Here is a 57,671-nt window from a genome sequence, read left to right as displayed (position 1 = left end):
GCCGACGCGTACGCCCGAGTGACCGGCAAGCCCGGCGTGGTGATCGTGACGAGCGGTCCCGGCGCGGCAAACACGGTCACGGGTATCGCCAACGCGTACATGGACTCGGTACCGATGGTCGTGATCACCGGTCAGGTAGCCACGCACGTGCTCGGCACCGACGCGTTCCAGGAGACCGACATCACGGGGATCACCATCCCCATCACCAAGCACAACTACCTGGCCGACGACGCGGAGGACATCCCTCAGATCATGGCCGAGGCGTTCCACATCGCCTCCACCGGCCGTCCGGGCCCCGTGCTCATCGACCTGCCTGTGGACGTGTCACGCGGCGAGCTGGACTTCAAGTATCCCGAGCGGCTGAGCCTGCCCGGCTACAAGCCCACCGTGAAGGGTCACGCCAAGCAGGTGCACCAGGCTGCAGCGCTCATCGCCAAGGCGCGCAAGCCGCTGTTGTACGTGGGCGGAGGCGTGCTCGCGAGTGATGCGGCCAGGGAGCTCAAGGAGCTCGCCGAACTCATGCAGCTGCCGGTGGTCACCACGCTCATGGGCAAGGGCGCCTTCCCTGAAGACCATCACCTCTTCGTGGGGATGCCGGGCATGCATGGCGGCAAGTTCACCAACTACGCGATCACCGAGACGGACCTGCTTCTCGCGGTGGGCGTGCGCTTCGACGACCGTGTGACGGGCAAGCTTGCCACCTTCGCCACCAAAGCGAAGATCGTCCACGTGGATATCGACCCGGCGGAGATCGGCAAGAACCGCTCGGTGGACGTGCCGATCGTGGGCGACGCCCGAACGGTCATCTCGGGGATGACGGCGGAGCTTCGCAAGATGGGCGCCGAGCCCCGCACGGACGCATGGATGCGCGTGATCGACGACTGGCGCGCGCGCTATCCGTTCCACTACCACACGAGCGATACGGCGATCATGCCGCAGCATGTGGTGGAGCGTGTCCGTGAGCTCACCAAGGGCAAGCCCACGGTGTTCACCACGGAGGTGGGCCAGAACCAGATGTGGGCGTGCCAGTACCTCCGCATCACCGAGCCGCGCACGTGGGTTTCTTCCGGGGGCCTCGGCACGATGGGATTCGGACTGCCTGCGGCGATCGGCGCGCAACTCGGCCGGCCGGAGCACATGGTCATCGACATCGCCGGCGACGGTTCGATCCAGATGAACTCGCAGGAGCTTGCCACGGCGGCCATCAACAAGCTGCCCGTCAAAGTGGTCATCCTCAACAACGGGTACCTCGGCATGGTGCGTCAGTGGCAGGAGCTCTTCTACGACAGGCGCTACTCCAGTTCCACGCTGCCGCAGGACTGCCCCGACTTCGTGAAGCTCGCCGAGGCCTACGGTTGCTTCGGCATCCGGGCCACCACGCCCGCCGAGCTGGACGATGCTCTCGTGGCGGCGTTCGCCTACGACGGCCCTGCGATCGTGGACGTACGGGTGGAGCGCGAGGAGAACGTGTTCCCGATGGTGGCGCCCGGCGGCTCGATCGACGAGATGCTCGGTGGCATCCCCGGCGGCCCCGTATCGGACATGCTCGATGAGGAGCTCTTCGAGGAGGTGTGGGAGTAGATGAAGCACACACTGTCTGTCCTCGTTGAGAACAAGCCGGGTGTCCTCACCCGCGTGGCGTCGCTCTTCGCCCGGCGAGGCTTCAACATCGATTCGCTCGCCGTGGGCACCACGGAGGATCCCACGATCTCGCGCATGACGATCGTGGTGAACGCCGAGGAGACCGCGCTCGAGCAGATCACGAAGCAGTTGTACAAGCTCATCAACGTCCTCAAGGTCCAGGACCTCGACCCGGGGGACATGATCGATCGCGAGCTCGTGCTTTACAAGGTGAGCGCGCTGCCGGAACGGCGGCACGAGATCATCGAGATCGCCAACGTGTTCCGCGCCAAGATCGTGGACGTGGGACGCGCCAGCCTCACCATCGAGGCCACGGGGACGGGCGACAAGCTCGCCGCTATGGAGGATCTGCTTAAGGCATACGGCATCAAGGAGTTGGCCCGGACCGGCAAGATCGCGCTGGCGCGCGGTAGCCGCGACGCATAGGAGGAGACACGATGGCAACGGTGTACTACGAACAGGACTGCGATCTCTCGCTCGTGCGCGAGCGTAAGATCGCCGTCATCGGTTATGGCTCGCAGGGACATGCGCACGCGCTCAACCTGCACGACAGCGGCTGCGACGTCCGCGTGGGGCTTCGCGCCGGGTCCAAGAGCTGGGACACCGCCAGGGAGGCAGGCCTCAAGGTCGCCACGCCTCGCGATGCGGCGGCCGAGGCGGACATCGTGATGATGCTCACCCCCGACGAGACCACAGCGCACATCTACTACTCGGAGATCCACGAGTCGATGACCGAGGGCAAGGTGCTCGCGTTCGCCCACGGATTCAACGTCCACTTCCAGCAGATCGAGCCACCGGAGGGCGTGGACGTCATCATGATCGCCCCCAAGGGCCCCGGCCACATGGTGCGCCGCACCTTCGTGGAGGGCTCGGGCGTGCCGTGCCTGATCGCCGTGGCGCAGGATGCCAGCGGCAAGGCCAGGGACATCGCGCTCGCGTGGGCTGCAGGCATCGGCGGCGCGCGCGCAGCCGTGATCGAGACCACCTTCGCCGAGGAGACCGAGACCGACCTCTTCGGCGAGCAGGCCGTGCTGTGCGGCGGCCTCACGCACCTGGTGCAGGCAGGCTTCGAGACGCTCGTGGAGGCTGGCTATCAGCCCGAGATCGCGTACTTCGAGTGCATGCACGAGGTCAAGCTCATCGTCGACCTCATGTACGAGGGCGGCATGGCCAAGATGCGCGACTCCATCTCCAACACCGCCGAGTACGGCGACTACGTCACCGGGCCGCGCATCGTCACCGACGAGACGCGTGCCGCGATGGCCGAGGTGCTGTGGGACATCCAGAGCGGCAAGTTCGCGCGCGACTGGATCCTTGAGAACCGCGCGGGTCAGCCGAGCTTCAAGGCGATGCGCCGGATCCACGCCGAGCATCTCATCGAGGACGTGGGCGGAGAGATGCGCGGCATGTTCGCGTGGCTACGACAGGAATAGCCTTCGGCCATTCCTGCGCAGCCACGCACCGCGCATCGAGCGGACGCGCGCCGCTCATGCGTGGCCTTGCGGTACCAAGCGCCGCCTGCCGGGGCGGCGATAGCGTCACCACGTCGTCCATGGGGGGCGACGACGATACCCCTGAGAAAGGAAGAGAGTCACGATGCAGAAGAAGTACCTGATGACGCCGGGCCCGACCCCGGTCCCTGCCGAGGTCCTGCTCACCCAGGCCGCGCCGATCATCCACCACCGCACGCCGGACTTCTCGGCCGCATTCAAGCAGGCGATCGAGGGCTTGAAATACGTGTTCCAGACCGAGAGCGACGTGCTGCTGTTCGCCTCTTCGGGCACGGGTGTGATGGAAGCGGCCATCGCCAACTCGTTCTGCGCGGGCGACAGTGTCATCGTGTGCCGCAACGGCAAGTTCGGTGACCGTCAGAAGCAGATCGCCGAGGTATACGGACTCAACGTGATCGATCTCGCGTACGAGTGGACCAGCGTGGTCGACCCTGCCGACGTGGCCACAGCCCTCGCCGAGAACCCCGGTGTGCGCGGGGTCATCGTCACGCAGAGCGAGACGTCTTCGGGCGTGCTCAACGACGTCAAGGCGATCGGCGCCATCGTTCGCGAGCACCCCGACACCATCCTCATCGTCGACAGCATCACCGGTATCGGCGCGGTGGACTGCAAGACCGACGAGTGGGGTCTGGACATCGTGATGACGGGCTCGCAGAAGGGGCTCATGCTCCCGCCGGGCCTCGCCGCGTGCACGGTCTCCGCGAAGGCGTGGAAGGCGTACGAGCGCTCCACGCTGCCCAAGTACTACTTCGACTTCATGAAGTACAAGAAGAACATCGAGAAGGACACCACCCCGTTCACCCCGGCTGTCTCGCTCGTGCTCGGGCTCAACGTAGCGCTGAACATGATCCGCGAAGAGAGGATCGAGAACACGATCGCACGCCACAGCAGGCTGGCCGAGGCCACCCGCAAGGGCTGCGAGGCGCTGGGACTCGAACTGTTCGCCCCCGCCGAGGGTCGCGGCAGCGCGGTCACGCCGGTGTGGGTGCCGGAGGGCGTGGACGGCAAGAAGATCGTGAGCATCCTCAAGAACAAGTACGGCATCACGATCGCTGGCGGCCAGGACGACTACGCAGGTCGCATCTTCCGCGTCGGGCACCTGGGCTACTTCGGCGAGTTCGACATCATCACCACGCTTGCCGGTCTTGAGATGACGCTCGCGGAACTGGGCTACGAGTTCGAGCGCGGCGAGGGCATCAAGGCCGCCGAAGCCGTCTTCATGGGGGAGTAGACAGATGAAAGTACTGGTTGCAGACAAGATCTCGGATAGCGGAATCGAGAAGCTCATCGCCGGGGGGTACGAGGTCGACGTGAAGACGGGCCTCGCCGAGGAAGAACTCGTGGCGATCATCCCCGAGTACGACGCCATGATCGTGCGCTCGGCCACCAAGGCCACGCGTCCGATCATCGAGGCAGGCGAGCGGTTGAAGATCATCGGCCGCGCGGGTGTCGGTATCGACAATGTGGACGTGGCCGCAGCCACGGAGCGAGGCGTGATCGTGTGCAACGCACCCACGTCGAACATCGTCTCCGCCGCCGAGCAGACCATCACGCTCATGCTCGCCACCGCGCGCAACACCGCGCAGGCCAACGCCAGCATGAAGCAGGGCAAGTGGGAGCGCTCCAAGTTCACCGGTACCGAGGTGTACGAGAAGACGCTCGCCATCGTGGGCCTGGGCCGCATCGGCACGCTGGTGGCCGAGCGGGCGCGGGGTCTGGGTATGAAGCTCATCGGCTACGATCCGTACACGAGCGAGGAGCGCGCCGCGGCGCTTGGCGTGACGCTCTATGAGACGATCGACGAGCTCCTGCCGTTGGCCGACTTCCTCACGGTGCACCTTCCCAAGACGAAGGAGACCATCGGCATGTTCGGCGCCGAGCAGTTCGCCAGGATGAAGGACGGCGCGCGGCTCGTGAACACCGCTCGCGGCGGCATCTACCAGATGGACGCGCTCGTGGACGCGCTCAAGAGCGGCAAGGTGGCCTCGGCGGGTATCGACGTGTTCGAGACCGAGCCGTGCACGGAGTCGCCGCTGCACGAACTGGACAACGTGGTGCTCACGCCGCACCTCGGCGCCTCAACGGAAGAGGCGCAGGACCGCGCAGGCGACCAGATAGCCGATCTCGTGGCGGCCGGCCTGTGCGGGGAGATGGTGGACACTGCCGTGAACATCGCGCCGGTGGCGCCCGAGGTGATGGAGGCCGTTGGGCCGTTCCTGTCGGTGGCCGAGGCTCTAGGGACCGGTATCGGGCAGATCGCCCGCGGTCCGGTGAGCGAGATCGAGGTTCACTTCATCGGGCATCTCGCCGAGCAGGACACGCGCATCCTCAAGACGGCCATGCTCAAGGGGCTGCTGAGCGTGGTAGGCCAGGACATGGTCAACTATGTCAACGCCAACCACTACGCGGAACAGCGCGGCATCTCGGTCACCGAGAACAAGCGCGTGGAGAGCACCGACTACGTGAGCCTCATGGTCGTTGTGGCCAAGGCCGGCGGCCGCGAGTTCAAGCTCGGCGCCACACTCATGGGCAAGAGGAACGAGCCGCGAGTGGTCGTGTTCAACGACTTCGCGATCGATATGGCGCCGTCGCACCATATGTTGTTCCTCGAGTACACCGACGTGCCCGGCGTTGTGGGCAAGGTGGGTACCGCGCTTGGTGAGAACGGCATCAACATAGCCTCAATGCAGGTGGGCCGCACGGGCGAGGGAGGCACGGCGCTCATGGGCATCAACGTGGACAGTGCGATCCCGGATGCGTTGATGGACCGCGTCAACGCCAAGGCCGAAGTGTCCGAGGCGTGGAGCGTAGAGCTGTAAGGGAGCACTAAGCAGCCACGTGACCAGAAGGGGTCCCGCGGGGCCCCTTCTGCACTGTTCTTCTGGCCGGGGGATGTCTCTTTGTCGTGGTTCGCACGTTTGCGAACAAGGTCAGGCTGCGGGGTCGCCCAGGTCAGGCTGCGGGGTCGCCCAGGTCAGGCTCCGGGGTCGCCCAGGGCAGGCTACAGGGTCGCCCAGGGCAGGCTGCGGGGTCGCACCCGAGGGTTCGGTGACGCCTGCTCACGTTTCGGGTGCCGCTTCGATCCCGTGGATCCCGGGTTCGGTTCTGTCGCGAATGCACGTGCGGTTGGACTCCGGAAGGGTCTCGTTCATGCCCGCGTGAGAGCATCGGGGCTGACATGACGTCGAGCGGCACTGCATTCCCCGCAACGGATGTTCGCATTCGTGCGAAACGGTTGGAGATGGGTGCCAGAGAGGAGGCCGAAGGTGGAGCTGCCTCGTTCGTGGGCGGATGAGGTGCAGGAGAGACTTGATCGTGCACGCCAGCGTCAGTTCCCCGGGCCTCCTCGCGGCGCGCTGGATGCCGCGGCGCTTGAGAGTCTGCAGCGGGAGATAGCGAGACAGCTCTATCGTGCGCGACGAAAGGCGCGGCTGAGCCAAGAGCAGGTTGCAGCCTACATGGGCACGACCAGGAGCGTCGTATGCCGTCTCGAGACTCATTCCGCACACATGCCGTCCACCGCCACGCTGCTGCGCTACGCTCGAGCGGTGGGCTGCACTGTCGAGGTCCGCCTCGTCCCATACGTTGAGCCGCCTCCACCCCCCGAGGTGGACATCCTTGACCTCGTCGACTGGGATGAGCTGAACCGCCGATAGCGTGCACGGAGTCGCGCGCGGAGTGACCCCAGTGCTGCGGTCGTGCCGCTCATGCGCTATACTGCCGCACATGAACGCGCCAGCTCACATGCTTCTGGGTCTATCCGGGCGACTTATCCAGCCGGCCGCCGTCTGACCGACGGCTCGTGCCGGCGCACCCCGCCCGTACCCGCGTTCGAACCCAAGGAGCATCCCGTGAGCACGAATCCTGCCGCACCCGGCGCCTCCACCGCACCCGGCATACCCGCCGCCCCGGCTGACCGCGTCTTCATCTTCGACACCACGTTGCGCGACGGGGAGCAGAGTCCCGGCGCAAGCATGAACACCGCCGAGAAGCTCGAGATCGCCCGACAGCTCGTCCGTCTCGGCGTGGACGTCATCGAGGCCGGCTTTCCGATCTCGTCCCCCGGTGATTTCGAGAGCGTGCGCCGCATCGCCGGCGAGGTGGGCGACGCCGCCACCGTCTGCGCGCTCTCACGCGCCGTTCCGGCGGACATCGAGCGCGCCGCCGAGGCGCTGGAGGGCGCTAAGCGGCCGCGTATCCACACAGGGATCGGTGTGAGCGAGAGCCACCTGCGCGACAAGCTCAAGATCTCGCGCGACGAGGCTCTCGAACGCGGCGTCGCAGCCGTGAAGCTGGCGCGCTCCTTCGTGGAGGATGTGGAGTTCTACGCTGAGGACGCCGGCCGCGCCGAGCCGGAGTTCCTCTACCGCATGATCGAGGCGGCCATCGCAGCAGGCGCCACGGTGGTGAACATCCCCGACACCACCGGCTATGCATACCCGGAGGTCTTCGGCGAGCTCATCGGCGGTTTGATGGAGAACGTGCGCGGCATCGAGGACGTGACCGTCTCGGTCCACTGCCACAACGACCTCGGCATGGCCACGGCCAATTCGCTCGCCGGTGTGAAGGCGGGCGCGCGGCAGATAGAGTGCACCATCAACGGCCTCGGCGAGCGCGCGGGCAACACCGCCATGGAAGAGGTCGTCATGGCGCTCAAGATGCGCCCCGACGTCTTCGGCGTGACCAGCGGCATCAACACCCGCGAGTTCGTGCGTGCTTCGCGCCTGGTCTCGAGCATCACTGGCATCCTCGTACAGCCCAACAAGGCGATCGTGGGCGCCAACGCGTTCGCACACTCGAGCGGCATCCATCAGGACGGCGTGCTCAAGCAGCGCTCCACGTACGAGATCATCGACCCTGAAGAAGTAGGGGCGGGCGGCTCAAGCATCGTGCTCACCGCGCGGAGCGGCCGGGCGGCGCTCCGCCACCGGCTGGCGGAACTCGGCTATGTGATGGAAGACGACGAGTTCGAGCACATCCACCAGGCATTTCTCGACCTCGCGGACAAGAAGAAGGAAGTCTACGACGAGGACCTCGAGGCGCTTGTAGGCGAGGCCGAGCGGATGATCGGCGAGGTCTTCCACCTGGAGCAGGTGCACGTGAGTTGCGGCGAGCCCGGCATCCCCACGGCCACCGTGGAGCTCATCGACCGTGACGGCGAGAGCTTCATCGACTCCAGCCACGGTAACGGTCCGGTGGATGCGGTCTACAACGCCATCAACCGCATCGTGCGCGAGCCCAACGACCTCACCGAGTTCAGCGTGCAGTCCATCACCCGCGGCATCGACGCGGTGGGCGAGGTCACCATCCGCATCAAGAGCGAGGACGGCCGCACCTTCACGGGCCGCGGCGCGCACCCCGACATCGTCGTGTCTAGCGCCAAGGCGTACGTGAACGCGCTCAACCGGCTGCTCGTGGCGGCAGAACGGCCTCAGCTGCCCGCCGAGGTGTAGGGCGCTTAGCGCAAGCCCTCCACGAGCTCGGCAAAGACGGCAGGTGAGATGGTACGCGGTGTCGAGTCCCGGAGTCCGAGGAGATGCGCGGCGCCCGAGACGATCACCTGGGCGCGCCCGATGAGTGCGAGAGCGAGCAGGTAATCGTCGTCAGGGTCGGGGCAGACGTGTTGGATGGTCTCGGGGTCAGGGACGGAGACGGTCACCCGCTCGAGCCAGAGAACGAAGGCGGCCGCGGTCTCGGCGTCCACGCGCTCGGCGATCTTGGGGCGCGCAAGCACGCCACGCAGTTCGGCGAGCAAGCGCGGGCAGGCGACGGCATCGAACAGCCCGTCGCCGAGGGCGCGCATCAGTCGCGCTGGGGCGCCACTACGCGAGAGCAGCGCGGCAACGTAGACGTTGGTGTCAAGGACGCCTCGGATCACGAGGAGCCGGAGCGGAAGCGATGCACCTCTTCGACCGCCAGGCGCAGCGCCTCGTCCTCGGGCATGTCGGCGGCACTCCATACCCGGTCGAGGACCTCCATGCCGAGGTACGCCCGGAGCGCCTCCTCGACCACCTCGTAGTCTTTCTTGCCGGTGCGGGCGGCCATCACTTTGGCGCCACGGAGGACGTCTTCGTCGAGATACACGGTAGTCTTGGTCTTGGGCATGATGTCACTATGACGGAAAAAGGGAAAAACGGCAAGACCGCATAGCGTGCGAACGGCCCTGCTGCGGCAGTGGCGGTGACGGGCGCCACGGCTCCTTGGATGGACCTGTGGCCTCGCCTCGTCCCATCGCGTAGAATGCACGAACCACACTCGGCACGAAGGAGCGCCCAATGCCGCGACCGATGACCATCACCGAGAAGATCCTCGCCGCTCATGCGGGGCTCGAAGAGGTCGTGCCCGGCCAGCTCATCGAGTGCGACCTGGACATCGTGCTCGCAAACGACGTCACGGCTCCCATCGCCATCCGGGAGTTCGCCAAGATCGGCGTGGAGCAGGTGTGGGACCCGGCCAAGGTCGCGCTCGTGCCCGATCACTACACACCCAACAAGGACATCAAGAGCGCCGAGCAGGCCAAGATTGTGCGCGAGTTCGCTCGCGCGCAGGGCATCACCCACTACTACGAGATCGGCTGCATGGGCGTGGAGCACGCGCTCCTGCCCGAGCAGGGCGTGGTGGGCGCTGGCGACGTGATCATCGGCGCCGACAGCCACACCTGCACGTACGGCGCGCTCGGGGCGTTCGCCACCGGCGTGGGCTCCACCGACGCCGGTGTGGGCATGGCTACCGGTCGCGCCTGGTTCAAGGTGCCCGAGAGCCTCAAGTTCAACGTCACCGGTGAGCTCAAGCCCGGCGTGGGCGCGAAGGACCTCATCCTGCACATCATCGGCATGATCGGCGTGGACGGCGCGCTCTACCAGTCGATGGAGTTCACGGGCGAGACGATCGCCTCTCTCGGCATGTCGGCCCGCATGACCATCTGCAACATGGCGATCGAGGCCGGTGGCAAGAACGGCATCATCGCCGTGGACGACGTCACTCGCGAGTACATGGACGGCCGCACGGAGCGCCCGTGGACCGAGTACCACTCGGATCCCGAAGCCGCGTACGCGCGCGTCTACGAGATCGACGCAGCAGACGTGGTCCCCACGGTCGCCTTCCCGCATCTGCCGAGCAACACGCGGCCGGTGTCCGAGGCGCGCGACGTGAAGATCGACCAGGTAGTGATCGGCTCGTGCACCAACGGCAGGTACGAGGACATGGCCGAGGCGGCCGCGGTGATCAAGGGGCACACGGTGCACCCGGATGTGCGCATGATCGTGATCCCGGCCACCCAGCAGGTGTACCGGGACATGATGCACACCGGGCTCACCGACATCTTCCTGGACGCTGGCGCGGCCGTGAGCACACCGACGTGCGGGCCGTGCCTCGGCGGGCACATGGGTATCCTCGCGGCTGGGGAGCGCGCGGTGGCGACCACCAACCGCAACTTCGTGGGCCGCATGGGCGACCCCACGAGCGAGGTCTACCTCACCGGCCCGGCTGTTGCTGCGGCAAGCGCGGTGCTCGGACATATTGGGTTGCCGGAGGACATCGGGTAACGGTTGCCGCCGGGGCTTTGTTCGCATTGAACGAGGCCGCGGCTTGCGGCATACTGCGACAGGCCCCTCGCGGGCAGGGGGATCCACGCAAAGGAGTCCATGTGGCACGTACGCGCAGGGGGAACAACGTCGACGGGGAGCGAGAGTCGCTCTTCTGGCTGCAGTTCGGCGTGCTCGCACTCGTCATCCTCATCCTGGTAGCCGTCCTGTGGGCGCTGATCACCGTGTCATCGCTCGAATCGGGCGCCCCCCGCACCGCCATCGAGCGCAACATCCGCGTTCTCGAGAGCACTGTTGCCCAGGACCCCGAGAACGCATCGGCATGGGCGCAACTGATCCGCGCGCAGACCGCTTCGGGAGATACCGCAGCAGCGGCGAAGACGGTGGAGCGCGCCGACGAGACGCTGGGCACACGCCGTGGGCCGGTCGGCATCGAGGCCGCCCGCATCACGTTCGTTGAAGGCGACTACGCCGTAGCGCTCGAGGAGATAGACGCGGCCCTGAAGATCGTCGCCGAGGAGACCGAGGCGGAGAAGAAGAGCCTTGCCGAGCGGGGCATCGCGATGGACCCCGACTACACGAACGAGATAGCCGCCCGTGTCCTCAAAGGCGAGATCCTCACCGAGATGGACGATGCCGAGGGCGCGATCGACGCATACACCGAGGCGCTTGAATTCAGCGGCCGTATGGCCGACGTCCTGCTCGCCCGCGGTCTGCTCTACGAGGAGATCGGGCGCATCGATGAGGCGCGTGCCGATTTCAACGCGGCGCTCACCTATGTTCCCGACTACGCTCCGGTGCTTGAGGCACTGGACAGGATCGGAGGCTGACCGGCAGATGGCCAAGCATGCGAAGAGGCGGTCGCCGGTTCATGTGTCCGAGGCTGCGTCGGCAGAGCCCCGCGTGAGAGACGCAGCATCGGCGCGCTACGCGCGGATGCGTCTTGCGCTCATCGCGCTGCTGGTGATCCTGGCCGGATTGCTCGTCGCGATCCTGGTCTTCGTAGGCAACCTCATCACACCCGATGAACCCTCCGCCGAGACGGTGGAGCGTTCCGGCGGGCTCACGTGGGTGCGCTCGATCTACGGCGCGAGCGCAAGCGCGGAGGATCAGCTCCGCAGTCCGGCGCACACCGCCATCGATCCCGACGGCACCATCTGGGTGACCGACTCGGTGATGAACCGTGTCTTGGGCTTCAACCCTGACGGCTCCTTCCACGGGGAGTTGATCGCCGGCAGCCCCGACGGGGGCGAGGGCGTGTCGATGCTGCAAGGACCTGCGGGCATCGCTGCAAGCGAGGACGGCGAGATCTACGTCGCCTCCAACAGCACGGATCTCGTGATCGTGTTCGATGGCAACGGCGAGGTGGACCGCGCGTTCGAGGTGCCCTCACCCATACAGATCGCCGTACGGGACGATCGTGTCTTTGTCACGTCGGCCGAAGGTCTGTTCCTCTTCACGCCTGAAGGTGAGGAGATCGCCCGGTGGTCGTCGCGTGGCATCGCCCTCGACCAGGTGGACATGCCCAACGGCGCGGTGATCGCCGAGGATGGCACGCTGTACATCACGGATACGCACAATGGACAGGTGAAAGCGTTCTCTCCTGACGGCGAGCTTGAATGGGCCGTGCCGGAGACCTCTGCCAGGGCGGCGGCGCTGGAAGGCGACGGGACTCCGCCGACGATGGGTGATGCGCAGGCATCGGCCGGGGCGACCGCAACGGGGGAGAGCACCGGTACGGCGGGGGCCGATCTCGCTTCCACGCTGCAGCTGCCGGTTGGGATGACGATTGACGGCGCGGGACGGTTGGTGTTCGCGGATGCGTTCGCCTTCGCCGTCTACGTTGTGGACACCGACGAGCAGAGCATCGTTGCCAGGTACGGCGACCAGGGTCAGACCGATGGACTCTTCAACTATCCCACGGGCATCGCATACGATGCCGATCGCGACTGGTTCGCCGTTGCGGACACCGCCAACGGGCGTGTGCAGATCGTGCGCATACCTGATTCCGGCGGGTCGCCGCTCGCGGCGGTCCGCAGTGCGAATGTGCCCTGGGTGGTGTGTGCCGTGCCGCTGGTGGTCCTGGCGCTGGCCGGAGTTGTGGCGGCATCCCGCCGTCGCAGGACTTCGGTGCCGGAGGAGGGTTCGGTCACAGAAGGCTGATGCGCGGCAGGTTTGTTCATCTTTCACGTTGATTCTGCCGATACTCAATGGTAGATTCGGGGCGTGCCGTGGAGAGCCAAGCACGGCATGCTCAATGGGGGAAGACCGTCGGCCCTTGTGCCGACTGTGCTTGAGCTTAGGCAAGGCAGGAGGTGATTCTTACGATGCCAAAGAGTAATTCAACTTTCACGAAGGGAACTTCGATGAAGAAGACTGCTTTTGTTCTATTCCTGGCGGCGATCCTGGTGTTCGCGTTCGCCGCGAGTGCTATGGCCAACACTTCATCCGGTACCATCACCTGGGATCCGACGGCGCCAAACGACAGTCCTGCAACGCCGCACAAGGGTTATGCGTACAACACGGAGAAGTGCCTGGTCTGCCATGCGGTCCACAAAGCATCTGCCACTGGCGAGGTGCTGCTGGGCGCCACCGTGGGTAACGCGTGTGACTACTGCCACGTCTCATCGACGGGTGCTTCCTCAGTTCGCGTGTACAATAACGATCCGACGAACCATCAGTCGGACACGGAGTTCAACCATAGCAACTCCTGCACCGCGTGCCACGCCGTGCACGGCGCGAACACTGTTGATCAGACTGATTTGTCTCAGAAGATCCTCAAGGCCGACATCGGCGTCCAGTCGGGCGTCCCGGCCGTTGACTGGGATCTGAGCACGGGTAGCCGTGACGGCGCCCTGAGCGCGTACTGCACGCAGTGCCATCCGTACTACGTGAGCACCTATGCTCTTAGCAACACGGACGGCGATATCGCGGGTACGGGTGAGCCTGGCCCCTACAACTCGCACATCATGACGGCCGACTTCGTGGCGTACGAACCAGGTGCGCACATTTCTGCTTCGGTCGATGGTGACCAGGTCGCTTACGCCTCTTCAGCGTACTGCACCAGCTGCCATGATGGCGGCGCCGATACGGTTGCGGACAACTTCCCGCACCTCACCAGCGGCGCTCGCTTCATGATGTCGTCCGACTTCGTGAACGACACGGCAACCGCTGCCGCGAAGGCCACGGAAGACGGCGTCTGCCTGAAGTGCCACGTTGGCACCGACGGCCTTACGGGTGTTGGTATCGGCTTCTAGTCGATTCCACACACGCAACATGCACGTAGGCGGGCTCCGGGGAATCCCCCGGAGCCCGCTTTTCGCTCTGGAGCCGCCGCACGCTTCCTCATGCTATGCTCGCTCACTGAGTCGCCGGGCGCGTCCGTCTTCGGGCTCCTTTGGAGGGTCATCCTGCACTCTCGTCGTACACGCATGATCGCAGGCATCGTTTCGGCGGCGCTCTTGCTGGCCGCGTTCGTGACGATCGTTGCTGCTGCCGGCCCTTCGAGCTTGTGCGGCAGTTGCCACGCGATGCGTCCGTATGCGGGCACCCTTGCGGAAAGCGAGCACGGTTCCACCGGGTGCGTCACATGCCATGCGCCGACATCGGCCGATCGCATCGGGATGGCCGGGCGGGTCATCACCCGTATGGTCCCGGCGGCGGTCATGGGCGCTGCTGAGGTTACCGGTCCCGCGCAGGGCGTTGCTGATGAGGGCTGTGTTTCGTGCCATAGGGCGGGCATCGAGGAGATGGCGGATCGCGACGGCATCAGGGTGCTGCACCCCGCGTGCGCGAGCGGTTCGCCGTGCATCGACTGCCACGGGGATGTGGCTCACGGCGATGCGGCACGGGTCCGGCGCACCTACACGATGGAGTCGTGTACCGCCTGCCACCAGAGCGAGAAGGCCACGCTCGAGTGCGATGCCTGCCATTCGGCACACACACAGCACGAGCGCCTTGAGCGCGGCCCGTGGCAGGTGACCCACGGTTCGCAGTGGTCGCAGACGCACGGACTCGGCAGCCTGCGGTCGTGCGGAGTGTGTCATCCGTCCGACTATTGCGTACGCTGCCATGGCACGGTGCTGCCCCATCCTGCCGGTTTCGGCCAGTCGCACGGGGACGAAGCCGCGAGGGACCTCGCGGTGTGCACGGCATGCCACGACGCGGACACGCTCTGCACACCATGCCACGGTATCGAGATGCCGCACCCCGACGGGTTCCTGCCGGAGCACTCGGCGATCACGGATGGCGTAGAGGATCCGGCGTGCGTGCGCTGCCACGACCCGGAGGAGTGCGTTGCGTGCCACGTTCGCCACGTGCATCCCGGCAATGCGGCGCAGCCGCCCAAGGCGGGTGACTGATGGACATCCAGGCGACAGCACTCGTCTCCGCGGCGCTGGATATCATCGCCGATCCCACCAGCAACCTCACGGCCGCGGTGTTCCTCATGGCCGCCGCTGTGCTCCTGGTGCTGATCATCGTGCTGGTTGCCATTATCGTCATGTTGCCGGGCGCACGGCGGAGGCGCGTCCGGGAGCAGGAGCCTGCGCGGGAGGGCATGCCGGAGTCGGGGGAGCGGGTGGAGGCTGATGCGGCGCCCACCACAAGTCTGACCGCACGCGGCGGGCGCGGGGCCGCGTGGGTCGTCGTCGCCGGTGTCGTGGTGGCTCTCGCCTCGGCATACGTGAGCACGGCTCAGAGTTCGTATTGCCTGTCCTGTCACGCCGAGGTCCGGCTCGACGACCACAGCGGTGTTCACGCGGACGCCGCATGCGTGCGGTGTCACGAGGACGCGTGGTCGCTGCCATCCAACGCGCTGCGCCGCGGTCTCGACATCGCCGCGCACTACGGCCTCGGTTCCTCGGCGTACACTGCGGACGTGCCGTCGCGGCGGTGCGTCGCATGCCATCGGGGCATCGACTCGGAGGTCATCCGCAACGACGAGACGGGTGTGATGATGTCGCACGCTGAGCCGCTGGAGGCGGGTTACGCGTGTGCCGACTGTCACCGTTCCGACGAGCATGCCGATATGGCAGCGCCGGTGGGGATGTCGGTATGCCTGGCCTGTCACGATGCCGAGACCGCCAGCGCCGAGTGCTCCACCTGCCATGCGAAGGACACGAGCGCTGCGTCTGGCCTGGCGGCCGATCGCATCTACGGCACGGCCACGATCACGCGTACCGACTGTGAGGGCTGCCACTCGATGGAGTCGTGCGACGCATGCCACGGTATCCGCATGCCGCACTCGGAGGAGTTCCTTCGCACGCATCCCCGCTACTCGGGATTCGACCTCAAGGAGCAGTGCTTCGAGCAGTGCCACACCGACGCCGACTGCTACAAGTGCCACGGACTGTGGAGCAACCATCCGCCGAGCTTCAAGGAGGAGCACAAGCGGCTCTCTCCGGACTCGGCATGCAACACCTGCCACAGCCAGCATGAGGGTCCGATCTGCGACCTCTGCCACGACTTCAACCAGTAGCGCACCGCCTTAGCGCGCAGCACGATCGCCCGCAATGGTAGAATCCTGCCCTGCGCTGTCCGCTCTTTCGAGAGGCGATTCCATGAAGTTCTCAGGCACCGCTCACCGGTACGGCCGCGACATCGACACGGACGTGATCATCCCCGCACGGTATCTCAACACGAGCGACCCGGACGAACTCGCACTCCACTGCATGGAGGATCTGGACCCGGGTTTCGTGAAGAAGGTCGAATCGGGAGACATCCTCGTGGCCGACGAGAACTTCGGCTGCGGGTCGAGCCGCGAGCACGCGCCGATCGCCATCAAGGCCGCCGGCGTGTCCGTGGTGATCGCGAGGAGCTTCGCGCGCATCTTCTATCGCAACGCCATCAACACCGGCCTGCCGATCATGGAGGCGCCGGAAGCCGTTGAGGGCATCTCCGACGGCGACCGTGTGACGGTGGACGCGGATGCCGGCATCATCACCAACGAGACGACGGGCGCCACGTTCACTGCGCAGCCGTTCCCGCCGTTCATCAAGGACATCATCGAAGGCGGCGGACTGGTGGAGGCCGCCAAGAAGAAGGTGGCTCGATGACCACCTACCGCATCTGCCTGCTGCCCGGCGACGGCATCGGCCCTGAGATCACCGCCGAGGCCGTCAAGGTGCTCGGCATCATCGGCGAGCGATTCGGCGCAACCTTCGAGTTCTCCGAGGCGCTGCTTGGCGGCGCGGCGATCGACGCCACCGGCACGGCGCTCCCCGATGACACGCTGGAGGCGGCGCATGCGGCGGACGCCGTGCTTCTCGCTGCGATCGGCGGACCCAGGTGGGACACCACCGACCCCGAGAAGCCGCGCCCCGAACAGGGTCTCCTCGGCATCCGCAAGGCGCTCGGCTTGTACGCCAACCTGCGGCCGGTCAAGATCTTCGATGCGCTCAAGGACGCCTCGAGCCTCAAGCCCGAGTACCTTGAGGGCGTGGACATGCTCATCGTCCGCGAGCTCACGGGCGGTCTGTACTTCGGCGCGCGGGCTCGCGAGACGGGCGTTCCGGGCGCAGCCACCGGCGGCGGACCCGGCATGCGCGCCTACGACACGCTCGACTACCGGGAGTTCGAGATCGAGCGCATCGCACGCACGGCCTTCGAGGCGGCACGCACTCGGCGCGGGCGCGTGCACTCGGTCGACAAGGCGAACGTGCTGGAGAGCAGCCGTCTGTGGCGCGAGGTCGTACACCGCCTCCACGCCGCCGAGTTCTCCGACGTGGAGCTCGTGGACCAGCTCGTGGACAACTCGGCCATGCAGCTCATCCGCACCCCGGCGCAGTTCGACGTGATGGTGACCGAGAACATGTTCGGCGACATCCTCTCGGACGAAGCCTCGATGCTCACCGGCTCGCTCGGCATGCTCGCGAGCGCGTCGCTCGGCGATGGGACCGCGCTGTACGAGCCGAGCCACGGCTCCGCGCCCGATATCGCCGGGCGGGGAATCGCCAATCCGCTTGCGATGCTGCTCTCCGTCGAGCTCATGCTGCGCTACAGCTTCTCGATGCACGATGCTGCCGATGCGCTTGCTTCGGCGATCGAGGGCGTCCTCGCGGGCGGATGGCGCACGCGTGACATCGCGGATGCCACCACGCTTCCGCAGAAGACGGTCGGCACCACCGCGATGGGGGATCTCGTGGTGGAGCGGCTGCGGGCGTAAGCGCGTGCAACCCACCCCGCGATACATCCTCCGCGGGCTCGTCATCGCCGCGATCGGGAGTGCTGTCGTCTCGGCGGTGCTCGTGGTGGTGAGCGACGGTTCCGAGGTGGTTCGCGCGCTCGGCGACTTCGACCCGCTCGTGCTGGTGTGGATGCTCCTGATGGGGGCGGTCGGCTTCTTCGTGCGCTCGATGCGGTGGGGCGCGCTCATGCGTGTGGCGGGTCATCGGGTGCCGCTGCGCGACGCGCTCTACCTGCAGATCTCCGGTCAGGCGATGACCGTGACGCCCGGCCGCGTAGGCGAGGTCGTGAAGCCCTGGCTTGCCCGCGAGATAGCCGGGATGCGGATGACGCGCAGCGTCACGCTCGTCTTCGCCGAGCGGGTGGCCGACCTCATCGCGGTCTGTCTTCTCGCTCTCGGCGGCCTCTGGGCGCTCGGCGGCGCTACCTGGACACTCGTGCTTGGGATCGTCGTTGTGGGCGGAGGAACCGCTCTCGCCGGCTCCTCGTGGTTCCACGGTCTCGCGCTGCGCATCGTGCGCAGTCGCGAGAAGGCGCGAAAACACGAGGCTTCGGCCGAGGCGATCGCCGACACGCTCCGATGCGCGCTCCACTGGCGTGTGCTCGCCTGGTCGGTACCGGCGTCGGTGGTGGCCTGGGGTCTCGAAGGCGTCGGCTTCGCCCTCTGCCTCGACGCGTTCGGCTTTGACGTGCTCGGCGCACTCGTAGGCGTCTCTGTCTACGCGGTCGCAACCATCGCCGGCGCGTTCTCGTTCCTCCCGGGGGGCATCGGGCTAACCGAGGCGTCGATGGCCGGCATCCTGGTGGCGGCCGGCATGCCCGCCGCGGCCGCGTCCGGCGCCACCATCGTCACGCGCGTGGCCACGCTCTGGTGGGGCGTGGCGCTCGGCTGGATAGCGCTCGCATCGCGGCCGAGACTGCTAGGGCGAGTGCTGGGTAGTGACGCCGGAGTGGATGAGGCTCCGTAGCGGACCGCGCTTTTCTTCACTCTCCCATGTTTTCCTATTCCTGCTACTATCTGCCTATGCACGAGCTTCTCGACATCGCATCTGTGGCCGCGTACCTGGGCGTCTCCGAGCGCACGGTCTACAACCGGGTGCGTTCGGGCGACTTGCCCGCCATCAAGGTCGGCAGGCTCTGGCGCATCCGGGCATCGGATCTTGAGGCGTGGCTCGATCAGGCCGGCGGGCGCGCTGGAGCGCGTGAAGGCACGCAGACCCAGGCTCCTGGCCGCGCTCTCCTGGACCGTCACCAGGCTGCTCTCACCGAAGCCTGCCGCCGACATCACGTGAGCAGGCTCGATGTCTTCGGTTCGGCGTTGCGGGACGACTTCTCCCCCGCGAGCGACATCGACTTCCTCGTTGAGTTCGAGCCGGTGGAAGCATCGGGCTTCGATCACCCATACTGGACGCTCGCCGAGGAGCTCGAGGCGATATTCGGCCGACGTATCGACCTCGTCATGGTAAGCGCGGTCACGAACCCCTATCTCGCCCACGAGCTTGAGCTCACGAAGGTGACGCTGTATGCGGCGTAGCGAGATCGTGCTCATCGCCGACGCTATCGCCGCAGCGGAGTCCACCTGCGCCATCGTGTCGGACTCCGTTGAAGAGGAGTATCTCACTACCCGCATGCTGCGTTCGGCGGTCGAACGAGAGCTGCTGATCATCGGCGAGGCGCTCAACGCTCTCGACGGCATCACCCCTGACGCGCGTCATCGCGTCACGCATCTGGGCAGGGTGATCGGCCTGAGGAACAGGCTGGCGTACGCGTACGACCTCATCGATGACGTGATGGTATGGTCTATCGCTCGCGAGGACATCCCATCGCTTCTCGCCGAGCTTCGCCGCTGGCTGGCGGAACTTCGTTAAGGCCACCCCGCTGTCGGTGCTCTGCGCTACACTATCCCGATACACGGCCGTACGCGGAGGGGAGACGTCATGGCACTGCCCGAGGTGGAATTCATCTGGATGGACGGCAAGCTGGTTCCCTGGGCAGACGCCAAGGTCCACGTCCTCACTCACGCGCTCCACTACGGCACCGGCGTCTTCGAGGGCATCCGCTGCTACGCAACCGACGACGGCCCAGCGGTCTTCCGGCTCACCGAGCATATGCAGCGTTTCGAGCGCTCGGCCAGGATGCTCTTCATGGACCTCGGCTACTCGGTGGATGAGATGGTGGAGGCGGTCAAGACCACCATCCGCGAGAACGACCTCCCCGCGTGCTACATCCGGCCGCTGGCGGTCCGCGGCTACGGTTTCATGGGCGTCGACCCGATCAACTCGCCCGTCCAGGTCTCCATCGCCGTATGGCCCTGGGAGTCGTACCTCGGCGAGGAGGCGTTGGTGCACGGCGTCGACGTTGGCATCTCCTCCTGGCGGCAGCGCAGCATCAATGCGATACCGCCGGGCATCAAGTCCTCGGCGAGCTATCTCAACTCCGGCTTCGCCAAGATCGAGGCGAATCGCCACGGTTATGCCGAGGGCATCATGCTCAACGAAGCCGGGCACGTGTGCGAAGGCACCGGCGAGAACCTCTTCATCGTGCGCGACGGCGTGATCTCCACCCCGCCCGTCTCCGACGGCATCCTCGAGGGCATCACGCGCGATTCGATCATGGTGATCGCCGACGACCTCGACTACCCCGTGCTCGAAGAGTCGCTCGTACGCACCGACCTCTATATGGCCGACGAGATCTTCATGACCGGTACCGCCGCCGAGGTCGTGCCGGTGCGCTCGGTCGACGGCCACGTGATCGGCGATGCCGGTCCGGTGACCCTTGACCTTCAGAAGACATACTTCTCGGCGGTCCGGGGTCAGGACCCGGCGTACGGGGAGTGGCTCGAGCGCGTGTAGACGGCCGCTGTGGCTAAGACGGGGCTCGTCAGGATACTGAGCTGGGCGTCGGGCGTCCTTGCGGTCGTCCTGGTGCTGCTGCTCGCCTTCGCGGGCTACCTCTGGCATCTCTCCACCAGACTGCCGGACCTCGCCGCCAATCCCGACGCGATCCAATTGGCGCAGACGTCGATCGTGTACGCGGCCGACGGCAGCGTGCTCGCCGAATGGCACGATGCCGAGGACCGCACGGTCGTGGCCGGCGAATCGCTCCCGCAGACGCTCAAGGATGCCGTCGTCGCCATCGAGGACCGGCGGTTCTACGAACATTCGGGCGTGGACATGCAGGCCATCGCGCGTGCGCTCTCGGTGAACACCGCCGCCGGGGAGGTGCGGCAGGGGGGCTCCACGATCACCCAGCAGACGGTGAAGCTCCTGTTCACCGACGGCGAGCGCACGTTGCGGCGCAAGATCGAGGAAGCGCTCCTCGCCCTGCAGCTGGAGAGCCAGGCCGACAAGGACGACGTGCTCGGCGTCTACCTCAACATGGTGTACTTCGGGCATGGGGCCTACGGTGCGGAGAGCGCCGCGCAGCGCTTCTTCGGCCTCAGCGCCCGCGACCTCACGCTTGCGCAGTCGGCGCTCATCGCGGGATGCATCCAGTCGCCGACGCGTTACGACCCCTTCACCAGCCCGTCCAACGCGCTCGAGAGGCGGAACCTGGTGTTGCGCGAGATGCGCGACCAGGGCTACGTCACGGCAGGAGAAGCGGCCGACGCCGCCGCGGAGCCGCTCGGTCTTCGGGACGAGGCCGCTGAGGCGCAGCCGCAGTTCGCGCCGTACTTCGTGGAGTACGTGCGCCGTGACTTGCTCGAGGTGCTCGGCTCCGAGCGGCTGTATCGCGGCGGGTTGCGCATCCATACCACGCTCGATCCCCGCGCGCAGCGGGCGGCGGAGTCGGCCGCCAGGAGCGCCCTGCCAACCGTCGACGATCCGGAGGTGGCCGTCGCTTCGGTGCGGTGGCGTGATGGCGCGGTGGTCGCCGTGGTGGGCGGCCGCGACTTCTCCGCCGAGCAGTTCGATCTCGCCACGCAGGGGCGGCGTCAGACCGGCTCCGCGTTCAAGCCGTTCGTGCTTGCGGCGGCGCTCGAGGAGGGCTACACGCTCGACTCCACGTGGGAGGCGACCCCGTTCTCCACGCCGGTGAAGGACGGCGTCTGGCATGTGGAGAACTACGAGAACGCCATCACGGGAGGGACGTATACGCTCGAGATGGCCACCACCTGGTCGATCAACACGGTCTATGCCCGGTTGATCATGGCGGTGGGCGCGGACAAGGTCGTGGACGTGGCGCACCGCATGGGCATCACCTCCGAGATCAACGAGGATCCCGCCATCGCGCTCGGCGGTCTTTCCCAGGGCGTGTCGCCTCTCGAGATGGCCTCCGCGTTCGGGACGATCGCCAGCGGAGGCACCTCCGTTGCACCGTCGGGGATCGGCAAGGTCACCGACAGCGACGGCGAGCTGGTGTATGCGCCCGAGCGTGCAGGCGTCCGGGCCATCTCCGAGGACGTCGCCACGACCCTGGCCGGAGCGCTCAACCAGGTGTACACACGCGGAACCGGCAGTACCGCCAACATCGGGCGGTGGGGGGCGGTCAAGACCGGCACGTCGCAATCGTGGAGCGATGCCTGGCTGGTGGGCTACTCGGGTGACCTCAGCACGGCCGTGTGGGTGGGCTATCCGCAGGCCCAGGTCCCGATGGAGGATGTGTACGGGATCCATGTCACCGGCGGCAGCTTCCCCGCCCAGATATGGAAGGAGTTCATGCAGGCGGCTTCGGCCGACGCGGCGGCGGGTCCCGCAGCGCGGCCCACGGACGCGGGCGCGGGATCCGATCGCGAGGGGTGGGTCACCTACACGATCTGCAGCCAGTCGTTCAAGATCGCCGGTCCCAACTGTCCCGACACTATGGAGCTCGCGTTCCCGGCAGGCGCGATATCCGATGAGGTCTGCACGCTCGAACACTGAGGCACACGACGAAGGTCGGCCGGAACATCACCGCTCGTCGGCCCCGTTCGTTACAATGGGGCTTCACAGCGCTCAGGGCGAGCAGGGGAAGGACGGCGCCCGGATGGTCACCCTCTACGACACCACGCTCCGTGACGGCACCCAGCGCGAGGGCATGTCCCTCTCGGTGGATGACAAGCTGCGTATCGCGCAGCGGCTCGATGCGCTCGGCGTGCACTACATCGAGGGCGGCTTTCCCGGCTCCAATCCCAAGGACCTCGAGTTCTTCGAGCGGGCCCGGCATCTGGAGCTCGACAACGCGGTGATCACCGCGTTCGGGGCCACCTGCCACAAGAACGGCGCCGCCGAGACCGATGGCGGGCTCCGCGCCCTGCTCGACACGGGCTGTGAGGCGCTGTGCATCTTCGGCAAGACCTGGGGCCTTCACGTGACGGAGACCCTGCACGCCACGCTGGACGAGAACGTCCGGATGGTGCGCGACAGCGTCGCGTTCCTCGTGGACGCCGGCCGCACCGTCTTCTTCGATGCCGAGCACTTCTTCGACGGCTACGCCGCGGATCCCTCGTATGCGATCGAGGTCTGCAGGGCCGCTGCCGGGGCGGGCGCCAGCGGGGTGGTCCTGTGCGACACGAACGGCGGTACCCTGCCGCACGTCGTGGCTCGCGTGGTGCGTGAGGTGGCCGAGGCGCTCCCCGGCGTGACGCTCGGCATCCACGCGCACAACGACGCCGCGTGCGCTGTGGCCAACTCCCTCGTGGCGGTCGACGCGGGCTGCACGCACGTGCAGGGCACCGCCAACGGTTATGGCGAACGCGCGGGCAACGCGGACCTCTTCTCGATCATCCCGGCGCTCGTGCTCAAGATGGACGACACCTGCATCTCGCGCGAACAGCTCATGCTTCTCACCGAGGTCTCCCACTTCATCGCCGAGACGGCCAACGTGACTCCCAACCCGCACCAGCCGTATGTGGGCGCGAGCGCGTTCGCGCACAAGGGCGGCGTACACGCCAGCGCGGCTGCCCGTCTGCCCGAGGCGTACGAGCACATCGACCCGTCCGCGGTGGGCAATCTCGCCCGCGTGGTGGTGAGCGAGCTTGCCGGCAAGGCGTCCCTCACGATGAAGGCCCTCGAACTCGGCATCGACCTCACCGGCGACCAGGAGACCGCCACGCGTGTTCTGGACGGCATCAAGGAGCTCGAGCATCACGGCTACATGTTCGAGGCCGCCGACGCCACGCTCGAGGTGCTCCTCAAGAAGGAGCTCGGCACCTACGAGCCGTTCTTCCTCCTGGAGAGCTTCCGCTGCATCATGGAGAAGCGCGAGGACGGCAAGGTGATGACCGAGGCCACCATCAAGATCCACGTGGGGGACGAACGGTTCATCGCCACGGCCGAGGGCAACGGTCCCGTGAACGCGCTCGACGGAGCGCTCCGCCGCGCGATCGGCCGCTTCTATCCCGCGCTCGACGCGATCGAGCTCACGGACTTCAAGGTGCGCGTACTCGATGAGAAGAAGGGCACGGGCGCAGTGACGCGCGTGCTCATCGAGTCGAGCGACGGCGAGAAGACCTGGGGCACCGTGGGCGTCTCGGAGAACATCATCGAGGCGTCGTGGGAGGCGCTCGTCGACTCGATCGAGTTCGGCTTGGCTCATCCGCGCGTCCGCACGGAGTAGCCGCCCGGTCCCGCGCTGCGTGACGTATCGCTGACGCCTGATGCCCTTCCGGGCGCGTAGGCGTATACTCCCCAACGGCTTTCGTATATCCGCGTGTCTCCGCAACCGCGGGGCGACGTCGTGAAGGACCGCCCGTGCTTCGTTCCAACCGCAATCTCGCGTTCGTCGTGGCGGCGCGATTCATATCCCGTCTCGGTGGCACCGCGGTGTGGTTCATCGGCACGATGGGCGTTGCCGCGTACGTGTTCGACGCGTCCCCCAAGCAGCTCGCCATCATGTCGCTCATCAACGGACTCTCGGCGATCGTGGGATCGTTCACAGCTGGCGTGCTGATCGACCGCTTCGGACCCCGCAAGGTCATGATCTGGGCCGAGATCGGCTCCATCCCGCCGGTCCTGTGGATGATGGTCGCGCCCACGCTGCCGCTCTTCGTGGTGGGCTCGGCGATCTTCTCGCTCTTCGGCATCCCCACGTGGACCGCCGGCGCGTCGTTCGCGCCCTACATCACCGAGGGGCGCGACGAGCTGGAGCGCGCCAACGCCTATATCGAGGGTGGCAGCTCCGTGGGGTTCGTGCTCGGCCCTACGGTGGGAGCCCTCATCGAGACGTGGTTCGGCATCCACTCGGTCTTCTGGGTGATGGCGGTCGCCGCCGTCCTCGCCGCAGTGGCTGCGTGGATGACGCGCATCGATGAGACGCCGCGCGAGCATGTGTCGGGCAACGCATGGCGCGAGTTCACCGACGGCGTGCGGCTTGCTTACACCACCCGCTCGCTCCGCTATTTCATCCTGCTCGGCACCGCTGTGTGGTTCGGCTTTGGCGCGTTCCAGGCGCTTGAGTCGCTCTTCTACCGCGATGTGGTAGGCGTGGGGGTGGAGTGGCTCGGCTACATGAACACGGTGTTCGGCCTGGGCCTGGTGTGCGGCGCGGCGCTCCTGCCGCGCCTGCCCGCGAAGGTCGTGTCGGCCCGCGGTCTGGCGTTCTTCTCGGTGTTGTCGGGGCTCGGCTCGATGCTCTATGTGGGGTCGGCCGACCTGGTGTGGATCGCGCCGGGCGCGTTCGCCTGGGGTCTGTTCATCGGCGCCACGGAGCCGCTGCTGCGCACGCTGGTGCACCTGGACTCGCCGCACGAGTATGTGGGTCGTGTGGTGGGCACGCTGCAATGGCATCGCACCGCAGGCGAGTTGCTGCCGCTGGCCTTCGTGCCCACGCTGGCTGTGACGCTCGGCATACAGGAGACGCTGATCGCGGGAGGCGTGCTGGTGGCGCTTGCCGCGCTCGGCAGCATCCGCACGGCCGGCTCGATCGACCGTGGTCGCGCGGCACTGCCCGCGTCCGAGGCCGTCCCTGAATCTGCCTGAAGTCGTTCGCCCGCGCGAGCAGGAATCGCAGGTGGGCATGTTGAAAAACGACACAGGGTAAGGGGGATCACCGGCGATCGCCCCGTATGGCGGACTTGCGAGGAGACGGGGTGCGTATGCGCGTCGTTCGGCTGTTCCATGAGCAGGACGTTCGGTACGGTCTTGCCGACGAAAGCACGGTGACGCTCATCTCGGACGAGCCGTTCGCCGCATGGGAGCCGGAGGGTATCGTACCGCTCCCGCACGCCCAGCTGCTCGCGCCCACCGTGCCTACCAAGATCGTGTGCGCAGGGCTCAACTACCGGGCGCATGCGACGGAGATGGGGCACGATCTCCCCGACGAACCGGTGATCTTCCTCAAGCCGCCGACCTCCGTCACGGGGCACGGAGCCGAGATACGCATCCCCGAGGGCGTGGAGACCGTGGACTACGAGGCCGAGTTGGCGCTCGTGATAGGCCGCCGCACGCACAACGTGACGCCCGAACAGGCACGGACGTGCGTGCTCGGCTGCACGTGCGCCAACGACGTGACCAGCAGGGCCCACCAACGCAAGGACGGTCAGTGGACCCGCGCCAAGGGCTTCGACTCGTTCTGCCCGCTCGGCCCCTGGGTGGAGACCGACATCGACCCGTGCGACACCACGCTCGAGAGCTACGTGAACGGGGAACTGCGCCAATCGACCTCCACCTCGGACATGATCTTCGATCCCTACGAACTCGTGAGCTTCGTGAGCCACGTGATGACCTTGCTGCCTGGTGATGTGGTGCTCACAGGTACCCCATCCGGGGTGGGGCCGATGCGCGCCGGCGATGTGGTGGAGATCAAGGTCGGCGGGATCGGCAGCCTCGTCAACCGCGTGGTGTAGCGTGCGTCTGATCGGCTGAGTCCTCTGCCGACCGCCCATCGGAAACCAGTGCCGGCCAGTCTCTCGTGCCCCATCATGTCGCGTCCGGGTGCTAGTATGGATACACCATCTTGCGCACCGGCCCGTCGAAGGGGGATCGCACGTTGTCTTCAGAACGCCTTCGCACGGCCGAGGTAGAGGCTCTTCTGGCCGCCTTCGGCGTGCTTGAGAATGATGACGAGCGGTATGCGTTCCTGCTCGACGTAGCGACCATCCGGGAGATCCAGGACATGGCCCAGCGGCTCGCCGTGGCGCGCATGCTTCACGCCGGCGAGCACTATACCCGCATCCAGGAGATCACCGGCGCGTCGTCCACCACGATCAGCCGCGTCAACCGCAGCCTCAACTATGGTGCCGAGGGTTACCCCACCGTCATCGACCGGCTGGGCCCGTCCGCGGAAGGCGGCGAGGCGTAGGACATGTCGGGTTTCGTCCACCTCCATACGCACTCGGAGTACTCGCTGCTCGACGGGCATGCGCGGATCTCGCGTCTCGTGGATCGCGCCATCGAGGTCGGCCAGGACACGCTCGCTCTCACCGACCACGGCGCGATGTACGGGGCAGTGGAGTTCTACCGCGCGGCCAAGAAGGGCGGCATCAAGCCGATCATCGGCTGCGAGGCGTACTTCACGCCCGAGTCGCGCACCAAACGCGAGGGCAAACCCGCTCTCTACCACCTCCTCCTGCTCGCGAAGAACGAGGTGGGTTACCGCAATCTGATGGCCATCGCCAGCGAGGCGTCGGTCAACGGTTTCTACTACAAGCCGCGTGTGGACCTTTCGCTCCTGGAGGAGTACCACGAGGGCATCGTCTGCACGTCGGCGTGTATGAGCGGCATCGTGAGCAAATCCATCGAGCAGGGCGATCTGGCCGCGGCGCATCGCTGGGCCGAGACGTACGCCCGTCTGTTCGGTGATGACTTCTACCTTGAGATCCAGGAGCAAGGGATCACCGCGGACAACGGCGTGACGCAGAAGGAGCTCAACGCCGAGATCGCCCGGATGGGCGCCGAGATGGGCATCGGGCTGGTGGCCACCAACGACATCCACTATGTGATGGCCGAGGACCATGAGGCGCAGGACCTGCTGCTCTGCATCGGCACGGGTTCCACCGTGGACGACCGCGCGCGGATGCGGTTCTCCTCGGACCAGTTCTACCTGAAGAGCTACGACGAGATGGCCGCCGCGCTGCCTGAGTATCCCGAGGCGCTCGCCAACACCGTGGAGGTGGCGGCCAGGTGCGACATCTCCCTCGAGTTCGGCAAGATCATCCTGCCGGTCTTCGAGACGCCGCAGGGCCGTTCGGAAGACGACCATCTGCGTGCCGAGTGCGTCGCGGGCCTCGAGCAGCGCTACGGCGCCCCCGTGCCGGGGGAGCCGATGGAGCGGCTCGAGACGGAGCTCGAGGTGATCACCTCGAAGGGCCTGTCGGCGTACTTCCTGATCGTGGCCGACTTCGTGAAGTGGGCGAAGGCGAACAACATCGGCGTCGGGCCGGGCCGTGGTTCGGCCGCCGGCTCGATCATCAGTTACGCATTGGGCATCACCAACCTCGATCCATTGGAGCACGGGCTGCTGTTCGAGCGGTTCCTCAACCCCGAACGCACCGAGATGCCCGATATCGACATCGACTTCGATGACGAGCGGCGAGGCGAGGTCATCGAGTACGTGCGCCAGAAGTACGGCGAGGACAAGGTCGCGCAGGTGATCACGTACTCCACCATGAAGGCGCGCGCCGCCATCCGTGACGCGGGGCGGGTGCTCGGCTATCCATACTCGATCCCCGACAAGGTGGCCAAGCTCGTCCCCGAGCGCATCGACCGCAAGGGCGACGACGACAAGGCGCTCTCGGACCTCAGTATCGCGTTGCGCGACAACCCCGACCTGCGCGACGCGTACAAAGGTGACGTGGACACCAAGCGCATCATCGACTCGGCGCTTTCGCTCGAGAACGTGGTGCGCGGCGAAGGTATCCATGCAGCCGCGGTGGTGATCTGCCGCGATCCGCTGCACTACTACACCCCGGTCAAGCTCGACACCAAGGGCGGTTCGGTCATCACGCAGTACGAGGGCACGGTCATCGCCGACCTCGGCCTGCTCAAGATGGACTTCCTCGGCCTGAGGACGCTCACCGTGCTCGCGAAGGCGGTTGCGGCCATCGAGGAACACCACGGGGAGACGATCGATCTCGATACGATCCCGATGGACGACCCGAAGACGTGGAAGCTCCTGCAGCGCTCCGACACCGACGGCGTGTTCCAGGTGGAGTCGCCGGGCATGAAGCGCGTGCTGCGCGACCTGAAGCCCACGCGCTTCGCTGACCTGGTCGCCGTGGTGGCGCTGTACCGTCCGGGCCCGATGGATTCCATCCCGGACTTCATCGCCCGTAAGCACGGCCGTGCCGCCATCACGTACTACGACGACCGCATCAAGCACATCCTTGAGGAGACCTACGGCGCAATCGTCTATCAGGAACAGGCGATGCGCATCACCATGGAGATGGGCGGCTTCTCGGCGGCCAAGGCGGACAAGCTCCGCAAGGGCATGGGCAAGAAGAAGATGGAGATCGTCGACGCGCTCGAGCCGGAGTTCATGTCCGGCGCCGCCGAGCGCGGCTACGACCTCAAGGTGGCGAAGCGCGTGTGGGCCGACATGCGCAAGTTCGGCGAGTACGCGTTCAACAAGAGCCACGCCGCCGCGTACGGCCTCGTCTCGTATCAGACCGCCTATCTCAAGGCGCACTACCCGCTCGAGTACATGGCCGCGGTGCTCACCAGCTACACGGGCAAGAGCGAGACGATCGTGCGCTACATCGCGGCCTGCAACCAGGCGGGGATCAAAGTGCTGCCGCCCGACGTGAACTCCTCGGGCAAGGACTTCACGGCGGTTGAGGACGGCATCCGTTTCGGGCTCGCGGGCATCAGGAACGTGGGCGAGGGTGTCGTCGAGACCATCGTGGCCGAGCGCAAGGCGAACGGACCGTTCGGCTCGCTCAACGACTTCTGTGACCGTGTGGATATGCGCCAGGCCAACAAGAAGACGCTCGAGGCGCTCATCAAGGCGGGCGCGTTCGACTCCACGGGATACACGCGCAAGCATCTCCTCTCGATGATGGACCAGTGCGTGGAGGGCGCGATCAAGCGTCAGCGCGACGCCGACTGCGGGCAGACCTCGATGTTCGACCTGTTCGGGGCCGAGGAGCACGGCATGGACGACAGCGTCGAGCCGCCCAACGGCGACGAGTGGGACAAGGGCATGAAGCTCGCCTTCGAGAAGGAGATGCTCGGCATCTATGTGTCCGACCATCCGCTGTCGGAGATCCGCGGTCTGATCGAGCAGGCGCGTACGCTGTCCCTCGGACAGGCCGAGGAGTTCCGCGACGGCCAGAGCGGTTGGTTCGCCGGGATCGTCTCCTCGTTCGAGCGCATCGCCACGAAGGCCGGCAAGCTCATGGCCACGTTCAGGCTCGAGGATCTCGAGGGGTCGATGGAAGGCGTGCTCTTCCCGCAGACGTACGACAAGTATCGCGACGTGGTCGGGGTGGACACGGTCGTGCGGATGCGTGCCAAGGTCGAGAGGTCCGACCGGGGGCTCAAGCTGATCGCGCACGAGGTCGAGCCTCTCTCCACCGACGGGAGGTTCGAGCGTCCTCCGGGCACGCTGATGATACGGGCGCCGATCGAGGAGCTCGGCAACGGCAACGGCTCTCGGTTCAAGGAGATCCTTGCGCGGTATCCGGGGCGTGACAGTGTCGTGGTGCATCTGCTCACAGGCAACGGGACGAAGCAGCTCAAGATGGGGGAAGAACATCGGGTGGATGCTTCCTCGGCGGGATTGCACGCGGAGCTCAAGGAGTTGCTGGGGGCGGACGCCGTCCGGGAGGCCTGATCCCGGCTCGAACGCGGCGGTTGACGCCCCGCCTGCCACGTGGGATACTCCGTTGCTGTATCACTCTACTGTGATAAAGTACGCCCGTCGATCGTCGGAGGAGGACCAGGAGTGGAGCCGCTTGACCCCGAGCAGCCTGTGAAGCCCGTCACGCCGCGTGGCTTCAGGGACGTTCTGTTCCAGGAGGCCCGTGAGCGGGAGATCGTGGCCGGCGATATATCGGCGGTGTTCTCCTCATGGGGGTACGACCCGGTGGAGACACCGGTGGTGGAGCAGTCGGCCACGCTCGCGAGCGGCATTCCGGGCGAGCTGGAGCGTTCCGCGTTCCGTCTCTTCGACCTGGACGGCGCCCTGCTCGCTTTGCGTCCGGAGATGACCGTGCCGATCGCGCGCGTGGCGGCGTCCAGGCTCTCCGGCGCACCCGGACCGCATCGCATCCGGTACGCCACCGAGGTCTTCAGGGAGCACGCGTCGCTGCGTGGCCAGGCCCGGCAGTTCACCCAGGTGGGCGTCGAGCTCATCGGTGCGGCGGGTCCCGCGGCCGACACGGAGGTCGTGCTGCTGCTCATCGCCGCGCTGGAAGCCGCGGGTCTCGAATCGTTCACGATCGGACTCGGTACGGCGGAGGTCCTACGGGGCCTGCTGGAGGGCGCTGGCGGCTCCCGCGAGTGGCGCGAGGCCATGGTGGCGGCGGCGCAGTCGCGCAACCTGGTCGAGATCGGGCGGCTCGCCGGGCGAGAGGATCTGGATCCGGACCTCGCGCTCGCATTCGTGGAGCTCCCCGGTATCCGTGGCGGGCGTGACGCCCTCGACCGATGCGCCGCGCTCACCCTCGCGTGTGGTTGCGCGGAGGCTGTCTGCGCGGTGCGTGAGACCTGGCGGACGCTCGATGCGCTTGGCTACGGCGACCGGGTACAGGTTGATTTCGGCATCATGCGGTCGTTCGGCTACTACACCGGCCTCCAGATCGAGGCGTACGCGCCGGGTCTCGGACTCCCGCTGGCCGGGGGCGGCCGTTACGACCGTCTGCTCTCCACGTTCGGCCGTCCGGCTCCAGCCGCCGGGTTCGCGCTCGGGCTCGAACGGCTGATGATCGCACTCGCCGAGCAGGGGCGCACTCCCCGCGTGCCACCGCTGGACGCCGTGGTGGGCGGGCGTACGCCGGATGACGTGTTCGCCGCCGGCATGCGGTTGCGTTCAGCGGGGTGGCGCGTACGACTGGCTGCAGGGCGCTCGGGCGCGGGGCTGGTCCGTGAGGCGGACGAGTTCGGCGCACTCGAGGCGCTCGAGGTGGACGGCGAGGTCATCGTGCGGGTGGATCGTGCGGGCGAAGGCGCGACGCCGCTCGGCGACCCGCTGCCCGCCCCACCGCGCGAGACCTGGGCGACTCGTGGAGGCGATGCCGGATGATCGCGCGTCGTGGACGTGATGGACGCATGATCCGTATGGCGCTTCCCAAGGGGTCGCTGTACGCGGAGTCGGTGGCGTTGCTCGAACGCGCCGGCTACGACACCACAGGGCTCAGCGACCCTGGCAGACAGCTCACCGTCAGGGCAGGGGATATCGAGTACATCATCGGCAAGCCCACCGACATACCGGTCTACGTGGCGTATGGGGCCGTCGACGTGGCCGTGGCGGGCAAGGACACGCTCGTGGAGGCGGATCTCGACGTTGTGGAGATGGTCGACCTGGGCTTCGGCGCCTGCCGCTTCGTGGTCGCCGAGCCGGAGGACGCCGAGCGCAGCGTGGCCGAGATCTACCGGCACCTCGGCGTGATCCGAGTGGCCACGAAGTACCCGCGGGTGACGGAGGCGCACTATGCCGCACGCGGGCTGCAGGTGGAACTCGTCAAGCTTTCGGGCAATATCGAACTGGCCCCACTCATCGGTCTGGCCGACCAGGTCGTGGATATCACGGCGACCGGGCGGACGCTCGCGGAGAACCGTCTGAGGATCGTCGACGACGTGCTCACGTCCACGGCACGGTTCGTGGCCAACCCGGTGAGCCTCAAGACCGACAGTGAACGTGTGACCGGCCTCGCCACGGCCCTTGCCGCGGCATCCGGCGCCTACTAGGAGAGGATGATCGTGATGATGCGTCGCATCGACCTGGAGCGTGGCCGCTGGCTCGATCCGGCCGACGTGCCACGGACAGGCGGCATCGACATCGAGGTCCTCGGCGTCGCCCAGCGCATCATCGACGACGTACGGCGGCGGGGAGACGAAGCGCTGCGCGAGTACACGGCGCAGTTCGACAAGGCCGAGCTCACCGACCTCCGCGTGAGCGACGACGAGATCGAGGCTGCCGTGGCCGAGGTGGGCGACGAGTTCCGCAGCGCCATCGCGACCGCCGCCCTGGCGATCGAGGACTTCCACCAGCGCGAGGTCCGTCAGAGCTGGTTCACCACCGTGGAGGGCGGCGTGCTGCTCGGCCAGCAGATCAACCCGATCGCACGCGCGGGCATCTACGTGCCCGGAGGGCGGGCGTGCTACCCCTCTTCGGTGCTCATGAACGCGATCCCCGCGATCGTGGCCGGCGTTGAGGAGATCGCGATGGTCGTGCCGCCCGACGCCGACGGCCGGGTGAACCCGTACACGCTGGCTGCCGCCGCCGAGGCGGGCGTCACCGAGATCTACAAGGTCGGCGGCGCCCAGGCGGTCGCCGCACTGGCGTACGGAACGGCGTCGATCCCGCGGGTGGACAAGATCACCGGCCCGGGCAACGCGTATGTGACCGCGGCCAAGAAGCTCGTGATGGGCGATGTTGGGATAGACATGCTCGCTGGCCCGTCGGAGGTGCTCATACTCGCTGACGAGACCGCCGAGCCGATGTTCGTGGCCATCGACCTGATGGCGCAGGCGGAGCACGATCCCCGTGCGGCCACGTACCTGGTCACCACCGACGAGGACCTGCCGGGGCGCGTCGAACTCGCCCTGCGGGAGCTTCTCGCCGCGTCGTCGCGGGCGGACGTGATCGAGCGGTCGCTCACCGACAACGGCGTCATCATCGTCTGCCCCGACATCGACGTGGCGCTGGATGCGGCGAACACGATCGCGCCGGAGCATCTCGAGGTGCAGATGGCCGAGCCGTTCGAGCTGCTCGGCTCGATCAGGAACGCGGGGGCGATCTTCCTCGGCCCGTGGACGCCGGAGAGCGTGGGCGACTACGTGGCCGGTCCCAACCACGTGCTGCCCACGGGCGGCACGGCGCGGTTCTCGTCGCCGCTGTCCGTCGACGACTTCGTGAAGAAGTCGTCGGTTCTCAGCTACTCGCTCCAGGCGCTCGAGGCCGACGGCGCCACGATCATGACCATCGCCGAGGCCGAGGGACTCGAGGCGCACGCGGCTGCCGTAGGCCTTCGGCTGGCGGCCGTTTTCGGGGTGGAGGATGAGTCGTGATGGAACGCCTTCGCCCTCCTCGCGCGGAGCTCGCCGACCTCGTCGCCTACGACGCCAAGGATGTGCGCGCGGAGATCAACCTCTCGGCGAACGAGAATCCCCGGAACCTGCCCGGCGAGGTGCTTGAGAAGCTGGCTGACCGTGTGCGGTTCGACATCCCATTCAACCGGTACCCCGATCCGCTGGCGACACGGCTCCGTGAGCTGATCGCGCAGGCGAACGGACTCGATGCGGCCAACGTGCTGGTGGGCAACGGCGGCGATGAGATCATCCTCGACATCATCCTCGCCTGGGGAGGCCCTGGCAGGAAGCTCGTCGACATGCCGCCGACGTTCGCGATGTATGAGATCGATGCGCGCGTGACCGGCACCCGGGTGGTCGAGGTCCCGCGCAACGCGGAGTTCGAGGTGGACGGCGAGGCGCTGATGGCCGCCGTGGCCGACCAGGATCCCGACATCGTGGTGATCTCGAACCCCAACAACCCTACCGGTACGATGACCGCCGAGACGCTGCTGATCGAGCTGCTCAACGCGACGGACGCGCTCGTGCTCGTGGACGAGGCGTATTTCGAATTCAGCCGGCAGACGATGCGGCCGCACATGGAGCGGCACCCCAACCTCGCCATCCTGCGTACGTTCTCCAAGGCGTTCTCGCTGGCGGGGTTGCGCGCGGGGTACCTGCTCGCACACGCGGACGTGGTACGGGAGCTTACCAAGGTGCGGCAGCCGTACTCGGTCAACCGGTTCACGCAGGTGGCCGCGTCCCTCGCGTTCAGGGAGCGCATGGTGTTCGAGGCAGGGGTGCGGGAGACGATGCGCAACCGCGATCGCCTCGTGCACGGACTCGCCGAGATGTCCGAGGTGGCCGTGTTCCCCTCGGAGGCGAACTTCGTGCTGTTCCGCGTGGAGCAAGCCGCAGCCATATGGCGCGACCTCCTGCACGACCACTCGATACTGGTTCGCGATCTCTCCCGCACGCCGGGCCTGGAGGACTGTCTCCGGGTCACGGTGGGTACTGAGGAGGAGGTGGATCGCTTCCTCCAGGCGATGGACGAGATCCTCGCCCGCAAGCACGCGTCACGGCACTTCGGGGTGAACGCGACCGCCAACAGGCATCTGGAACAGGACCGGTGAGCGGTATGACGCGCACAGCGACGATCCGGCGATCGACCTCGGAGACCGACATCGGTGTCACCGTGTCGCTCGACGGCGAAGGCGCCACCAGTGTTGCCACCGGCGTGCCGTTCTTCGACCACATGCTGGACGCATTCGGGCGTCACGGGCTCTTCGACCTCGAGGTGGACGCCGTGGGCGATCTGGCGGTGGATGCGCATCACACCGTGGAGGACGTGGGCATCTGCCTCGGCCAGGCCATCGACACGGCGCTCGGCGACCGCGCGGGCATCCGCCGGTTCGGGTCGGCGTTCGTTCCGATGGACGAGGCGATGGTGCTCGCCGCCATCGACATCTCCGGCAGAGGGCAGCTGCACTACGACGTGGAGGTGCCCATCGAGATCATCGGGACGTTCGACACCACGCTCGCCAAGGAGTTCATGATCGCGCTCGCGGCCAACGCGGGCATCACCGTGCACGTGATGGCGTTCGCGGGTGAGAACGCGCACCACATCATCGAAGCCGCCTTCAAGGCGCTCGCGCGCGCCTTGCGCGAGGCCGTTGAGATCGATCCCCGTGTCACCGGCGTGCCGTCCACCAAGGGGTCGCTGTGAGTCCCAGGTCAGGCAGGGGTCACGCGCGCAGTTCCGCAGCCGGGGAAGGTGCCGAGGACGCGAAGCGTCCGCAGGCGCCGCGGACCCCCGGCGAGGACTGTCTGAGCACGGACCCCTGCCTGACCTGGGACTCCACCGGAGGCTGCCGATGATCGCTATCGTCGACTACGGGATGGGGAACCTGCGGAGCGTGCAGAAGGGCTTCGAGCACGCGGGCGTCGCTGACATCGTGGTGACATCGGATCCCGCGGTGGTCGCCTCGGCTGACGGCATCGTCCTGCCCGGCGTGGGCGCGTTCCGCGATGCGGCCGCCACGTTGCGCGACAGCGGGCTGCGCGAGGTGTTGCTCGAGCGGATCGCGGCGGGCGTGCCGTTCCTCGGCATATGCCTGGGAATGCAGCTCCTGGCGAGCGTGGGACTCGAGGACGGGGAGTGGGAAGGCCTTGGGTTGGTGCCCGGCGCCTGTGAGCGGCTTCCGGGCGGCGTGAAGGTCCCGCACATCGGCTGGAACACCGTGTCGTATCCGCGGGAGAGCCGCCTGTTCAGCGGCATCCCCGAGGGTACCGCGTTCTACTTCGTGCACTCGTACCATCTTCGGCCCGACGATCCGTCGTGGACGATTGGCGCCGCCACGCACGGGATCACGTTCACGGCTGCCGTGGGCCGGGGAGACGTGTATGCGGTGCAGTTCCATCCGGAGAAGTCGTCGACGATGGGGCTGCGCCTCCTCGGCAACTTCGGCGAGATCGTGGAGGAGCGTGTGGGCGGATGATCGTGTTCCCGGCCATAGACATCCTGGGCGGGCGCGCGGTGAGGCTCGCTCAGGGGCGCTACGACGCGGTGACCGTCTACAACGACGACCCGGTCGCCCAGGCCCGCTCGTTCGCCGAGAGGGGCGCGGAGTGGGTGCATGTGGTGGACCTGGATGGGGCGCGGGACGGCGTACCGGGCAACATCGCCGTGGTGGAGCGCATAGCGCGCGAGACGGGGCTCGCCGTGCAGACCGGCGGCGGGATCCGCACGCTCGAGACGATGCGTCGTCTTACGGATGCAGGCGCGAGGCGCATGGTCCTCGGCACCAAGCTCGTGACCGACGAGCGGTTCGTGACCGATGCGGTCACGGAGTTCGGCGACTCGGTGGTGGCCGGTGTGGACGCGCGCGATGGAGAGGTCAAGATCGCCGGCTGGCGGGAGGGCACCGGCGTGCCATCGGCCGAGCTCGTGGCCGAGCTCACGGGACGCGGCATACGGCACCTCGTGTACACCGACATCAGCCGCGACGGCATGGGCACCGGCATCAATGCGGATGCCTATCGCACCCTGGCGGCTCAGGCGGGCTTCCCGGTGGTGGTGAGCGGCGGCATGTCGACACCCGATGACGTGCGTGCGGTCGTGGCCCTCGGCGATGCGGTTGCCGAGGGCGTCATCATCGGCCGTGCGCTCTACGAGGGCACGATCGATCTCTCAGGGGCGCTTGCCATCGCTCGCAGGGAGGCGTGATGCTCACCAAGCGCGTCATACCCTGCCTCGACGTCCATGAGGGCCGCGTGGTCAAAGGCGTGAACTTCGTCGACCTGCGCGACGCGGGCGATCCCGTGGAACTCGCCGCGATCTACGATCGGGAGGGCGCCGACGAGGTCGTGTTCCTGGACATCACCGCCACGCACGAGGAGCGCCCGTCGATGCTCGAGGTGGCCGCGCGCACCGCCGAGCAGGTGTTCATCCCGTACACCGTGGGCGGGGGGATGCGCTCGGCCGCGGACATCCGGGCGATGTTGTCGGCGGGGGCGGACAAGACGGCGATCAACTCGGCGGCAGTAGCGGATCCCTCGCTGATCACCTCCACGGCGGGCGTGTACGGGTCGCAGTGCATCGTGGTGGCGATCGACGCGCGACGTGTCCCTGGCTCCCGCCCGGAGCGGTGGGAGGTCTTCGTGGCCGGCGGCCGCACCAACACCGGGATCGACGCGGTGGCCTGGGCCGAGGAGGTCGAGCGCCGCGGTGCGGGGGAGATCCTCCTTACCAGCATGGATCGCGACGGCACCAAGGACGGGTTCGATCTCGCCCTGACCCGTGCGATCACCTCACGCGTGAGCATCCCGGTGATCGCGAGCGGCGGCGCCGGTGTGCTCGACCACTTCGCCGAGGTGGTGGTGGAGGCCGACGCGGACGCCGTGCTGGCAGCGAGCGTCTTCCACTTCGGCGAGTTCTCGGTCCGACAGGTCAAGGAGGCGATGGCCGCGGCGGGAGTGCCCGTGCGGCTGTAGGCCGCGGTCCCGGCAGAGCCGAAGCCAGGCAGGAGGACGGATGAGACGGGAAGACCACCGTATGCCCGCGGAGGAGTGCGACGCGCTCCTGCGCCGTGCGGAGGTTTGCCGGCTCGGCATGATCGAGGGCGGGCAGCCGTACGTGGTGCCCGTGAACTTCGGGTACGACGGTGAGCGGATCTACGTGCACGGACCGCGGGAAGGCCGTCGGATCACGGCGATCGACGGCGGAGCCCGCGTGTGCTTCGAGATCGATGAGGGCGAGATCGTCCCCGCCGACCGCCCGTGCGGCTACACGTCGCGTTTCCGAAGCGTGATCGGCTACGGCGTCGCGAGGCTGCTGGTCGACGAGGATCAGAAGCAGCACGGACTCGACGTGATCATGCGTCACTACGGGAGCACGGGTGAGGGTATACCACCAGAGAAGCGTGCGATCACGAGCGTGCTCGAGATCGAGATCGAGACGATGGACGGCAAATGGCATGGCGTCACACGTGCGTCTGAAGGTGAGTGAGATGGCTCGTTCCTTGAGGACCGCTCTTGGACTTGTGCTCGGACTTCTCTGTCCGGCGGCGGTCGTGGGGCTGGCGGCCCTCGCTCCGTACGCCAACGATTGGTTCATCACCCCGGTGGACGGCCGGATCCTGGCCATCGCGTGGTGGTTCCTGGTGCCGCTCGGCACTGCGGCGGCCGTGGGTGTGTCGCGTCGCATGTGGCCCGGGATCGTGGTGGGGGTCGCGTCTGTGTTCGGCTTCCAGTGGTCGCTTGCCCTGGTGGTGGCAACCGGCGGTCTTGCGGAGATGTCGAGCGTGGCATCATGGGTGAGCGCCACGCTGTCTGTGGGCCTGCCCTGGGCCATCGGAATGGTGTTCGGGTGGACGATGGTCCATCAGCGTGCGGTGCGCATGGACGGTGCGCCCCACGGAGACGCCGCCGGCGGTACCGCGGCACGGTAGGCCATCCGGCGCATATACCATCTCGCAGGCCCGCTACAATACGTGTGTCACCCGACCCGGAGGTATCTGTGGACAAAGAGCGAGACGCACTCGGCATCGAGGACATGAAGTACGACGACAACGGGCTCATACCCGCGGTGATCCAGCAGGAGGGCACCGGCGAGGTGCTCATGGTGGCGTACATGAACGCCGAGTCGCTCGCCAAGACGGTAGAGACCGGCTACACGTGGTTCTGGAGCCGGTCCCGTCAGAAGTACTGGCAGAAGGGCGAGAGCTCGGGCCACGTGCAGGCCGTCCGCGAGATCCGGTACGACTGCGACGCTGACTGCCTGCTCGTGACCGTCGACCAGGTGGGCCCGGGTGCGTGTCATACGGGTGAGCGGAGTTGCTTCTACCGCGTGCTCGGCGAGGAAGGCGTATCAGCGGTCCCGGCTCCCGGCAGGGCGTCGGCCATCGGCGGCTCGCTCGACGGGCTCTTCAGCGTCCTTGAGGAGCGCAAGCGCGACCTGCCGGAGGGCAGCTACACCACAGGGCTGTTGTCAGGACCGCAGGACTCGCTTCTCAAGAAGATCGCCGAGGAAGCCGGCGAGGTGATCATGGCCGCCAAGGATGGCGACAACGGACATCTTCGCTACGAGATCGCCGACCTCGTGTACCACCTGCTCGTGGTGATGGTCCGCGACGGTCTCACCCTGGATGACCTCGCGGCCGAACTCGACTCCCGCAAGAAGTAGACGCCATGGCCCGCCGTCCATCCCCGGCACTTGCCGATGCGGTGGCATCAGGCGTGCGGGTGACGCGGATCGAGCCGCTGCAGACGCGTATCGCCCGCAACCACCGGCGTTTCGCCGCGTTCATGCTGGTCTTCACCACTCTGGCCGCCGTCACGCTGTTCGTGGCGCTCGCTGCAGCGGCAGCACTCGGCGGTGGCATGGTGGCCGTCTTCTCGGGCGAGGTCGTCCGTTCAGTCACCACGGAGTCGGGGCGTCAGGTGCTTGCCGTGGTCGCGATCATCCTGGGTGTCGCGTCGGTGGTCGCGTCCTGGGCATGGTCGGTGGAGCGTCTGCTGCACGCTGAGACGCGGCTGCTGCGCAAGCTCGGCGCGCAGATGCCCAAGGGCGGAACGCTGCGGCCGACCAAGAGCGCTCTGCGGGACATGGCGATCGCGGCGGGGCTCCCGTGCACCCCTCGCTTCTACGTGATCGACACGCGGGGCGTGAACGCGTTCGTGCTCGGCAGGTCGATCGAGAAGGTCCGTATCGGGGTCACACGCGGGATGCTGGAAAAGACCAGCGTGGACGACCAGCGTGCGGTGTTCGCGAACCTGATCGCACGTGTCGTGTCGCAGGACACGTTGTGGGCGACGGCCTCCTCGGCGCTGATGGGGCCAATCTGGGCGATGCGCGACTACGACCTGCGTCACGAGCCGGTGCGCTATGAGGACTCGGCCACGATGCCCCTGGGCCGGCGTCGCGAGACCGACTGGCGTGCGGGCTCGCTCGTGCTGTACGGCTTTGCGGTCGTGGTCACGGAGGTCCTGTCGTGGTACCACCGCGAGGCCGCATGGACCGCAGCCGAGAAGGCCGACGCCGAGGGCATGATGCTCCTGAAGGACCCGCGGTCGATGCTGGGGGCCATCGAACGCGTCCTCGAGCGTGACAACCATGTGCCGACAGCGGGCGACGCGTACTCGCAGCTGTTCTTCTGTTGGGCTGGCTACGGTTTCGCTCCCGAGGACGACCCGGAGATGCGGCGGGTCGCCCGGCTGCGTGAGACGCTGGGCGCCGAGGGGGCCGCATACGTTCCGCAGCCGAACATGCCCGGGTGGCCCGCGGCCCCGGTAGCGCCACGCATCGAGCTGCAGGAGGGGTTCGAGCGTGACGGTGCGGGGATGTATGATTCATAAGGACCGGGCCGGCAGACCGGTTCCATCACGTTGGACGGAAGGGGCGTTCGTGCGGAGCCGTGCCTGTATGCTCGGTGTTCTCAGGGTGGTCGTCGCCCTGGCGGGGGTGGCCGCGCTCGCCGGGTGCGAGGCCGCTGATGTGGCGCCACCAGCACCCGAGCGGCCTGCGATCGAGTCGGTGCTGCCAACGGTCACCGTAGAGTTGCCCGAGCCGGACGGCCCGGATCCAACCACCGACGGCATCAAGGTAGCCACGTTCCTCGGCGATGAGACGAGGCGCTTCTACGGCATCGGTCCGGTGCCCGAGGAGCTCTCGGTGATCTGGCGTACCGCGATCGGCTCCGGAACGACCGGCGGCACGGCGAGCTCGAGCGGTCCGGTCACGTGGGCGGGTACCGGCTGGACCGGCCAGCCGGCGCTTGTGCGGGACGACGGTCGTCTCTACCTCATCGTCGGCGGGTTCGACCACGACCTCGTGAAGATCGATGCCGAGACGGGCGAGGAGCTCTGGGCGTACGAGTTCGACGACGTGATCAAGGGCAGCCCCACCGTCTTCCGCATGCCCGACACCGGCAAGCTCGCGGTGGTCTGCGGCTCCCGGCGAGGGTTCCCGCGCTCCATCGCCGATCCATCGATCGCGCCCGTGCGCTGCGTGGACTTCGAGACCGGCGAGGAGCTGTGGCGGCTCACGGCGCCCCGGAGCCGCAGCTACAGCCGTGACGCCGACTCGAGCCCCATCATGATCGGCGACACGCTCTACGTGGCGATCGAGACGGGGCATGTGTATGCGGTCGACCCCACCACCACGGAGGAGCGTGACGGCCACCGGTGGCCGGTCATCAAGCACGAACAGCTGCTGCTCGGCGACGAGCGGGCGTCGTCGCACGGGGGCAACCTCGTGCTCGAGAGCTCGCCGTCGGTGATAGGGGACACGCTGTATCTCGCATCGGGCGCCGGGCACGTCTACGGCCTCGAGATGAGCGACCTCTCGGTCGTATGGGACTACTGGATCGGCTCCGATCTTGACGGCTCGCCCGTCACCACCGCCGACGGCCACATCCTGCAGGCGGTGGAGCGGCAGTACATCCCCGGCAAGGGCGGCGTCCTGAAGCTCGACCCCTCGAAGCCCGCGGATGAGGCCCTGGTCTGGTTCTTCCCCACGGAGAACAGGGGTCTTGCCGACTGGCAGGGCGGCGTCATCGGGTCAGTGGCGGTGAACGACTCGTACGGGTCCGACGCACAACGCCCGGCCCTTGCGTGCTTCACCGCCATCGATGGCAACCTGTACGTGGTCTCGCAGGACGAGCTCGACGGCACCGCCACGGGGCCGCACGGCGAGCAGGACGTGCCCACGCCGAAGCTCGTCTTCAAGGAGTACGTGGGCGGCGGTATCTCCACTCCCATCATGGTGGACGATTACATCATCCAGGGCGGTTACGGGGCCACGATGAACGTGTTCCGCATCGACTACGACGCCACAGAGGGAGTGGATCTCACCGACGCCGAGGGTCGCGAATGGCGAGTGGCGGTCACAGAAGTGGCGAGCTTCCCCGCAGGCAGCTTCGAGTCGACGCCGATCGTCTGGCAGGGCCGCATCTACGTGGGTTCCCGGGACGGCTACTTCTACTGCCTGGGTGACCCCGACTACGTGGCGCCGGAGACCCCCGAGAATCCCTAGCCCGCCGTCGCTCGCGTCGCCGGTGTACACTGGGTGCTCCGTGCGTGGATACACTCGAGAAGGAGAGCGGTGCACGATGATCCGCGATGGTTCGATCACCCGATGTTTCCTCGTCGCCATGATGGCCGCGCTCCTGCTGCTCGTGGGCTGTGCGGCGCAGGACGATACTCCAGCGGCTCCCGCAGACGGCGGCTCCGAGGGCGTCGCGCCGGCAGCGATCGTCATCGGGACGCTGGCCACCCAGGACTCCCTTCCGCTATGGGTCGCCGAGGAGCGCGAGCACTTCGCGTCCGAGGGCCTCGATGTGGAGATCGTGACGTTCCAGAGCGCGCAGGAATGCCAGGCGGCGTTCACCGCAGGCACCGTTGACGCGTTGATGACCGATCTCATCGTCGCCGCCAAACTGCATGCGGCGGGGACGCCGGTGATCATCCCCACGGTCATGCTCGGCGCGGACACCGCCCAGGGCCGCTTCGCCATCGTGGCCGCCCCGGGATCGGACGCTGAGACGATCGCGGACCTCCAAGGGACGGCAGTAGGCACCGCGGCGGGAACGATCACCGAATACGTGCTCGATCGCCTGATGCAGGACGCGGGGGTCGATCCTGACGACGTCGTCAAAGAAGAGGTCCCTAAGATGCCGGTGCGGTACCAGCTGCTGATGTCCGGGCAGCTCGCCGCCGCATCGCTTCCCGAGCCGTTCGTCAGTCTCGCCGAGCAGAGCGGCGCCAGGGTGGTGTCTGGCGGAGACGATACCGCGGCATCGGCGAACCTCTCGCAGAGCGTTCTCGTGGTGAGCGCGGAATACGCCCGGACCGAGGCCGGAGCCGCGTCGGTGACAGCGCTCCTGAGTGCGTGGGACGCAGCGGTGAGTGACATCAACGACGCGCCCGACGACTACCGGTCCACGCTCATCGATAAGGCCGGGCTCCCGGAGGCGCTGGCGGAGACCTACCAGGTCAGCGGCTATCCGCTTGCTGCGCCGCCGGACGCCACGCAGGTGCAGGCGGTCCTCGACTGGATGGACGAGCGGGGTTACCTCACATCCGAGGTGACCGTGTCCGACCTTCTCGGCGGGGAGTAGCGTCCGCGAGATGACGTTCCTGGCGTTCGACAGCGTATCGCTCACCTATGGCGGTCGAGGCAGGCATGTGCAGGCGCTCGACGGTCTCACCCTGAAGGTCGCTCTGGGCGAACCCGTGTCCGTGATCGGCCCGAGCGGCTGCGGGAAGTCCTCGCTGCTCCTGCTGGCGGCCGGGCTGCTCGTCCCCACGGCGGGCGACGTACGCGTCGACGGGCGACCTGTGGCGGGCCCGCGCACGGCCACCTCGCTCATACTCCAGGACCATGGCCTGCTTCCGTGGAAGACTGCCGAGGACAACGCCGCGCTGGGTCTCCGGATCCGTGGCTCGGACCCGCATATCGCACGCGAGCGGGCACGCGAGGCGTTGCGGCGCGTGGGGCTCGGCGAGTTTGCGCATGCCTATCCCGGGGAGCTCTCGGGCGGGATGCGGCAGCGTGTGGCGCTGGCCCGGGCCGTGGCCCTGGATGCGGACCTGCTGCTCATGGACGAGCCGCTCTCGGCGCTCGACGCTCTCAGGCGGGAGGACCTGCAGGACGTGCTTCTCGGTCTGTGGCGCGGCCGGAGACACGCCCAGGTGCTCGTCACCCACTCCATCGAGGAGGCGGTCTTCCTCGGCAAGCGCATCGTCGTGATGTCGCCGTCGCCCGGTCGCGTGGGACGCGTGATCGAGAACCCCGGGATGGGGGAGACCGACTACCGCCAGGATCCCGCGTTCCACGAGCGGTGCGCGGAGGTGCGCGAGATCCTCGCGGCCGAGGGTGCGCTCCACGCCGATCCCGGGGTGGCCACATGAGAGGCGGCCTCAGCAGACCGGTAGGCTACGCGCTCGCGGTCCTCGTGCTGCTCGCGGGCTGGGAGGCGCTCGCCGTGCTGCTTGGCTCACCGGCGTTGCCCGGGCCCGCCGAGGCGCTTCCGCTGTTCGTCACGCTGGTGCCGGAACTGGTGCCGCACGCGGCGCTGTCGCTCTGGCGGGTGGTGGCGTCGATGGCGATCGGAACAGCGCTCGCGGTCCCTCTCGGCCTCGCGATCGGAAGGTCCGCCACCGCCGACAGCGTCTTCGCGCCGCTGATCTTCCTCACATACCCGGTGCCGAAGGTGGTCTTCCTTCCCGTGCTGCTCGTGCTCTTCGGGCTCGGGAACGTCTCGAAGGTCGTCCTCATCTCGGCGATCGTGTTCTTCCAGATCCTCCTCACCGCACGGGACGCTGCCCGCGCGGTGCCGGAGGGCGCCGTGCTGTCCGTGAGGTCGCTCGGCGCTTCGCGGCTCGATATCGCGAGGCACGTCGTGTTCCCCGCCGCGTTGCCGGAGATCTTCACCGCCCTGCGCATCAGCACCGGCACCGCCGTGGCGGTGCTCTTCGTTGCCGAGTCGATCGCCGGCACGGATGGTCTCGGCTGGTTCATCATGGATGCCTGGGGTCGCATCGGCTACCCGCGCATGTTCGCGGGTATCCTGGCGATGGCGCTGGCGGGCGTCGTGCTGTACGAGGCGATCGACGTGGCCGAGCGGATCTCCACACGATGGCGGCGCGCCGGGGCGTAGCGGTCAGCCCAGGAGCAGGCCGAGCGCGAAGAGCAGGCTGAACGCAAGCGCGGTCTGGCCGGTGGCCGCAAGCGCGACGTTGAGCGGACGCCCTTCTGCGGTGAGGACGAGGTGCGTGGCGTGCCAGGCGACGGGTACGGACAGCCAGATCGCGAGGGTGGCGGGTGGCAGCGCGCCGGCGATCACTGCAGCGCTCACCACGAGATACGCCCCGGCGAGGCATGCCACGTACTCGGCCCTGGTGGCAGGCGCGCCTATCCGCACGGCCACCGTGCGCTTCCCGGCGACACGGTCCTGTTCGATGTCGCGCAAGTTGTTGACCACCAGGACCGCCGTGATGATCAGGCCCGGAGGCACCGCCATGAGCCATACGAGCGGTGTGGTGGTGCCGGTCTGCACCCAGTAGGTGCCCACCACCGCCGTGAGCCCGAAGAACACGAAGACGAACAGCTCTCCAAGGCCGTGGTAGCCGAGCGGGTACGGTCCGCCGGTGTACGCCACGGCAGCGATGATGGCCGCAACGCCGATCACGAGCACAAGCGGTCCGCGTACCCAGGTGAGATACAGGCCGATCACGAGCGCCAGGCCGAGTACCACTTTCATGCCCGTCTTGACCTGCGACGGGGTGAGCAATCCCGTATGCGTCACGCGGGTCGGGCCGAGTCTCTGCTCGGTGTCGGTCCCGCGCTCCGCGTCGTAGACGTCGTTGGCGAGGTTGCTTCCCACCTGCAGAAGCAACGCGACGGCGAACGCCGCCAGCGCCGGACCGGGCGAGAAGCCGCCGTCGTTCGCGGCGAGAGCGGTGCCGATCACGACACTCGAAACAGCCGCGGGGAGCGTCTTGGGGCGGATCGCGAGGACCCATCTCCCAACCGCTCCGGGCGCGTGTGCGATACCGTTCGTTTCGTGTGAGTCAGCGGTCATCGATGTCCGATCCGTAGCGGCTGCGGGCCACCGATGATGATAGCGGTTCGCGCATCGGATGTGCCCGGGTCCGTCACGGACGCGCTTGCACGACGTCCGACACCCTGCTATCGTGCGCAACAATCGAACATGCGGCCTGTGACGGGGAGTAGTACTCCGAATCGTGAAGCCTAGAGAGCCGGGGACGGTGGAAACCCGGCGTGAGCGATCGGCAGGAATGGACCCCTGAGGCTCCGGAGCAACAGCCATCGTGCCCAGTAGTTCCGGCGGACGCCCACCGATACAAGGGACCGGGTATCAAGACCGAACAAGGTCGGCGTACTGCAGGACGAGTGGCCGGAGCCGGGAGGCATCGGCAACAAGGGTGGCACCGCGGGAGCAGAGCTCTCGTCCCTTAGAGGACGAGGGCTTTTTTGTATGCCCGGGGGTGCCGAGAGGAGACGCAGGTGATCCTGCCAACGAAGGACGAGTTCGTACGTCTGGCCGCCGAATACGATGTCGTGCCGGTCGCGCGTGAGGTCTACGCGGACCTCACCACGCCGATCTCGGCGTTCATGGCGCTTGCCGAGGGAGCGCGTCACGCGTTCCTGCTCGAGAGCGTGATCGGGGGAGAGCGGCTTGGCCGGTACAGCTTCCTGGGCGTGGGCGATCGCGAGGTGATCACCGCCCGGCGGGGTGAGGTGGTGGTCGAGAACGGAAGCGTCCATGGCCTGCGCGCCGGGGACCCGCTCGAGGTCGTCGCCGAACGGCTCAAGGCCGGCCGCGTCGCGCGCGTCCCGGGGCTCCCGTTGTTCGTGGGCGGCGCGGTGGGGTTCGTGGGGTATGAGGCCGCAAGCGGGTTCGAGCGGGTCCCGCGCCACGGTGACGACGACCTCGATGTGCCCGACATGGTGTTCATGATGGCGGACATCGTGGTCGCGTTCGATCACGCCCGGCGGGTGTTGCAGGTCATCGCTCCGGTGCGACCAGGCGGCGCGCCGGGGCCAGCGTATGATGCCGCGCTACGCAGGATCGACGATTGCCTGTCTCGCATCGACCGGGGTCCGGGGGGAGCCGAGCTGGGCGCCGTGGGAATGAGCGCGCCAGTGCCGCTGCACGCGCACACGCATCGCGACGACTTCATCGCGTCGGTCGAGAAGGCCAAGGAGCACATCGCCGCCGGTGACATCTTCCAGGTCGTGCTGTCGCAGCGGTTCTCGGCCCCGTACGACGGTGACGGTCTCGATCTGTACCGGGTGCTCCGTGCAGTGAATCCGAGTCCCTACATGTTCTACATCCGCACCAACGACGTGACGCTCGTGGGTTCGAGTCCCGAGCCGCTTGTGCGTGTCGAAGGCGACCAGGTGCTCACCAGGCCCCTCGCCGGCACGCGGCCCCGTGGCGCGGACGCTGCAGAGGATGGCCGGCTGCGCGCGGATCTGCTGGCGGACGACAAAGAGCGCGCGGAGCACGTCATGCTGGTGGATCTTGGCCGCAACGATATCGGACGCGTGAGTCGGCCGGGGACCGTGACCGTGGACGAGCTCATGGAGGTCGAGTACTACAGCCACGTGATGCATATCGTGAGCAACGTGACCGGCACGCTCGCCGAGGACAAGGACGCGTTCGACGCGCTCCGGGCGACGTTTCCGGCGGGGACGGTATCGGGCGCACCCAAGGTGCGCGCGATGGAGATCATCACCGGGCTCGAGCCCGCCGCCCGGGGGCCATACGCCGGCACGGTCGGTTACTTCGGCGTGGATGGCGCCATGGACATGTGCATCACCATCCGCACGTTCGTCCTCACCGGCGGCATGGCGTACCTGCAGAGCGGGGCGGGTATCGTGGCCGACTCCGATCCCGAGCGCGAGTACGAGGAGTGCCTGCACAAGGCGAAGGCCCTCCATCACGCGCTCGAGCTCGCGGCTGGGATGCATGACGAGGAGAACGCCACACATGCAGCCGAGGACGGGGCGGGAAACCTAAGGCCGATCCTTTCGCAGGATGCGAGCGCCGGGAGGCGCGAGCATCCGAGGACAGAGGCCGTGGTTTCCCGGCCGGCCGAGTGCGACGGGGGCGTGGTCCGATGATCCTGGTCATCGACAACTACGATTCGTTCACCTACAACCTGGTGCAGCTGCTTGCGGCACTCGGAGCCGAGGTCGAAGTGAGGCGTAACGACGCGCTGTCCGCGACCGAGGCGCTCGCGCTCGAACCGGAGGGCATCGTGATCTCACCGGGTCCCGGTACGCCGGCCGACGCCGGGATCTCGGCCGACGTCGTGCGTGGCGCCGCGGCAGCCGAAGTGCCCGTGCTCGGCGTGTGTCTCGGCCATCAGGTGATCGCCGAGGTGTTCGGCGGTACCGTGTGCAGGGCTCCGAAGCTCGTGCACGGGAAGACGGACGACGTCTCTCACGATGGCGCCGGACTGTTCTCGGGCATCCCGAGCCCGTTCACGGCGACGCGTTATCACTCGCTGTGCGTGGACGCGGCGAGCATCGCGCCACCGCTGGTGGTGCAGGCGACCACCGCCGACGGGGTCATCCAGGCGGTTCGCCATAGCGAGTTGCCGGTCTTCGGCGTCCAGTTCCACCCGGAGAGCGTGCTCACTCCCGAGGGCACCAAGTTGCTCGCCAACTTCCTCGATGTGTGTGGCGAAGTGCCGCTCGAGCGGTCGACACCCGAGGCTCCCGCGGCGATCGCCGCAGCGGGAGGCGTGGCGCGGTCGTCGGCCCGGATGGCCGAGGTGACCACGGTGTCCGGGGCGATCGCGCGCGTCACGGCCGGCGGGTCGCTCGACGAGGATGAAGCCGAGCGGGTGATGGGCATCGTGATGGACGGCGAGGCGACGCCCTCGCAGATCTCGGCGCTTATCGTGGGGATGCGCATGAAGGGCGAGACGGTCGATGAGATCGTCGGCTTCGCCCGGGCGATGCGCGAGCACGCGACACCGGTGCGTCCGACCGTGCTGGGCTACGTGGATATCGTGGGCACAGGCGGTGACGGCCTGCATACGTTCAACATCTCCACGACGACCGCGTTCGTGGTCGCCGGTGCGGGAGTGCCGGTGGCCAAGCACGGCAACCGGGCGGTGTCATCGTCATCGGGTGCGGCGGACGTCCTCGAGGCGCTCGGTGTGGATATCGGGCTCGGTCCGGCCGACATCGCGCGGTGCATCGACGAGGTGGGTGTGGGCTTCCTGTTCGCCCAATCGCTGCATGCGAGCATGCGTCATGCCGGGCCCACCCGTCGCGAGATAGGCATCCGCACGGTCTTCAACATCCTCGGCCCACTCACCAACCCGGCCGGTGCGACCCGATCGCTGCTTGGTGTGTACGATCCCAGGCTCGTGCCTGTGCTCGCCGAGGTGGCCGGACGCCTCGGCGCCGAGCGCGTGCTGGTGGTCCACGGCCATCCCGGGATGGACGAGGTGTCGGCGAGCGGTCCCACCACGGTCGCGGAGTTCGATGCGGCCTCGGGCGCGGGGGTGCGCATGTACGAGGTGACGCCAGAGCAGGTGGGCATCGCGCGTGGCGCCGTGTCCGACACCGCCGGCGGGGACCCTGCCGCCAACGCTCTTCTCGTGCGCGCGGTGCTGGAAGGTGAGCACGGAGCGCGGCGCGACATCGTGCTTCTCAACGCCGCGGCCGCTCTGCTCGCCGCAGGCGCCGTGGCCGACCTGGCGGCCGGAGTGGTCAGCGCCCGCGAGTCTATCGACAGCGGTCGCGCGCTAGAGGCTTTGGAGCGGTTGGCTTCCACCTCGGTGCGCCTGGCGAAGGAGGCTTCGTGAGCATCCTCGACACCATCGTGGAGCATCGCAAGGCACGTGTTCGCGCCCAGTTCTCCTCCCTGAACGACATGGAGCGCATGGCGCTTCTCCGTTGCGGCAGGGAGCCGCGGCCGAGAGAGGATCTCATGCTCCTACGGGACCGCGACGACGTCGGCGTGGTCGCCGAGGTGAAGAAAGCATCGCCGAGCGAGGGGCCGATCGCCCCGCAGTGTTCGGCGGCGGCGCAGGCACGGATGTACGCCGCCGGTGGAGCGGCCGCCGTCTCGGTGCTTACCGAGCCGGAGTACTTCGGCGGCTCGTTCGCCGACCTCTCGGACGCGGTGGACGCGGTCCACCTGCCGATGCTGTGCAAGGACGTCGTGGTGGATCCGATCCAACTCTACATGGCACGCGCCAGCGGTGCGGATGCGGTGCTTCTGATGATCAGCGTCCTGGGGGTTCGAACGCGGGAGTACGTCGACCTTGCGTGGGAGTTGGGTCTCGGTCCCATCGTCGAGGTGGCGGACCTCGACGAGCTGGATCAGGCATGCACGCTCGAGGTCGAGGTCGTCGCCGTGAACGCGCGGGACCTTCACACCCTCGAGGTGGACAGGGCGTCCCAACTGGAGCTCGTATCTGAAGCCGCGTACTGCTGCGAACTGTTCGTGATCGCGGCAAGCGGCATCCGGGTGCGTGCGGATGTCGAGGCCGCCGCGGATGCAGGCGCCGATGCGGTGCTCGTTGGGACATCGCTCATGCGGGCGCCGGTCCCCGAGGAGGCCGTGAGAAAGCTTACGGGCGTGCGGAAGCGCTCGAGACGATAGGGAAGCGGTGACGACCGTGAGCGGAACGCTCGCGGAGACCGGTTTGCCGGGGCGAGGCGCTCCGGCGGGAGGAGTGAGAGACATGGGCAGTGACAAGACGAGGTTCGGGCTGGACGAGACCAGGATCCCCGAGGCCTGGTACAACATCATGCCGGACCTGAAGACCCCGGCGGCGCCGCCGAAGGCGTTTGCGCCCGACGGCACCGAGCTCACGATGGAGCAGATCGGCGAGCGGCTCGCGATGATCTTCCCGATGGAGTGCATCAAGCAGGAGATGTCGCCCGATCGCTGGATCGACATCCCGGGCGCGGTCATCGACGTGTACAAGACCTACCGTCCATCGCCTCTGTTGCGCGCCAGGCAGCTTGAGCGCGACCTCGGCCTGCCGGCGGGCGTCAAGATCTTCTACAAGTACGAGGGCGTGAGCCCGGCTGGTTCGCACAAGCCCAACACCGCCATCCCGCAGGCGTACTACAACAAGCAGGAGGGCATCACCAAGATCTCCACCGAGACCGGCGCAGGCCAGTGGGGCAGCGCGCTCTCGATCGCTGGTGCGCTCTATGGCATCGATGTCGAGGTCTTCATGGTCAAGGTGAGCTACGAGCAGAAGCCGTATCGCCGCATCCTCATGGAGACCTACGGCGGCACGGTGCACGCCTCGCCGACCGATCTCACCGATGCCGGCCGCCATGTGCTGGCGATGGATCCGGACTCCACCGGCTCCCTCGGTATCGCCATCTCCGAGGCCGTGGAGGTAGCGATCAAGGATCCCGGCACGCACTACTCGCTCGGCTCGGTCCTGAACCACGTCTGCCTGCACCAGACGATCATCGGCCAGGAGGCCATCGAGCAGATGACACTTGCCGAGGAGGAGCCCGACGTCGTCATCGGGTGCATCGGCGGGGGCAGCAACTTCGCCGGGATCGCGTTCCCGTACTATCACCGCAAGCTCCAAGGCAAGAGCAAGGCTCGCCTGCTGGCCGTCGAGCCCAAAGCATGTCCCACGCTCACGGCGGGCGAGTACCGCTACGACCTCGGCGACGAGGCGGGCATGACGCCGCAGATGCTGATGTACACGCTCGGCCACGACTTCGTGCCGGCGGGCATCCACGCCGGCGGGTTGCGCTATCACGGCGACTCGCCTCTCGTGAGCCAGCTGGTGCACGAGGGAGAGGTCGAGGCCGTGGCCGTGGACCAGACCGCGTGCTTCGACGCCGCCGTGCAGTTCGCGCGAGCCGAGGGCATCTTGCCGGCGCCCGAGAGCAGCCACGCTATCCTGGCCGCGATCAATGAGGCGAAGGACGCCCAGGCTGCCGGCGAAGACAAGGTCATCCTCTTCAACCTGTCCGGTCACGGACACTTCGATCTTGCCGCCTATCAGAAGTACAACGCCGGTGAGCTGCAGGACTTCGATTTCGCTGCCGGCACGACGCTGGAGGAGTAGCCGTGTCTCGCACCCGGATCAAGATATGCGGTCTCACCAGGGCGAAAGACGCTGCGGCGGCGGTCGCGGCAGGCGCCGATGCGCTCGGCGTGGTGCTGGCGCCGTCGAAGCGGCAAGTGACGCTGGATCAGGCGGCCGCTGTCTTCGCCGAGGCGCCCCCGCTCGTAGCGCGCGTAGGCGTGTTCGTGGACGCCCAGGCCGACGATGTGTGGGAGGCGGTGGCGCGGCTCGGCCTCACCGCGGTGCAGTTCCATGGCGACGAGGCGCCTGAGACGTGCGCAGCGGCTCCGGTGCCGGTGATAAAGGCGCTGCGGGTGGGGCCGGGGTTCGATGGTGCGGACGTGGATCGATACAGGGGCGCCGTTGCGGCGCTCCTGCTCGACACCTACGTCCCCGGGGAGCAGGGAGGCACGGGCACCGCGTTCGAGTGGAGCCGTGTCGCGGACATGCTGCCGCGGGATATCCCGGTCCTCCTCGCAGGAGGTCTCGGGCCTGACAACGTCGCGGAGGCGGTCCGGATGCTGCACCCGTACGCTGTGGACGTCAGCAGCGGCGTCGAGCGGTCGCCGGGGGTCAAGGACGGTGCGAAGGTCGCCGCGTTCTGCGATGCGGTACGCGTCGCGGACGGGGAGGTCCGAGCAGGATGAGGCGAATGCTCGCAGGACTGGCCGTACTCCTTCTCGTGATCGGCGTGACCGCGTGCGGTGAGGCGCGTCCGGCTCCGGAGGCGGAGCAGGAGGAGGCCGCGAGCCGAGAGTCCGGCGCCAGTACTGATGATGTCGCTGGAACCTCACGGCAGGTTCTCGTACTTGGCAGATCCGTGATGACGGGCTGGATTGACCACTGGGGGAGCGAGGGGTCCGATACCGCGAGCCTGGATGGCTACACGATCACGTTCCGTGAGATAGAAGGCCCTCCGGGCATCGCACGCAGCGCTGCGGATGCGATCGCCTCGGCCCCGGCCGGTTCGACGGTCTTGTTCAAGTTCTGCTTCGTGGACTTCAATGGCGGTGAATATGCCGGCGAACTCGATGCGCTCATGGAGTGCGTCGCTATCGTTGCGGATGCCGCCGACGCGGCAGGTACCCGCCTGATCCTCGGCACCGCTCTGCCCAGAGTGGAGGGTGAGACCACGCAGGCTCTCGTGCGCGAGCACCGGGAGTTCGGCAGGAGGATCGCGGAGTTCGCGGCGGAGCGACGCGACGCCGGGCAAGCCGTCATGGTGCTCGACCTGAACGCTGCGCTCGCAGATGCTGAAGGAGCGCTCGAGAGGGGTTATGCTGTCTCTCCGGACGACTCCCACCTCAACGACGCCGCATACGATGTGCTCGACACCATGCTTATCAAGACTCTTGACGATCTCGACTGAACCGGAGGTACTTGATGTCTGACGTGCTGCTGCCCTCTGCCGAGATGGCGTATTCAACGCCTGACGCCCAGGGCTTCTACGGTCCGTACGGCGGCACCTTCGTGCCGGAGACTGTGGTGCCCGCGCTGCAGGAACTCGCAGCCGGCTACCAGGAGGCCATCGAAGACGCCGCGTTCGTGGAGGAGTTGTTGTACCTTCTCCGCGACTACGTGGGAAGGCCCTCACCGCTCTACCGGGCCGACCGTCTCGCTGCCGAGGTGGGGCTGGGCGCCGTCTACCTGAAGCGGGAGGATCTCAACCACACCGGCGCGCACAAGGTGAACAACACGATCGGCCAGTGCCTGCTCGCGAAGCGTATGGGCAAGCACCGCGTGATCGCCGAGACGGGAGCCGGTCAGCACGGAGTGGCGACCGCCACGACCGCTGCCCTGCTCGGCCTGGAGTGCGCTGTCTTCATGGGCGTGGAGGACATCCGGCGCCAGGCGCTCAACGTCTACAAGATGCGGCTGCTGGGCGCTGAAGTGGTCCCCGTGGCCGAGGGGCAGGGCACGCTCGCCGATGCCGTGACTGCCGCGCTCAGGCACTGGGTCGAGCGCGTGGAGGACACCTTCTACGTGATCGGCTCGGCGCTCGGGCCGCATCCATACCCGCAGATGGTGCGCGACTTCCAGAGCGTCATCGGCTCGGAGATCCTCGGCCAGATGGAAGAGAAGCGGATTCCGAGCGTGGATGCGGTGGTGGCGTGCATCGGCGGCGGCAGCAACGCGATCGGCACGTTCTACCCGTTCCTGCGCGATGTTCCCGTCGGGAAGCGTCCGCTGCTGATCGGGGCTGAGGCCGCGGGGCTCGGGCTGGACACCGACCGGCACGGGGCTGCCCTGACGAAGGGCTCGCCCGGTGTCCTGCACGGCTTCTACAGCTACCTGCTGCAGGACGATTCGGGGAACCCGCTCGAGGCGTATTCGATCTCTGCCGGCCTGGACTACCCCGGCGTGGGTCCCGAGCACAGCTACCTGAAGGACGAGGGGCTCGTACGGTACGAGACGGTCACCGATGCCGAGGCGCTCGACGCGTTCGCGCTGCTCACGCGGGTAGAGGGCATCATCCCGGCGATCGAGTCGTCGCACGCGCTGGCATTGCTGCCGCGTCTGGCGACCGAACTTGGAAGCGACGCTACCGTGATCGTGACCGTGTCGGGTCGCGGCGACAAAGACATGGACATTGTGCGGGAGGCGGGTCTCGGTGAGTGAGAGGGCGGAGCGCGGGGTATTCTTGAGCGACGCCTCCGCAGCCGGGGTAGGCGTCGGTGGCGCATCGCGCCATCCGGCGCCGCGGGCCCCCGGCGAGGACAGCGAGCGAGGGGATGCCCCGCGCTCCGCCCTCAGGGCCGCATTCCAGAAGGGAAGGCCGGCTCTCATAACCTATGTGATGGCGGGCTATCCCGATCGGCGCGCGTCTATCGAGGCGCTGCGGGCCGCTGCGCGAGGGGGCGCCGATGTGATCGAGCTCGGCGTCCCGTACGGCGATCCGCTCGCAGATGGCCCCGTGATCGCCGAGGCGGCCGCCGTTGCGCGCGCGGGCGAAGGAGGATTCGGACTCGTCCACGCGCTCCAGGTGGCGGCGGCATTCATCAGGGACCCCGGCGTGGATGAGGCGCCGCCCGTCGTGGCGATGACCTACATGAACCCCGTCATGCGTCTCGGGCTCAAGCAGACAGCGGAGCGGATGCTCGATGCAGGAATAGCGGGCGCCATCATCCCGGACATGCCGCCGGAGGCATCGGCTCCGTGGCGGCAGGTCTCCGCAGGACTCGATACGGTGTTTCTGACCGCGCCCACCTCGACCGACGAGCGATTGGCGGTGGTGGCGGGCGCCTCGGCAGGCTTCGTCTACTGCGTGAGCTCGATGGGCGTCACCGGCGAGCGCGAATCGCTGGCGATCGGCCTGGCCGACCAGGTGGCTCGCGTCAAGCGCCATACCGACCTTCCGGTGGCGGTGGGCTTCGGCGTGGGTGACGCCGCCCAGGCGGCGCAGGTGGCCGCCATCGCCGACGGTGTGATCGTGGGGAGCGCCATCGTCAGGCGACAGTCCGATCCTGTCGCTGTGGAGTCGTTCGTGCGGGAGCTGGCTGCGGCTGTTCGTGGGTGACGGAGGCGGTCGACCTTACTTCAAGGCGTCGAGCGACGCTTTGAGCGTGTTCTCGGACACCTCTCCGATGAGCGTGTCGGCCACCGTGCCGTCGGCGTTCACGAAGACGAAGGTCGGCACGAACTGCACACCATAGTCCTGTGCGAGCTGGTTGCCCTCGGCGCTCGATTCGACGTTGTACATGCGGATCGCGACGTCGTCCTCGTACTGCGGCTTGAGCCCATTCACGATGGGCGCCATCTTGGTGCAGCTGGGTCAACTGGTGGTGAAGAACTCGTACATCACCGGCATCCCGTCGGGCACGGGTCGCTCATCGGCGACAAGGTCGCCGGATGATGCGGTCCCGCCGCCGGTCGCGCAGGCGGCGAGCGAGGCGGAGAACACCACGACAAGAGCGATGAGAACGACGCGTATCAGGGGGCGCATGGCGGCTCCTCTCGTTGACGTACACGCCAAGTGTAACCGAGAACGGTGCTCACGGATGGATAGCGGGCGGAGTCGCCCGACCATCGGTCCGGACGAGCGGCAGATGGTGCGCCGTTCGGGCCCGCGTCGTGGTGGTAGACTCACCGCATGCGTATCGCGCTTGCACAGATCGACGTCACCGTGGGGGATATCGAAGGCAATCTCCAGCGGTGCCTTGACGCCGCGGCTTCGGCCGACGGCGCTGATGTCGTGCTCCTGCCCGAACTTGCGCTCACCGGCTATCCACCGGAGGACCTGCTGGCGCGTGCGGGGTTCGTGGAGCGCTCCGAGACGGCGCTCGCGCGGTTGGCTGCGCAGGCCATTCGGCCGTGTGTGGCAGGGTGCGTGATCCGCTCGGACAGAGGATTGCACAATGCGGCGGCGTATCTGGCCGACGGGCAGGTGCGCGCGGTCTACCACAAGCGGCTTCTGCCCAACTACGGCGTCTTCGACGAGGAGCGCTACTTCGAGCCGGGGCAGAGCGACGTCATCGTCGATATCGCCGGCGTGAAGTGCGCGCTCACGGTCTGCGAGGATATCTGGTCGTCGGCGACCGTGGAGCGTGTTGCCGCGGCGGGCGCGCAGGCGGTGCTCAACATCTCGGCGTCGCCGTTCCACCGGGGCAAGGGATGCGAGCGCGAGGAAATGCTCCGCGCCAGGGCCTCGGAAAGCGGTGTGTGGGTGGCGTACTGCAACCTCGTGGGCGGCCAGGACGAGCTCGTGTTCGACGGCCGGTCGATGCTGTTCGCGCCCGACGGCACCCTCGCTGTCCGTGCCGCCGCGTTCACGGAGGACGTCGCCTCGTTCGACATCGCGCCGGGCGTGATTCGTGCCGGGTCCCTCAGGCCGTCGCCCGAGGGTCCGGAGGAGGTGCACCGGGCGCTCGTTCTCGGACTCGGCGACTACTGTCGAAAGAACGGTTTCGCCGACGTGGTCCTCGGCCTGTCGGGCGGCGTGGACTCCGCGCTCGTGGCGACCGTGGCGGTCGACGCGCTCGGCGCGGATCATGTGCATGGCGTGCTGCTGCCGGGGCCGTACTCGAGCGAGGGGAGCGTGCGCGACGCGCTCGAGCTTGCCGCGAACCTCGGCATCGCAACCCACACGCTCCCGATCGACGCGCCTCACCGGGCGCTGCTCGACGCGCTCGAGCCGGCTGCCGGGCGGTTGGAGCGGACGCTGGCCGAGGAGAACCTTCAGGCGCGCATCCGTGGCACGATGCTGATGGCGCTTTCCAACGCGAACGGCTGGCTGGTGCTGGTCACGGGCAACAAGAGCGAGCTAGCGGTGGGGTACTCGACGCTGTACGGAGACATGGCGGGCGGCTATGCGCCCATCAAGGACGTCTTCAAGACGCATGTCTACGACATCGCCCGCTGGCGCAACACGGTTTCGCCGGCCGTCCCCGAGGCCACGCTGCACAAGCCTCCCTCGGCAGAGCTGCGCCCCGATCAGACCGATCAGGACAGCCTCCCGCCCTACGACGTGCTCGACGCGGTGCTTCTCGGCTACATCGAGGAGGACCGCTCGGTGGACGACCTCGTCGCGCATGGCCACGACCCGGAGGTCGTGGAACGGGTGGTGCGGATGGTGGACGCCGCCGAGTACAAGCGCCGTCAGGCCG

55 protein-coding genes (2 of these 55 cut by a window edge) are annotated in these 57,671 nt (G+C 67.3%); 50 read left to right on the top strand and 5 right to left on the bottom strand.

Translation table 11 applies throughout. The features are described from left to right. From ilvB to MSB02_RS08160, 7 genes are all read left to right on the top strand, one after another. Positions 1-1,581: the 3' portion of a biosynthetic-type acetolactate synthase large subunit gene (ilvB, locus tag MSB02_RS08190; RefSeq protein ID WP_267194748.1), read on the top strand. Its footprint begins 168 nt before the window's first position; 1,581 of the gene's 1,749 nt are visible here — the last part of the coding sequence; its start codon lies off the left edge, out of view; it ends in the stop codon at positions 1,579-1,581. Then, positions 1,582-2,067: an acetolactate synthase small subunit gene (gene ilvN / locus MSB02_RS08185; RefSeq protein ID WP_267194747.1), complete on the top strand. Its 486-nt coding sequence runs from the start codon at positions 1,582-1,584 to the stop codon at positions 2,065-2,067. 11 nt (positions 2,068-2,078) lie between these two features. Beyond that, positions 2,079-3,074, top strand: a complete 996-nt coding sequence (gene ilvC, locus MSB02_RS08180) for a ketol-acid reductoisomerase (protein WP_267194746.1) — start codon at positions 2,079-2,081, stop codon at positions 3,072-3,074. A gap of 163 nt (positions 3,075-3,237) precedes the next feature. Beyond that, complete coding sequence (locus tag MSB02_RS08175; protein WP_267194745.1) at positions 3,238-4,383, top strand: pyridoxal-phosphate-dependent aminotransferase family protein; 1,146 nt, start codon at positions 3,238-3,240, stop codon at positions 4,381-4,383. Positions 4,384-4,387: 4 nt separating this feature from the next. After that, the gene (gene serA, locus MSB02_RS08170; RefSeq protein ID WP_267194744.1) at positions 4,388-5,971 is read left to right on the top strand and encodes a phosphoglycerate dehydrogenase; all 1,584 of its coding nucleotides are present in this window, start codon (positions 4,388-4,390) and stop codon (positions 5,969-5,971) included. Positions 5,972-6,364: 393 nt separating this feature from the next. Beyond that, a complete protein-coding gene (locus MSB02_RS10605) occupies positions 6,365-6,808 on the top strand; it encodes a helix-turn-helix transcriptional regulator (RefSeq protein WP_267194743.1) in 444 nt (147 codons plus the stop codon). A gap of 240 nt (positions 6,809-7,048) precedes the next feature. Next, positions 7,049-8,605 (top strand): 2-isopropylmalate synthase, encoded by a 1,557-nt coding sequence (locus MSB02_RS08160; protein WP_267195006.1) that lies wholly within the window; start codon positions 7,049-7,051, stop codon positions 8,603-8,605. A gap of 5 nt (positions 8,606-8,610) precedes the next feature. Here the strand turns inward: MSB02_RS08160 and MSB02_RS08155 are convergent, their stop codons facing one another. After that, entirely contained in the window at positions 8,611-9,030 is a 420-nt protein-coding gene (locus MSB02_RS08155) for a putative toxin-antitoxin system toxin component, PIN family (RefSeq protein WP_267194742.1), read from the bottom strand. Beyond that, positions 9,027-9,257, bottom strand: coding sequence for a hypothetical protein (locus tag MSB02_RS08150; RefSeq protein ID WP_267194741.1), 231 nt, complete (start codon positions 9,255-9,257; stop codon positions 9,027-9,029). The genes MSB02_RS08155 and MSB02_RS08150 overlap by 4 nt, the downstream gene beginning before the upstream one ends. Before the next feature lie 170 nt (positions 9,258-9,427). On the opposite strand from MSB02_RS08150, the gene leuC reads away from it, so the two are divergent. From leuC to MSB02_RS07980, 34 genes are all read left to right on the top strand, one after another. Then, positions 9,428-10,696 carry a 3-isopropylmalate dehydratase large subunit gene (gene leuC, locus MSB02_RS08145; RefSeq protein WP_267194740.1) on the top strand — a complete coding sequence of 423 codons (1,269 nt, stop codon included), beginning with the start codon at positions 9,428-9,430 and terminating at the stop codon, positions 10,694-10,696. Between the two features lie 101 nt (positions 10,697-10,797). Next, complete coding sequence (locus MSB02_RS08140) at positions 10,798-11,526, top strand: tetratricopeptide repeat protein (protein ID WP_267194739.1); 729 nt, start codon at positions 10,798-10,800, stop codon at positions 11,524-11,526. A gap of 73 nt (positions 11,527-11,599) precedes the next feature. Next, entirely contained in the window at positions 11,600-12,859 is a 1,260-nt protein-coding gene (locus tag MSB02_RS08135) for an NHL repeat-containing protein (protein ID WP_267194738.1), read from the top strand. 203 nt (positions 12,860-13,062) lie between these two features. Beyond that, positions 13,063-13,953, top strand: coding sequence for a hypothetical protein (locus tag MSB02_RS08130; RefSeq protein ID WP_267194737.1), 891 nt, complete (start codon positions 13,063-13,065; stop codon positions 13,951-13,953). Positions 13,954-14,127: 174 nt separating this feature from the next. Further along, positions 14,128-15,057, top strand: a complete 930-nt coding sequence (locus MSB02_RS08125) for a NapC/NirT family cytochrome c (RefSeq protein WP_267194736.1) — start codon at positions 14,128-14,130, stop codon at positions 15,055-15,057. Further along, a complete protein-coding gene (locus MSB02_RS08120; protein WP_267194735.1) occupies positions 15,057-16,175 on the top strand; it encodes a cytochrome c3 family protein in 1,119 nt (372 codons plus the stop codon). The genes MSB02_RS08125 and MSB02_RS08120 overlap by 1 nt, the downstream gene beginning before the upstream one ends. A gap of 82 nt (positions 16,176-16,257) precedes the next feature. Continuing rightward, complete coding sequence (leuD, locus tag MSB02_RS08115) at positions 16,258-16,752, top strand: 3-isopropylmalate dehydratase small subunit (RefSeq protein WP_267194734.1); 495 nt, start codon at positions 16,258-16,260, stop codon at positions 16,750-16,752. Further along, the gene (leuB, locus tag MSB02_RS08110; RefSeq protein WP_267194733.1) at positions 16,749-17,861 is read left to right on the top strand and encodes a 3-isopropylmalate dehydrogenase; all 1,113 of its coding nucleotides are present in this window, start codon (positions 16,749-16,751) and stop codon (positions 17,859-17,861) included. The genes leuD and leuB overlap by 4 nt, the downstream gene beginning before the upstream one ends. A 4-nt stretch (positions 17,862-17,865) precedes the next feature. Beyond that, entirely contained in the window at positions 17,866-18,849 is a 984-nt protein-coding gene (locus tag MSB02_RS08105) for a lysylphosphatidylglycerol synthase transmembrane domain-containing protein (protein WP_267194732.1), read from the top strand. 56 nt (positions 18,850-18,905) lie between these two features. Continuing rightward, positions 18,906-19,415: a helix-turn-helix domain-containing protein gene (locus MSB02_RS08100; RefSeq protein ID WP_267194731.1), complete on the top strand. Its 510-nt coding sequence runs from the start codon at positions 18,906-18,908 to the stop codon at positions 19,413-19,415. After that, positions 19,405-19,749 (top strand): HepT-like ribonuclease domain-containing protein, encoded by a 345-nt coding sequence (locus tag MSB02_RS08095; protein WP_267194730.1) that lies wholly within the window; start codon positions 19,405-19,407, stop codon positions 19,747-19,749. Before MSB02_RS08100 ends, MSB02_RS08095 begins: the two co-directional genes overlap by 11 nt. A gap of 69 nt (positions 19,750-19,818) precedes the next feature. Beyond that, the gene (locus MSB02_RS08090) at positions 19,819-20,733 is read left to right on the top strand and encodes a branched-chain amino acid transaminase (RefSeq protein WP_267194729.1); all 915 of its coding nucleotides are present in this window, start codon (positions 19,819-19,821) and stop codon (positions 20,731-20,733) included. A gap of 9 nt (positions 20,734-20,742) precedes the next feature. Continuing rightward, positions 20,743-22,743, top strand: coding sequence for a transglycosylase domain-containing protein (locus MSB02_RS08085; protein WP_267194728.1), 2,001 nt, complete (start codon positions 20,743-20,745; stop codon positions 22,741-22,743). A 103-nt stretch (positions 22,744-22,846) separates the two neighbouring features. Then, positions 22,847-24,418 carry a citramalate synthase gene (cimA, locus tag MSB02_RS08080; protein WP_267194727.1) on the top strand — a complete coding sequence of 524 codons (1,572 nt, stop codon included), beginning with the start codon at positions 22,847-22,849 and terminating at the stop codon, positions 24,416-24,418. Between the two features lie 134 nt (positions 24,419-24,552). Beyond that, positions 24,553-25,779 carry an MFS transporter gene (locus tag MSB02_RS08075; protein ID WP_267194726.1) on the top strand — a complete coding sequence of 409 codons (1,227 nt, stop codon included), beginning with the start codon at positions 24,553-24,555 and terminating at the stop codon, positions 25,777-25,779. A 116-nt stretch (positions 25,780-25,895) separates the two neighbouring features. Beyond that, entirely contained in the window at positions 25,896-26,645 is a 750-nt protein-coding gene (locus tag MSB02_RS08070; RefSeq protein ID WP_267194725.1) for a fumarylacetoacetate hydrolase family protein, read from the top strand. Between the two features lie 143 nt (positions 26,646-26,788). After that, the gene (locus MSB02_RS08065) at positions 26,789-27,100 is read left to right on the top strand and encodes a YerC/YecD family TrpR-related protein (RefSeq protein WP_267194724.1); all 312 of its coding nucleotides are present in this window, start codon (positions 26,789-26,791) and stop codon (positions 27,098-27,100) included. 3 nt (positions 27,101-27,103) lie between these two features. Next, positions 27,104-30,571: a DNA polymerase III subunit alpha gene (gene dnaE / locus MSB02_RS08060; protein WP_267194723.1), complete on the top strand. Its 3,468-nt coding sequence runs from the start codon at positions 27,104-27,106 to the stop codon at positions 30,569-30,571. A 111-nt stretch (positions 30,572-30,682) separates the two neighbouring features. Continuing rightward, positions 30,683-31,981: an ATP phosphoribosyltransferase regulatory subunit gene (gene hisZ, locus MSB02_RS08055; RefSeq protein ID WP_267194722.1), complete on the top strand. Its 1,299-nt coding sequence runs from the start codon at positions 30,683-30,685 to the stop codon at positions 31,979-31,981. After that, positions 31,978-32,646: an ATP phosphoribosyltransferase gene (gene hisG, locus MSB02_RS08050; protein ID WP_267194721.1), complete on the top strand. Its 669-nt coding sequence runs from the start codon at positions 31,978-31,980 to the stop codon at positions 32,644-32,646. Before hisZ ends, hisG begins: the two co-directional genes overlap by 4 nt. Positions 32,647-32,661: 15 nt before the next feature. Continuing rightward, positions 32,662-33,969: a histidinol dehydrogenase gene (gene hisD, locus MSB02_RS08045; RefSeq protein ID WP_267194720.1), complete on the top strand. Its 1,308-nt coding sequence runs from the start codon at positions 32,662-32,664 to the stop codon at positions 33,967-33,969. Continuing rightward, the gene (hisC, locus tag MSB02_RS08040; RefSeq protein WP_267194719.1) at positions 33,969-35,102 is read left to right on the top strand and encodes a histidinol-phosphate transaminase; all 1,134 of its coding nucleotides are present in this window, start codon (positions 33,969-33,971) and stop codon (positions 35,100-35,102) included. Before hisD ends, hisC begins: the two co-directional genes overlap by 1 nt. Before the next feature lie 5 nt (positions 35,103-35,107). Then, positions 35,108-35,695, top strand: coding sequence for an imidazoleglycerol-phosphate dehydratase HisB (hisB, locus tag MSB02_RS08035; RefSeq protein WP_267194718.1), 588 nt, complete (start codon positions 35,108-35,110; stop codon positions 35,693-35,695). A gap of 148 nt (positions 35,696-35,843) precedes the next feature. Beyond that, the gene (gene hisH / locus MSB02_RS08030; protein WP_267194717.1) at positions 35,844-36,467 is read left to right on the top strand and encodes an imidazole glycerol phosphate synthase subunit HisH; all 624 of its coding nucleotides are present in this window, start codon (positions 35,844-35,846) and stop codon (positions 36,465-36,467) included. Next, positions 36,464-37,195: a 1-(5-phosphoribosyl)-5-[(5-phosphoribosylamino)methylideneamino]imidazole-4-carboxamide isomerase gene (gene hisA / locus MSB02_RS08025; RefSeq protein WP_267194716.1), complete on the top strand. Its 732-nt coding sequence runs from the start codon at positions 36,464-36,466 to the stop codon at positions 37,193-37,195. The genes hisH and hisA overlap by 4 nt, the downstream gene beginning before the upstream one ends. After that, on the top strand, positions 37,195-37,962 hold the full coding sequence (gene hisF / locus MSB02_RS08020; protein ID WP_267194715.1) for an imidazole glycerol phosphate synthase subunit HisF: 768 nt from the start codon (positions 37,195-37,197) through the stop codon (positions 37,960-37,962). Before hisA ends, hisF begins: the two co-directional genes overlap by 1 nt. A 40-nt stretch (positions 37,963-38,002) precedes the next feature. Beyond that, the gene (locus tag MSB02_RS08015) at positions 38,003-38,476 is read left to right on the top strand and encodes a pyridoxamine 5'-phosphate oxidase family protein (RefSeq protein WP_267194714.1); all 474 of its coding nucleotides are present in this window, start codon (positions 38,003-38,005) and stop codon (positions 38,474-38,476) included. A gap of 1 nt (position 38,477) precedes the next feature. Beyond that, entirely contained in the window at positions 38,478-38,918 is a 441-nt protein-coding gene (locus MSB02_RS08010; RefSeq protein ID WP_267194713.1) for a hypothetical protein, read from the top strand. Between the two features lie 68 nt (positions 38,919-38,986). Then, entirely contained in the window at positions 38,987-39,652 is a 666-nt protein-coding gene (hisIE, locus tag MSB02_RS08005) for a bifunctional phosphoribosyl-AMP cyclohydrolase/phosphoribosyl-ATP diphosphatase HisIE (RefSeq protein WP_323748519.1), read from the top strand. Positions 39,653-39,657: 5 nt separating this feature from the next. Beyond that, a complete protein-coding gene (locus MSB02_RS08000) occupies positions 39,658-40,824 on the top strand; it encodes a M48 family metallopeptidase (protein WP_267194712.1) in 1,167 nt (388 codons plus the stop codon). Positions 40,825-40,891: 67 nt separating this feature from the next. After that, positions 40,892-42,502, top strand: coding sequence for an outer membrane protein assembly factor BamB family protein (locus MSB02_RS07995; protein ID WP_267194711.1), 1,611 nt, complete (start codon positions 40,892-40,894; stop codon positions 42,500-42,502). A 76-nt stretch (positions 42,503-42,578) separates the two neighbouring features. Continuing rightward, a complete protein-coding gene (locus tag MSB02_RS07990) occupies positions 42,579-43,586 on the top strand; it encodes an ABC transporter substrate-binding protein (RefSeq protein WP_267194710.1) in 1,008 nt (335 codons plus the stop codon). 10 nt (positions 43,587-43,596) lie between these two features. Beyond that, complete coding sequence (locus MSB02_RS07985; protein WP_267194709.1) at positions 43,597-44,379, top strand: ABC transporter ATP-binding protein; 783 nt, start codon at positions 43,597-43,599, stop codon at positions 44,377-44,379. Then, positions 44,376-45,128: an ABC transporter permease gene (locus MSB02_RS07980; protein WP_267194708.1), complete on the top strand. Its 753-nt coding sequence runs from the start codon at positions 44,376-44,378 to the stop codon at positions 45,126-45,128. The genes MSB02_RS07985 and MSB02_RS07980 overlap by 4 nt, the downstream gene beginning before the upstream one ends. A gap of 3 nt (positions 45,129-45,131) precedes the next feature. Here the strand turns inward: MSB02_RS07980 and MSB02_RS07975 are convergent, their stop codons facing one another. Next, positions 45,132-46,052 carry a 1,4-dihydroxy-2-naphthoate polyprenyltransferase gene (locus MSB02_RS07975; RefSeq protein WP_267194707.1) on the bottom strand — a complete coding sequence of 307 codons (921 nt, stop codon included), beginning with the start codon at positions 46,050-46,052 and terminating at the stop codon, positions 45,132-45,134. A 446-nt stretch (positions 46,053-46,498) separates the two neighbouring features. Between MSB02_RS07975 and trpE the strand changes: the two genes are divergently transcribed. The 8 genes from trpE (at position 46,499) to trpA (ending at position 55,585) form a co-directional block, all read left to right on the top strand. Then, entirely contained in the window at positions 46,499-48,121 is a 1,623-nt protein-coding gene (gene trpE, locus MSB02_RS07970) for an anthranilate synthase component I (protein WP_267194706.1), read from the top strand. Next, positions 48,118-49,821 carry an anthranilate phosphoribosyltransferase gene (gene trpD / locus MSB02_RS07965; RefSeq protein ID WP_267194705.1) on the top strand — a complete coding sequence of 568 codons (1,704 nt, stop codon included), beginning with the start codon at positions 48,118-48,120 and terminating at the stop codon, positions 49,819-49,821. The genes trpE and trpD overlap by 4 nt, the downstream gene beginning before the upstream one ends. Beyond that, a complete protein-coding gene (locus MSB02_RS07960) occupies positions 49,818-50,624 on the top strand; it encodes an indole-3-glycerol phosphate synthase TrpC (RefSeq protein ID WP_267194704.1) in 807 nt (268 codons plus the stop codon). The genes trpD and MSB02_RS07960 overlap by 4 nt, the downstream gene beginning before the upstream one ends. An 82-nt stretch (positions 50,625-50,706) precedes the next feature. Continuing rightward, positions 50,707-52,068, top strand: coding sequence for a TrpB-like pyridoxal phosphate-dependent enzyme (locus tag MSB02_RS07955; protein WP_267194703.1), 1,362 nt, complete (start codon positions 50,707-50,709; stop codon positions 52,066-52,068). A gap of 2 nt (positions 52,069-52,070) precedes the next feature. Further along, entirely contained in the window at positions 52,071-52,715 is a 645-nt protein-coding gene (locus tag MSB02_RS07950; RefSeq protein ID WP_267194702.1) for a phosphoribosylanthranilate isomerase, read from the top strand. Then, positions 52,712-53,437, top strand: a complete 726-nt coding sequence (locus MSB02_RS07945) for an SGNH/GDSL hydrolase family protein (protein WP_267194701.1) — start codon at positions 52,712-52,714, stop codon at positions 53,435-53,437. Before MSB02_RS07950 ends, MSB02_RS07945 begins: the two co-directional genes overlap by 4 nt. 14 nt (positions 53,438-53,451) lie before the next feature. After that, positions 53,452-54,687, top strand: coding sequence for a tryptophan synthase subunit beta (gene trpB, locus MSB02_RS07940; protein WP_267194700.1), 1,236 nt, complete (start codon positions 53,452-53,454; stop codon positions 54,685-54,687). Between the two features lie 22 nt (positions 54,688-54,709). Further along, entirely contained in the window at positions 54,710-55,585 is an 876-nt protein-coding gene (gene trpA, locus MSB02_RS07935; protein WP_267194699.1) for a tryptophan synthase subunit alpha, read from the top strand. 15 nt (positions 55,586-55,600) lie between these two features. Here trpA and MSB02_RS07930 read toward each other — a convergent pair whose 3' ends face one another. Beyond that, positions 55,601-55,825: a thioredoxin fold domain-containing protein gene (locus MSB02_RS07930; protein ID WP_267194698.1), complete on the bottom strand. Its 225-nt coding sequence runs from the start codon at positions 55,823-55,825 to the stop codon at positions 55,601-55,603. Positions 55,826-55,840: 15 nt separating this feature from the next. Next, a complete protein-coding gene (locus MSB02_RS07925; protein ID WP_267194697.1) occupies positions 55,841-56,011 on the bottom strand; it encodes a hypothetical protein in 171 nt (56 codons plus the stop codon). Between the two features lie 147 nt (positions 56,012-56,158). Between MSB02_RS07925 and MSB02_RS07920 the strand changes: the two genes are divergently transcribed. Continuing rightward, on the top strand, positions 56,159-57,671 hold the 5' portion of the coding sequence (locus MSB02_RS07920; protein WP_267194696.1) for an NAD+ synthase. Its footprint extends 77 nt past the window's final position; 1,513 of the gene's 1,590 nt are visible here — the first part of the coding sequence; the start codon lies at positions 56,159-56,161; its stop codon lies off the right edge, out of view.

Origin of the sequence: Anaerosoma tenue (assembly GCF_023161965.1) — a bacterium.
In the GTDB taxonomy this organism is placed as follows: domain Bacteria; phylum Actinomycetota; class Coriobacteriia; order Anaerosomatales; family Anaerosomataceae; genus Anaerosoma; species Anaerosoma tenue.
Note: the sequence above shows the minus strand (reverse complement) of the source record. Positions and strands in the feature narration are given on the sequence as shown.

Coding starts and splice junctions, on each gene's coding strand:
- ilvN (WP_267194747.1), top strand. CDS start 1,582: ATGAAGCACACACTGTCTGTCCTCGTTGAGAACAAGCCGGGTGTCCTC.
- ilvC (WP_267194746.1), top strand. CDS start 2,079: ATGGCAACGGTGTACTACGAACAGGACTGCGATCTCTCGCTCGTGCGC.
- MSB02_RS08175 (WP_267194745.1), top strand. CDS start 3,238: ATGCAGAAGAAGTACCTGATGACGCCGGGCCCGACCCCGGTCCCTGCC.
- serA (WP_267194744.1), top strand. CDS start 4,388: ATGAAAGTACTGGTTGCAGACAAGATCTCGGATAGCGGAATCGAGAAG.
- MSB02_RS10605 (WP_267194743.1), top strand. CDS start 6,365: ATGTTCGCATTCGTGCGAAACGGTTGGAGATGGGTGCCAGAGAGGAGG.
- MSB02_RS08150 (WP_267194741.1), bottom strand. CDS start 9,257: ATGCCCAAGACCAAGACTACCGTGTATCTCGACGAAGACGTCCTCCGT.
- leuC (WP_267194740.1), top strand. CDS start 9,428: ATGCCGCGACCGATGACCATCACCGAGAAGATCCTCGCCGCTCATGCG.
- MSB02_RS08130 (WP_267194737.1), top strand. CDS start 13,063: ATGAAGAAGACTGCTTTTGTTCTATTCCTGGCGGCGATCCTGGTGTTC.
- MSB02_RS08125 (WP_267194736.1), top strand. CDS start 14,128: ATGATCGCAGGCATCGTTTCGGCGGCGCTCTTGCTGGCCGCGTTCGTG.
- MSB02_RS08120 (WP_267194735.1), top strand. CDS start 15,057: ATGGACATCCAGGCGACAGCACTCGTCTCCGCGGCGCTGGATATCATC.
- leuD (WP_267194734.1), top strand. CDS start 16,258: ATGAAGTTCTCAGGCACCGCTCACCGGTACGGCCGCGACATCGACACG.
- leuB (WP_267194733.1), top strand. CDS start 16,749: ATGACCACCTACCGCATCTGCCTGCTGCCCGGCGACGGCATCGGCCCT.
- MSB02_RS08100 (WP_267194731.1), top strand. CDS start 18,906: ATGCACGAGCTTCTCGACATCGCATCTGTGGCCGCGTACCTGGGCGTC.
- MSB02_RS08095 (WP_267194730.1), top strand. CDS start 19,405: ATGCGGCGTAGCGAGATCGTGCTCATCGCCGACGCTATCGCCGCAGCG.
- MSB02_RS08090 (WP_267194729.1), top strand. CDS start 19,819: ATGGCACTGCCCGAGGTGGAATTCATCTGGATGGACGGCAAGCTGGTT.
- cimA (WP_267194727.1), top strand. CDS start 22,847: ATGGTCACCCTCTACGACACCACGCTCCGTGACGGCACCCAGCGCGAG.
- MSB02_RS08070 (WP_267194725.1), top strand. CDS start 25,896: ATGCGCGTCGTTCGGCTGTTCCATGAGCAGGACGTTCGGTACGGTCTT.
- dnaE (WP_267194723.1), top strand. CDS start 27,104: ATGTCGGGTTTCGTCCACCTCCATACGCACTCGGAGTACTCGCTGCTC.
- hisG (WP_267194721.1), top strand. CDS start 31,978: ATGATCGCGCGTCGTGGACGTGATGGACGCATGATCCGTATGGCGCTT.
- hisD (WP_267194720.1), top strand. CDS start 32,662: ATGATGCGTCGCATCGACCTGGAGCGTGGCCGCTGGCTCGATCCGGCC.
- hisC (WP_267194719.1), top strand. CDS start 33,969: ATGGAACGCCTTCGCCCTCCTCGCGCGGAGCTCGCCGACCTCGTCGCC.
- hisB (WP_267194718.1), top strand. CDS start 35,108: ATGACGCGCACAGCGACGATCCGGCGATCGACCTCGGAGACCGACATC.
- hisH (WP_267194717.1), top strand. CDS start 35,844: ATGATCGCTATCGTCGACTACGGGATGGGGAACCTGCGGAGCGTGCAG.
- hisA (WP_267194716.1), top strand. CDS start 36,464: ATGATCGTGTTCCCGGCCATAGACATCCTGGGCGGGCGCGCGGTGAGG.
- hisF (WP_267194715.1), top strand. CDS start 37,195: ATGCTCACCAAGCGCGTCATACCCTGCCTCGACGTCCATGAGGGCCGC.
- MSB02_RS08015 (WP_267194714.1), top strand. CDS start 38,003: ATGAGACGGGAAGACCACCGTATGCCCGCGGAGGAGTGCGACGCGCTC.
- MSB02_RS08010 (WP_267194713.1), top strand. CDS start 38,478: ATGGCTCGTTCCTTGAGGACCGCTCTTGGACTTGTGCTCGGACTTCTC.
- MSB02_RS08000 (WP_267194712.1), top strand. CDS start 39,658: ATGGCCCGCCGTCCATCCCCGGCACTTGCCGATGCGGTGGCATCAGGC.
- MSB02_RS07995 (WP_267194711.1), top strand. CDS start 40,892: ATGCTCGGTGTTCTCAGGGTGGTCGTCGCCCTGGCGGGGGTGGCCGCG.
- MSB02_RS07990 (WP_267194710.1), top strand. CDS start 42,579: ATGATCCGCGATGGTTCGATCACCCGATGTTTCCTCGTCGCCATGATG.
- MSB02_RS07985 (WP_267194709.1), top strand. CDS start 43,597: ATGACGTTCCTGGCGTTCGACAGCGTATCGCTCACCTATGGCGGTCGA.
- MSB02_RS07980 (WP_267194708.1), top strand. CDS start 44,376: ATGAGAGGCGGCCTCAGCAGACCGGTAGGCTACGCGCTCGCGGTCCTC.
- MSB02_RS07975 (WP_267194707.1), bottom strand. CDS start 46,052: ATGACCGCTGACTCACACGAAACGAACGGTATCGCACACGCGCCCGGA.
- trpD (WP_267194705.1), top strand. CDS start 48,118: ATGATCCTGGTCATCGACAACTACGATTCGTTCACCTACAACCTGGTG.
- MSB02_RS07955 (WP_267194703.1), top strand. CDS start 50,707: ATGGGCAGTGACAAGACGAGGTTCGGGCTGGACGAGACCAGGATCCCC.
- MSB02_RS07945 (WP_267194701.1), top strand. CDS start 52,712: ATGAGGCGAATGCTCGCAGGACTGGCCGTACTCCTTCTCGTGATCGGC.
- trpB (WP_267194700.1), top strand. CDS start 53,452: ATGTCTGACGTGCTGCTGCCCTCTGCCGAGATGGCGTATTCAACGCCT.
- MSB02_RS07930 (WP_267194698.1), bottom strand. CDS start 55,825: ATGGCGCCCATCGTGAATGGGCTCAAGCCGCAGTACGAGGACGACGTC.
- MSB02_RS07925 (WP_267194697.1), bottom strand. CDS start 56,011: ATGCGCCCCCTGATACGCGTCGTTCTCATCGCTCTTGTCGTGGTGTTC.